Origin of the sequence: Pauljensenia sp. UMB10120, assembly GCF_030212035.1 — a bacterium.
Classification (GTDB): Bacteria; Actinomycetota; Actinomycetes; order Actinomycetales; family Actinomycetaceae; genus Pauljensenia; species Pauljensenia radingae_A.
Genome location: NZ_JASODH010000004.1, coordinates 1 through 55999, shown reverse-complemented (window position 1 = coordinate 55999; position 55999 = coordinate 1). Strand labels below are relative to the sequence as shown.

Below are 55999 nucleotides of genomic sequence, written 5' to 3'. Positions count from 1 at the left end.
TGCGAGCACTGCCCAGCCGGAACCCTGCAGACCGGTCGCAGCTGCGGTGAACTGTCCCTTGAATGCGTCGAAAGAAGTGAAGAACTCCTTGATGGCTTCAGCCAGCTCGCCTTCAGGCTTGCCGCCACCGTCCGGAGACATGTTCTTCCAGAAAATCGAGTGGTTGGTGTGGCCACCGAGGTTGAATGCCAGATCCTTCTCCAGCTTGTTGATCGTGGGGAAGTCGCCCTTCTCCTGCGCTTCGGCAAGCTTTTCGAGGGCGGTGTTAGCGCCGGTCACATATGTGTTGTGATGCTTGTCGTGGTGCAGCTCCATAATCTTGCCGGAAATGTGCGGTTCCAGCGCGGAGTAGTCGTACGGAAGATTAGGCAGTGTATAAGTCGGCATGGCAGCTCCTTAGCTCTAAACGAGGCGATTTGCCACACATCCGGGCCTTAAGCCCTGGATGCTTCCTCTTTAGGGTATCGGCCTTCGAATCTTTTCGCATGACTTATATGAGGTAATTACTGGTCACCCTCGTCCACTCTGTCAGTCCGACCTCAGCTGCCTACCCAATAACGCTCTCACGTGCATCAATGAACGCCTTGACACACGCGCGTACATCGTCCTCGCTGTGCGCGGCCGACAGTTGCACGCGAATACGAGCCAGCCCCCGCGGAACCACAGGGAAACTGAACGCCGTGACATACACACCCAGCTCCAACATACGCGCCGCAATTCTGACGGCCAACGCCGCTCCATCATCTCCACGGAACATCACGGCATGAATCGGATGCGAACCGGGCAGGACATCAAATCCGGCGTCCTCCATGAGAGAGCGGAACAGTGCCGACATCTCCTTCAGGTGAGCGCGCGCATCGTCAGCCTGGGCGGCCAGTTCCAAAGCCTTACGCGACCCTGCCACAACAACGGGAGCCAACGTGTTGGAGAACAGGTACGGTCGGGCCTGCTGACGCAGAGTGTCCACAATGGCCTGCGGACCAGCGACATACCCACCCGAAGCGCCACCCAGCGCCTTGCCGAGCGTGCCGGTCAGAATATCCACACGGCCCTCCACACCGCAGTACTCAGGAGTTCCCCGACCGTGCTCGCCGACAAATCCAGTTGCGTGGGAATCGTCCACCATGACGAGGGCGTGAAACTCCTCTGCCAGATCGCAGATCTGTTCAAGGGGAGCGAACGAGCCGTCCATCGAGAAGACACCGTCAGTGACGATGAGGATCTGATCGCACTTCCTGTCTCGAGCTGCCTGGAGCTGGCGACGCAGATCCTCAATGTCGGCATTGCGGTAGCGGAAGCGGGCGGCCTTGCACAGGCGAATACCGTCAATCAGTGACGCATGGTTGAGCTCGTCAGACACGATGGCGTCATCGGGACCCAGAAGGGCACCGAAAATGCCGCCGTTCGCATCAAAACATGACGAAAACAGGATGGAGTCATCCATGCGGAGGAACTGAGCGATCTCGCGCTCCAGCGCACTGTGCTGATCCTGAGTACCGCAGATGAAACGCACCGACGACATTCCGAAACCCCACCGGTCAAGCGCTTCCTTCGCTGCATCGACAAGCCTCTGATCCCCTGCCAGTCCCAGGTAGTTGTTCGCACAGAAATTGAGCGCCTGCCCGGAGTTAGTGTCAACGTGGGAGCCCTGACGACCCAGGATTTCGCGCTCCTCTTTATACAGTCCCTGCTGGCGAATCTGATCGAGGTGAGCTGTTAGCCGTTCGCTGAGTGTGTCCATTGTGAAATGCTCCTTCGGATCTCTATTTCTCCCAGTCGATAATGACTTTACCTGCCGTGCCACTGGCTGCGGCTTCGAACGCATCCTCCCACTGATCAGGTGCAAAACGATGCGTGATGATGGAGCGAACAGATTCGCGCAGCTGTTCGGACGATTCCATCATGAACGTCGCAAGATACCACGTGTCGAACATCTGGCGCCCATACACCCCTTTAATGGTGAACATGCGGGTGATGACCTTGCCCCAGTCCACGGGGAAGGCGCCTTTCGGTAAGCCGAGCAGTGCCAGTGTCGCACCATGGGTGCAGCAGTCGATCAACGTGGTCAGCCCGCCGGGAGCTCCCGACATCTCGATTCCCACGTCGAAACCCTCACGAATGCCCAGTTCAGCCATCACATCTGGAACCGTGCGGCGCGTAATGTTGACCGCGGCGTCCGCCCCTACCGAGCGCGCCATGTCCAGGCGTTCCTCCTGAACGTCGGTGATGACGACGTGACGCGCGCCCGCATGTCGGGCGATCGCCACGCACATGATCCCGATAGGGCCTGCACCCGTAATCAGTACATCCTGACCAGTCATCTCCACCTGCTGACAGGTGTGGACAGCGTTCCCAAACGGATCGAAAAGCGCGCCCAGCTCCGGGTCGATGAGGTCGGGCTGGACCCACACGTTTGACGCCGGCACCACCACATAGTCAGCGAAACCACCGTCGCGGTTCACGCCGATGCCGACTGTGCGCAGACACATCTGCTTGCGGCCCGCGCGGCAGTTACGGCACCTGCCGCACACGATGTGCCCCTCCACTGATACGTGCTGTCCGGGATGTAGCTCGTCGCAGCCGAATCCGGCAGCGACACCCTCGCCAATTTCGACGATCTCCCCGAAAAACTCGTGCCCCAGCGTCTGCGGTGGGGTGAGGGATCCGGGGGCTCCGCCATCCCAGTTGAACAGGTGAACATCCGTGCCGCACAGGCCTGCGCGCTGCACTTTAATTTTGACTTCACTCGGGCCGACTGCCGGTTCGGGGATGTCGCACAGCTCCAAACCTGGTGCCTGTGCCATTTTGCGAAGTGCGCGCACGATGAGCCTCCTTGCTGCCAAAGCTGCGATGCTGCAGGCTGTCTGGAGGGCGAGCGCACCGCCTGAAAAATGTCAGCTCCTAGTGTGGCACGTATAGCCGCTGAAGTGAGAATTTGCGAGGGGAGGCCGAAGCCTGTGCGGATGACCGTATCGTGGTACCGCTCAGCTCATGGGGTATAGGTGCGCTGAGGCGTTGGGGCCTTGGTACTGGATGATCGTGGCAGACGACGAAGATGTCACGTCTTGGCAATGGTGGGTATTCAGTTATGTAACGGGGGTTGTGGGCTGCTTCACTCCCTCATAATCTATGGATCATGGATAAAGGTTTTGTGGGGCGCCTCCGGTGGGGACGCATGGTGTGCGGTTGTATCGGGAGTGCGATCCTTGTGGCTGGATGCACGATGGGCGGCGGGACCCAGTCCGGCCGGACCGGCCAGTCCGGAGCAGATCCTGTCGACACAGACGATGGGCAGCCTCCCATCGGCACCGTTGTGGATCAGGGCGAACCGATAGCAGTGGACATCGAGGTCGGCCCGCTGGCAGCCGGATCTTTTGACGCGCTTGATGATCAAGCCCGTGTGTCGATGTATGCGATGGGGCTGTCCACCCTCGCCAGTGCGATGAAGGCGGGCAGCACGGACGGCTCGGAAAGCGGTGCCGGTGCCAATAGCGCAGATGCGACGAATAGCTCGGCAGATACCACGTCAGATGGTGCGGCAGTTGGAGAAAACGCGCTGACATCTCCGGTCGGCACAGCCACCGCGATGGCCCAGATTGCGCTGGGCGCGCAGGGTGACACGCGCGCTGAGTACGAAAGACTGATGGGCATGAGTGCCGATGAGGCAGCCAACCGGTTTTCCGCATCGTGGGGGCTGTGGGATCGATGGAAAGGCGACGTGTCGAAGGTCGCGGGAGGGAAAGTTGCTGATACCCCCTTGGTTGGCCGATCTATGCGCATGGTGTTTGATGATCAGTTCACGCCCAACCCCACGTGGAAAGATGCCGTCACGTCACAGTGGAAAACGGATGTCACCGACCTGGACTTGCAGTCACCATTAGCTCAGGAGGACCTGGACACGTGGGTCAATGAACACAGCGGCGGGATGATCGACAAGTCAGGAATACGACTGAACGAACTCAGTCGCATGGTGGGGCAAAACGCCATCGTATTCAGCGCGCCGTGGGCACAGCCCTTCGACGAAAAAGATACACGGCGCATGGAGTTCCACACCACAGCCGGTCCGGTCAAACTGGTCGACATGATGGTGGCGCAGAACAAGTTTCAGGGCATGGAGGATGAACAGTGGACCGCTGCGACGATGCCGTATCAAGGCGAGGACCTGGCTTTGCATCTGCTGATGCCGCACGAAGGGACGACGGTCAGCCCCACCAGTGTCCATGATGCGTTGCAGGCACTAAGTCAAACCGCCGCTGACGAAGTGGAAGTGTCAGTGCCGAAAGCGAACTTCACCTCCTCGGTCAGCTTGCTGGATGTCGTGACGGATATGGGCGCGCCAGAAGGCCTCGCAGAAGGGGATTACTCCGGGTTCGGTTCCTCCGCCGATAGTGGACCTGCGTTGAATCTCCAGCAGTTCGTCCAACAGGGCCATCTGATCATTAAGGAGGAAGGCACGGTTGCCGCGGTCGTCACCGAACACGCCACAGGGGACACGGCACTGCCTCCACCCCCGATGCTCACCTTCAATCGTCCATACCTAGCGATCATTTCGGACACGCAGACCGGCACACCGCTGTTCATGGCCTGGATCGGTGATCCCTCCCTGGCTAATTAGGGCAGCACTGTTGCCTGCCAGGCGCAAGGTAAGACGGGCTGCCCGTCCTTGATTCCCCTTAGGTTCGCCCCAGTGCAGGTGCACGATGCCCCAAGAACTCGTGCCCGTGTGCACATACCCCTAAAAAAGGCGTCCATACGTGCACATACCCCTAGAAAGTCGGCCCTGTGTGCACATTCCCCTAGATCTAACGTCACGCCACATCACCCGAATTCTAAACATGCAGGTCAGGAGGTCGCGGGCTAGTCCCCGACGATGACATCCGAGGTTTATCTAGGGGAATGTGCACCGAGAGACCTTAAATCTAGGGGTATGTGCATTGAGCGGCCTTAAATCTAGGGGAATGTGCACCGAGAGACCTTAAAACTAGGGGTATGTGCATTGAGCAGCTTCAGATCTAGGGGTATGTGCAACTGCGACGTCCTCGCGGCCTCAGGTTGGCTCGTCCGCGTAGGCTGGGTGCATGCGAACAGATGACGTGTCGGATGCGAGCCAGCAGATTCCGCCGCAGACACCCTCGGGCGCGACGAAACCGCCGCACCCTCCCTCGGACATTGCGAAGTCGCCGCGACCGCCTGCGCTCGACGACAATCTGATCGAGGCATTGCGCCGGGACCTCGAAGCAGCTCACTTCACCGTCGATTATGTTGACTCGCTGCTCAGCCAGCAGGCGCAGAATGCGTTGATGCGTGATCAGCGCGTGCCGGCGATGGTGGAGCTTCAGCGGCTGATTGATGGTGAGTCCGCCGGGAACGCCGCAGCCGCCGCAACGTTGGCGCAGCTGTTTATCCTGGGGATGGATGTGGACTATGACCGCGTCGATGCGGCATTGCCGGCTCTGGGTAGCGCTGGGGCCTGCGCGCTCGGCCTCATCGCACCTGCCGGCGCGAGCGCGAATGTCGCCGAAACCAGCGGTGCCGACGCGAACGCGAACGCGAACGCCGCTGAGACCGGCAACCCCGCCGGGAACGCCGGTGAAACCAGCAGCGATGTCGAGTCAGCCGCCGCTCCGATGCGCGCGCTGTTTGACCTGCGACCACATGCCGCCACGCTGCCGGACGGCGACCATCACTGGTGGGTCCTCTCCGATCTGGGAGAGGCCACAACGGGCAGGCCGCTTGCTCCTGACCACGTGCTCGGCATCGGCGGAGCAACGACAACGTTGCTGACACTGACCGACCGCACACCCGTTGACAGCGCACTGGATGTCGGCACAGGCTGCGGCATTCAGGCACTCTACCTGGCCACGCACTGCACCCGAGTCGTGGCGACAGACCTGTCTGAACGCGCCTGTGAAATCACCCGTTTCAACGCCGCACTGAATCAGGTAGCCATTGACGTGCGCTGCGGATCCCTGTTCGAGCCGGTCGCCGGCGAGCGCTTCAACCTGATCGTCTCCAACCCACCATTCGTCATCACTCCCGATTCGGTGCGCGCATCCGGATTGATGCAGTACCGCGACGGTGGCGCGCAGCGAGACCACCTGATTGCGCAGATCATTCGCGAGGCACCCGACCACCTGACCGAGGGCGGCACCATTCAGATGCTGGCAAATTGGGAGGTCGACTCTGACTCCACCGCCACATGGTCCGATCACCCCAGAAGCTGGTTCGACGGCCTCCCCGTGGACGCGTGGGTGATTCAGCGAGACTGCCTCGAACCTGCCCAATACGTCGAAATGTGGCTGCGAGATTCCGGCGGCACGCTCACCGCCCGCGACACGTTCGAACGCGCATACGCCGACTGGCTGGCTGACTTCACCGCGGCCGGCGTCCAGTCGATCGGCATGGGACTCATTGCAGCTCGCCGCCGCCCGGATTTCGCTGAGAAGGGTCCTTCCGCCGACGGGGGTAGTCCGATTGACGAGGACGACGTGGCCGCCTCACCATCCAGTGCCAATGGGAATGAGCCGGATCGGGCGACGCAGCGCCGGCCCGCATACGTGGAATGTGACGCGGTGGCGACCGGACATGTGCCAACCGGGCGAGACATACGTCGAGGCCTTGACATCATTCAGCTCGTCGCCACCCGCGCCGGCGGAGGCAAGATCTATGGCAGCAGTGACAATGGCGGCAGCGTGGAGGGCGATAGCACCGATGGCGGAAGCGCCGACCTCCTATGGGACCTGCACGCCGTGTGCAGCCCGGATGTCACCCAAGTGCGTTATTTTGCGCCCGGTGAGGCCGACCCGCAAGTGATCGAGCTGCTCCAGGGTGGAGGTGTCGGACTGAAAACCTCGGTGAGTTCGGAACTGGCCGGCCTGGTGGGCGCTGCAGACGGCGAGCTGACCCTGGGACAGATCGTTGCCGCGATCGCAGCGCTCATGGAACTTGACCCCGGCGACCTGCGAAATCGTCTGTCGCCGGAGGTGATCCGCCTCCTCAAGTTCGGCATATTGCGCACCAGCTCACAGGACACGCCGTGAGCGAGATGCCGGTTAAACGTTGTATGGTCATCAGCGAACCACATTTCGCGGCTAAGTGAATTTCCCTCGGGACGGCGAAATGACGGACAGGCAGGAAGGAATGGAGGGACATGGGCGCGTCGAAGTTAGTCATCGTCGAGTCTCCGGCGAAGGCGGCCACTATTGGATCTTATTTAGGGCCGGACTTTCGTGTTGAAGCCTCGGTCGGTCATATCCGCGACCTCCCGCAGCCGTCCGAACTGCCCGTGTCCATGAAGAAGGGCCCGTACGGTCGTTTCGCCGTCAACGTCGAAGACGGCTTTACTCCTTACTATCAGGTGACGCCTGAGAAGAAAAAGCGTGTCACTGAACTCAAGCGCGCCCTTAAGGATGCTGACGAGCTCTACCTGGCCACTGATGAGGACCGCGAGGGTGAAGCCATTGCGTGGCACCTGCTGGAAGTGCTCAAACCGAAGGTGCCCGTCAAGCGCATGGTGTTCCACGAAATCACCCGCGAGGCTATTGAGCGCGCACTGGACAACACGCGCGATATTGACACCGACCTGGTTGACGCGCAGGAGACTCGACGCATCCTCGACCGCCTCTACGGCTATGAAGTCTCACCGTTGTTGTGGCGCAAAATCCGCCCATCTTTGTCGGCCGGCCGCGTCCAGTCGGTAGCGACTCGCCTGATTGTGGATCGTGAACGCGACCGCATGGCGTTTATCCGCGCGGACTACTGGTCCATCGATGCCTTCATTCAGGCTGACGAGGGTGACTTTACGGCGCGTGTGAGCGCGCTCGATGGGCGTCCTGTAGCCACTGGCACTGATTTTTCCGAAGAGGGTGTGCTGTCGGACAAGGCTCGCAAAGCTCAGACAGTGGCGCTGGATGAGGCTGCAGCCGACCGCCTGGCGGACGGTCTGCGTGAGGCTCCCTCGTCAATTGAATCCGTCACGAAGAAGCCGTACCGCCGTCGCCCTGCTGCGCCTTTCACGACGTCAACCCTGCAGCAGGAAGCTTCCCGCAAGCTGCACTGGAATGCGTCCTCAACGATGCGCACGGCGCAGTCCCTGTACGAGTCCGGTTACATCACCTATATGCGTACCGATTCGACCGCGCTGTCGAGCCAGGCGATCCGTGCGGCGCGCGCCCAGGCAGCTGAACTGTACGGCAGCGATGTCGTGCCGGACAAGCCCCGTATCTACGGCACGAAATCCAAAGGCGCGCAGGAAGCACACGAAGCGATCCGCCCTGCTGGTGACCATTTCCGCACCCCCGATGAGGTGCGTTCGGTGTTGAGCCGCCAGCAGTGGGCACTGTATGACCTGATCTGGAAGCGCACAATTTCCTCGCAGATGGCGGATGCGACGGGGCATACCTCCACGATCCGTGTCCTCAGCCAGCTCACCGATGTGCTCGAGCTGCCAGATGGCACGGGCGCGCGGGAAGTGACCTCGTCCGTGTCTGGTACAACGATCACGTTCCCCGGGTATCGACTGGCCTATCAGGAAGGCCGCGACAAGGATCGCGATGAACAGGCGCAGCCCGGCAGTGATGCAGTATCTGCCTCGCAGTCTGGTTCGCAGGGAGGTTCGCGGGGCGGTGCGCGCGGAGCGGAAACTCTGCTGCCTGACGTGGTGGAAGGCGAAACTGTCACGGTTCACCACGCTGAAGCCGAAGACCACCAGACCCAGCCGCCGGGGCGCTACACCGAAGCGTCACTGGTGAAAATGATGGAGCAGCTGGGAATTGGCCGCCCCTCCACCTATGCGGCAACGATTCAGACGATCGGAGACCGCGGCTACGTCACGCACCGCGGTCAGTACCTGGTGCCTACGTGGCTGGCGTTTTCCGTCACGCGCCTTCTGGAGGAAAACCTCTCTGACCTGGTGGATTACGATTTCACGGCGTCGATGGAAACCGACCTGGACCGCATCGCGGGCGGGCAGGAGGACTCGACGCAGTTCCTCACGGAGTTTTATCTCGGCAGCAGCGCAGGCCAGACAGAGGCCGAGACTGCCAGTGGCGTCGATGGTCCGCGTGACGAAGTGGCCGACGCAGCGGCGGATGGGTCTTCCTCGTCGAAGCGTGAAGGACTGCGCACCCAGGTTGCCTCGCTGGGTGACAATATCGATGCGCGGGCGATCAACTCGATTGACTACGGCAACGGCGTGACGCTGCGCGTGGGGCGCTACGGGCCGTATCTGGAGCGCGACAGTGACGATGTGCGCGCCAACGTGCCGCCGGACGTTGCGCCTGACGAGCTCGATGAGGCAAAGATTGCCGAACTGTTCACTCAGGCAGCTGATGATGGCCGTGAGCTCGGCATCGACCCGGCCAGCGGGCATATGCTCATCGCGAAAAATGGTCGCTTCGGCCCCTACGTTTCCGAAGTTCTGCCCGAGGACGCCGACGAGGGCGACGCTGCGAAATCGACGCGTAAGAAGAAGGTGAAGCCGCGCACGGCTTCCCTGTTCAAGTCGATGGATCTGGCGACGATTACGCTGGATGATGCTTTGATGCTGTTGTCGTTGCCCCGTGAAGTGGGAGCTGATCCGGCAGATGGCGAAGTGATCACCGCTCAGAATGGTCGCTATGGGCCGTACCTGAAGAAGGGGAGTGACTCGCGCTCACTGGAAAGCGAAGAACAGTTGCTGACGATCACGTTGGATGAGGCGCTGGCACTGTTCGCTCAGCCTAAGACACGCCGTGGCCGCACGGCCAGGCCGCCGTTGCGTGAATTCGGTATTGACCCGATCTCTGAGAAGAAAGTGGTGGTCAAGGACGGCAGGTTCGGACCGTACATCACGGACGGTCAGACCAATGTGACGGTGCCGCGATCCGAATCGATCGAGTCGCTGACTGAAGCCCGCGCCTTTGAACTGCTGGCTGACAAACGCGCCAAGGGGCCTGCTCCCAAACGCGGACGCAAGAGCACCACCAGGACGACCCGCAAGAAAGCCTCCACGAAGAGTGCGAAGACGACGCGTAAGAGCGCCGGGACTGGTGCGAAGAAGTCGTCGGGCACGTCCAAGGCTTCAGCGTCGAAGAAGAACGCCTCATCTGCGGATGGCGACCAGTAGTGCGTCGGCTTGAACAGCGTGCATGTACGCAAATGCCGGTGCCTCGTGCAAAGATAGGCTCATGAGCACTTCCAGCGGGGATTCGCGGCGCAGGCGCGGCCTGTTCATCACCTTCGAAGGCGGTGACGGTGCAGGCAAAACCACCCAGATCGAACACGTCAAAGAGTGGTTTGATCAGGCTGGATGCGTCTCGTTTGTGACCCGCGAACCGGGTGGAACTGACATGGGTAACCAGCTGCGTCAGCTCATTCAGCACGGACCCGAAGACGTGGATCCGCGTACTGAAGCCCTGCTGTATGCGGCTGACCGCGCCTACCATGTAGCAACCGTGATCAGACCCGCACTTGCGGCCGGTCAGGTAGTGCTGGCTGACCGATTCATTGACTCGTCAGTGGCCTACCAGGGCGCTGCGCGCGAACTGGGCGTGGATGAGGTACTGGCCTTGTCAAAATGGGCGACGGAGGACCTGTCGCCGGATCTGACTTTGCTGTTGGATTTGCCCCCCGAGGTGGGTGCCAGACGAGGGACGGCGTCGCACACCGCTGACCGTATCGAGCGTGAATCAATGGACTTCCATGAGCGAGTGCGCCACGAATACCTGCACCTGGCAGATCGCTACCCAGACCGCATTGTCGTCATCGACGCGGTCGGCACCCCTGAAGAAGTGTTCTGCGAGATCAGAGGCGTACTGGAGGAACGCGTTCGACCCGCATTGGGTCTCCTCGTCAATCATGAGGCGCACGATCAGGTCGAGCTGTCTGCGACCGAATCACCCCAGTCGAACGCGCCTGCGCCCGAGCATGCAGCATCGCAGACAGGCGATGAGGACCAGGCTGGCACGATGGTGGCGGCTTTGCTGAAAGAATCCCAGGGCACGTTGTGGGAAGGTGACAGTGAGGGACTGCTGTGTTGAGCCCGACGTGTTGCAGCGGTGTGCCCACCAGCGGGTATCAGCGCCTGTACGAGGCCTGTGCGCCGGTATCGCTGTGAGGCAGGTGAGCGATGAGCGTATGGGATGACATTGTCGGTCAGGAAAAGGCCGTCGCCACGTTGCAGGAAGCTGCCCGCGCCGCCCGCCACATCGTCGAGGGCAACAGTGATCGCAGCACCCACTCCATGACCCACGCATGGCTCGTGACAGGGCCGCCGGGTTCCGGGCGATCCAACGCTGCGCTCGCATTTGCCGCGTGCCTGCAGTGCACAGGAAGTGAGATCGGGTGCGGCACGTGCCCAGGATGTGTGACGACAGTGGCTCGAACAAACGCTGACGTGCTGAGTGTTGCCACAGAAACCAGCATTATTACTGCAGAACAGGTGCGCGACATCATCATGCGCGCCCAGGTGGCGCCCTCGCAGGGCCGCTGGCGCGTCATCGTTGTTGAAGACGCGGACCGCATTCAGGAACTCTCGTTGAATATTCTGCTCAAGGCTATCGAGGAGCCTCCCGAGCGCACCGTGTGGGTGCTGTGTGCACCAAGCTCCGAAGACATGATCACCACCGTCAGGTCACGCTGCCGACAATTGTCCTTGCGCATCCCATCGGTTGACGCTGTGGCTGGTCTGCTGGTCCGGCAGCTCGGCGTGGACATGAACGTGGCGCGCGAGGCTGCGCGGGCAGCGCAGTGCCACATCGGGCGGGCGAAAGCCTTGGCGCGTGACCCCGAGGAGCGCGATAAGCGCCGTCAACGCATCCGCGCTGCCATTCACGTTGCCTCAGTCGGTGAAGCCGCTGTCGCCGCCCATGACCTAGTTGAGATGGCGAAGAGTGACACGGAGACGGTTGCCGAGCAGCGCAACACGGAAGAAGAAGCCAAGTTGCGTTACCAGCTCGGCATGGTCGAGGGCGACAAGATGACGCCGCATGTGCGCTCACAACTGCGCCAACTGCGTGAAAATCAGACCCGCCGCATGAAACGCTCACTGACCGACATGCTGGATCGGATCCTGCTGGACGTGATGAGCGTGTACCGCGATGTCCTCATGCTCCAGCTCGGTGCGAATCAGGATCTGATGAATGACGATGTCGCGGAGGTAATCGAACATATCGCCCGCACCTCCAGCCCGGAGCAGACTCTTGCGCGCATCGACGTGATTGACCAGGCGCGCACCAGACTGACCAACGGTGCGAATCCACTGCTCGCAATGGAAGCAATGGTGGTGGCGCTGCGTTAGATGCGCGTGGCGTCCAGCCGGAGGGTGCGCGACCGCATCGACACTGTCCGTGAACCGGGAGGCCCCGGCCTCCTACTGGGGTAGGCAGCTGAATCATTGTTAGTCTTGACCCATGAAAACGCGTTCACGCAACATCGTGATAGTTCTGCTCGCCATACTGGTCGTCGTTGCGCTGGCAACTGTCAGTGCCGTGCTGATCGTTGGACACGACCGCAAGAGCGGTGGATCTGCCACTCACCAGCAGTCAGCCGTGAGCGAAGATGGTCGCACGGTCATCACCTCGGGATCAACGTTCAGCGACACTTTGGGTGACCTGCCGGAACCAACCATTGAGGGCTTCTACCAGCAGAAAGTCAACTGGCGTGAATGCACTGATGACGACCTCAAACAGATGGAAGGCTCGCAGCAGTCATCAGACGGATATGAGTGCGGCGCACTGTATGCACCGTTGGATTGGGACCAGCTCGACGGCGATGTGATTGCACTGGCGCTGGCCATTCACCGCGCACCGCAATCCGAAGGCGCATTGTTCTATAACCCCGGTGGGCCCGGTGGCCCGGCAACTTCGATCTTGCCCTACATTGCGAGCCAGGGACTGTCGATGGATCTGGCGGACCGCTTTGACATCGTGGCATTGGATCCGCGCGGAGTCGGCCAGTCCACGCCGGTTATCTGCCTGACAGACAAAGAACGCGATGAAACGGCCGCAATGTCCGACGATCCAGCCGATCAATCCGACAGCACCCAAGAGCCCACCCCGCAGGAAATTGTTGAGGATCTGAAGGCTGAATCCGCCAAGCTGGCAGCTGGATGTAAGGAACACAGCGGCTCCCTGGCCGAGCACGTTGACACGATCTCAGCTGCCAAGGATTTTGATATGGCGCGAGCCGCCCTCGGACAGGACAAACTGACCTATCTGGGGTACTCATACGGCACCTACCTGGGAGCGACGTACGCCGAGCTGTTCCCCGACAAGGTCGGACGCATGGTGCTTGACGGTGCGCTCGACCCGTCGCTCAGTATTGACGAGGTTGAACGACTGCAGATGCAGGGGTTCGAGGACGCCCTCGCAAACTGGATTAAAGTGTGCTCCGCATCGTCGGACTGCCCGGTGGGGTCAAGTGTTGACGAAGGACTGGAGACTCTGAACGCGTTCTTCGATCAACTGGAAGAAAAACCGCTTGAGACGCAGGATCCTAACCGACCGCTGACGTCTTCCCTGGCCTTCAGCGCCGTGATCGGCCTGCTGTACGACACGCAGTTGCACGATGCGTTGACCCAGGGGCTGGATATGGCAATCAAGCAGGACGATGGGTCAACGATGCTGGCGCTCGCAGATCTGCTGATGGAACGCAACGCTGATGGCACGTACCAGAACAATTCGATGGAAGCAATCAGCGTGATTAACTCCCTGGACTATTCTCCGGTCGGAGACATTGAGCAATGGGCTGCTGCAGCGGAGAAGATGAAAGCTGAGCTGCCGTTCATGGGTCGTTTCGCCGGGTATTCCTCTGCCGCTTTGGAAGGCTGGCCCATTGAATCTACGCGCGAACGCGGACCGATCCACGCTGAGCACCCCGGAGATTGTTGTGGTGGGAACGACGCACGACCCCGCCACGCCTTATGTGATGTCGCAGGCGCTTGCCGACCAGCTCAGTAAAGGTGTACTGGTGAGCTGGGATGGATGGAATCACACGGCGTATTCGCGCGACGGGTCGCGGTGCGTGCGTGATGCTGTTGACGGTTTCTTCCTCAACGGAACCGTCCCGCAGGACGGTCTTCAGTGCACGGATTAGGCGCTAACCTTTGGGCGTGACGCGCTCCACCTGTCGAGCATTTGTCGCAGGCGTGGGTAGTCGGCTACAGTAAACGTCGTTGCCTATCAATTGATGCGCGTGGCGGAGCCGCGTAGCGCTGATAGGGAAGGCGGCCACCTTAGCTCAGTCGGCAGAGCGATTCACTCGTAATGAATAGGTCGTGGGTTCGATTCCCACAGGTGGCTCTGAGCTAGCCCCCGCGAGAGCGGGGGTTTTCGCGTATCCGGGGACGAACGGGGCGGGTATCCAGCCACCCTCACGGTCAGGAGTCGGCACCAAGTCGTTTAGCTCAACTTGGAAGAAATTAGCAACGGTTAGAAGCTCTTGCAGGCTCCATCCCACATCTCCCCGTAGTTTTCGCGTCACAGTTGAGCGTGACAGTCCGAGTAGCTGAGCGAGGTTCACGGCGTACATCCTGTGTGCAAAAAGGTGTTGGTTAATGGAGATACCAACAGCCATGTCTGCTGTCATGCGCTCCAAGCGAGGCGCTTTCTCGTTTCGTTCCATGTGTAAATCATAGCAATAAGTGCAGAAAATGCAACAGTGATTCTTGACAGCACTGAATGCGCGTGTAAAGATGGCGCGCAGGAGGTGCAGAAAATGCAACAACCAACAATCATTGACGCATTCGAGGCGGCGCGAATTCTCGAAGTTTCCCCAGATACGGTGCGTCGATGGGCAAGAAATGGCGATGTTAAGCATGTACGGCTTCCTTCGGGTCGCCTCCGTTTTGAGGAGGGTGATATTAGATCCTTGCTCCAGCCGGTATTAGCTCGCAATGATGATCTGCCTTTGCCGAAAGATCGGGTGCTGCCTTGTCGTTCTGCGTCTGGCGGTGGGTCTGGTGAGTGCTGAGGCTGTTCAGTGGGCTTGGCGGGTCAGTTGTGGCCGGTTGAGTGACAAGCTTGTTCTTCTGCGTTTGGCGTGGAAAGCGGATGACGGTGGGGTTGTTCGTGTTGATCCGGCTTTGGTGTCGGGTGTGACGGGTTTGAGTGTGGCGCGTGTTGAGGCGTGCTTGTCGTCTTTGGAGCGTGCGGGTCTTATTGAGGCGCGTCGTTGGTCGGATTCGGGTTGCTGGTCGGCTCGCTTGCTGTTAGGGGGCGCGTTGTGAGTGTCGAAGCGATTGAGTGGGCGTTTGGTTTAACCGACGGTATTGATGTGCTCGAAAAGATGGTCTTGTTGTCTTTGGCTGATGATGCTGGCGATGACGGCTGGGTGTTGCTGCGCTCGCTAGAGCGTCCAGCTCGCCGGTCGCGTTCAAGTGTTCATGATGTGAAAGGTGCTTTGATCCATCTTCAACAGCTTGGGCTTATCAAGATGGATGACTCGGATACTGAAGCGGAGCGCTTTCCCATGTTGTGCCAGGTGATGGTGGGAGGTGGCAAGCTGTGAGTTTCAGAGCTGTTGCGTGGGCGTTTGATCGGATTAAGGGTCTTGGTCAGGGTGAGAAGCTGGTGTTGTTGGCGTTGGCGGAGTTCGCTAACGATGAGGATGAGACGTGGCGTTCGCGTGAGGAGATTGCTCGGCGTGCGGAGTGTTCTTTACGGAGTGTGGCGTCGCACTTAAAGACGCTGGATGAGTATGGGCTCATTTCACGTGTTCCGCGTTATTCGTGGTGTGGGGATCAGTCGGGTGCGTGTGCAGATAAGTCAGCGCATAAGCATCGGTCGGGCACGACGTATCGTCTGCATTTGGATGTGGAGGGTAATTTTGCTGAGTCCACAGATGCAAATCTTGCACATGTGGACTTTTCGTTGGAATGTAGCGGTTGTGGCCACACACGCAAATCTTGCACATGTGGAGACGATAGGGGTTCCACAGATGCAAATCCGGGTAGTCCACAGATGCAACAGGTTGCACCCATATGTACATATAACCCCCAACTAAACCACCAAACCAAACCTAACCAAACCGAACCTACGCGCGAGGAAGCGCCTGTGGCGCGCGAGGGTGAGTTTTTTGGTTCGGTTGGGTCTGGTGTGGATGCTGAGATTGATTCCCTGTTGGGGGTGGCGGATGCGGAGTTGATCGCGGAGTGTCTGCCGCCGCCCTTGAGGGTGTTGGATCCTTCTGGCGCTGCCAGGGTGGTCGAGTTGTTGCGTGAGCGGTTGGCTGTGGGGTGGCGTCCGGGGGAGATTCGGCGGGTGATGGATCAGCCGGTGCCTGGTGATGTGGGCCGGTTGTCGGCGTTGGTGGCGTATCGGTTGGAGCATAATGTTGCGCCTTTGATGGCGCCTGCGCGCCTTCAGCGTGTGGCGTCGGATGCGGAAGCTTCGCGTCGGCGGCGTGCTGTTGAGGCGTTGGAGCGGGATGCTGCTGAGGATGTTGACCCGGTGTGGTCTCGCGTGTGGGATGAGGTCACTGCTGAGTGTGTGGGGGTGTCGCGGGTTGTGCAGGTGCGTGAGGCGCAGAAGCGGTATGACCGTTTGGTTGGTGATCAGGCGTGACGTCGTGGTTGGTGTGGGCGCGTGGCGTGGGAGGTCTTACTGCGTCGCAGTCGTTGGTGTTGTTTGAGCTGGCTCGTCTTGCGGATGCTCGTGGTGTGGTGATTTGCGCTGTGGAGTATCTGGTGGAGTGTACGGGTGTTTCTCGCCGGTCGGTGTTTCGCTCGTTGGCGGGTTTGGAGTCGCGCGGGGTTTTGTCACGCCAGATGCGGTATGTGCAGGGTCGTAAGGCGGCTTCGCGGTTGGTGTTGCATTGGATGGCGGGGGTGAGTGATTCGCCTGTCCAGGGCGAGTTGTGTCCTGGTCAGGATGGGTGCGAGTCTGATGCGTGTGTGGGTGTTGTGCCGTTGTCGATGTCTGATAATGAGGGGTTGCGGCGTGTGGTGGTGGAGGCGGCTTCTGATGGGTGGGTAGGTGGTGCGGCGCAGTGCTTGGCGGTGACGGTGCAGGAGGTGGCCTCGCGCCAGTTCTCAAATGCGATTTCTCGGGGTGTGCAGTTTTCTCGGATGTCGTGGTCTGAGTCGGTGGCTGATACGTGTGGGATCGCGTGGGAGGTGCTGATGACGTGTGCCTCGCAGGTGGTGGAGGCGTCGCGGCCGTGGGCGATGTGGACGACGATTGTGAATAGGCGGTGTTTTGCTCGTGATAAGTGTGCTGGTGTGGAGGAGGCGGTGGAGCCGTCAATGATGCCTGAGGCTGGGGTGCGTCCCGGCCAGGGCGATACGGGTGATGCGTGGGTGTGTGTCGATGATTTTGAGGGCCCGCTGGCTCGTATGGTGACGGCGCTGATAGAGGCGGGAATGACCGAGACGTTGGCGTGGGCGGGAACTCGCCGTATAGCTGAGCTTGCGGTGGGTGATAGTAGCAGGCGGCATCGAATGGCGAGTGTGGATCCACGGTTGGGTGATTTGGGTGTGAGTGGTGAGGCTGCGCGCGCGTGGATGACTATGTTGGTGGGTTCGCGGCGTGGTGTCAAAGGCAGCCTGTTGCAGGCTGATGATGAGGCGCTGATGATAGCTGCTCGCGAGGTGGTGGAAGCCTTGAATCTGGCGGCATAGCAGGAAGGTGAGGTGGATCACAAGTTGGGTTTGGGGGCATGGTGCCAGTTTGGCACCATGCTTTTTTGTTAGAGGGGTTTGAACTCGTTATAGATTTGTTCGAGTACTTCTTCGTAGTTGGTGTCTTGCCCGACCTCGACGGTGTTGGTGTTGACGGTGATGGTGATGCGGTAGAAGATTCTGATTGTCTTGGGGTTTAAGTTGAGTTCCTGAGCGATGTTGATGCCTTCGGCTTTGGCTGTCGTGTAGTCGTGGGCAATGAAGTATCTGCTTCCTGCTTCGTCGGGGGTTTGTCCGTCGAAGGTGACGATGTATTCGTTGTGGCGTTCGAGTTGTTGCATGGCAGTGGTGGTGTCTCCTTAGTAGATGGTGATGGTGCCGGTATTGACGAGGCCGTCGCAGCTTGTGGTCCATGATTGTGTGCCGAGTGGGATTCCGGTGAGGATGGCGGTGGCTGTTCCTGGTATGGGTGTGCTGGCGTTGGCTGCTTGTCCTGCGATGCTGATGGTGCAGGTGATGTATCCGCTTCCTGAAACTGTGATCGAAAAGGTGGCAGCGCCGCTGCTTCCAGTGGTGACTGAGGTGTTCATTGAGGTGACGCCTGTGGGTGCTGGCTCTGGTGCCGGCTCTGGTGCTGGTGATGTTGGTGGTTCGAGCGTCTGCGGTGCCGGCTCGGATGCGGGTGTGGGCTCGGGATCTGGTTCTGGTTCTGTGTGTGGCGTCGTGGCTGCGGCTGGTTCAGGCTTTGGCGGAGTGGTTGGTGTGGATTGTGGTGTGCGCTGCTTGTCTTGAGCTTTCTCGGCTGGGTTTTCGGGTGCGGTGGATTGCGCGCTTTGAGTGGTAGTGGGTGTGTCGGTGTGGATCAGGGTTTTGCCAGTTTGGTGCGTGCTGTTGATGACGATTGCGGCGGTGGCGATGATGAGGAGGAGGATGAGTGGTGCGGTGAGGATGAGGCGTGTCCGGTGTTTCCTGCTGTGCGGGTGTGAGCGTGTCGGTGTGGGCGCGTGCTCGGGGGTTTGGTTGTGGTGTGTGGCTGCTTCGTTATCGCTTGGGTTGCTGGGGTTTATGGTTTTGCTGGTATTGCTGGCGTTTCCGGTATTGCTGGTTGTCGGCTCGGGTGTGTCATGGGTTTGGATGTGTCCGTCTGGGTGCACGCTCATGTAGTACGTGCCTTCTGGGCCTGTTGCGGTGACGGGTAGGGCGCGGTTGTAGTGTTTGGCTTGTGCCAGGGCAATGTTCATTGCGTCGTGGTGTAGGTGTTGGCTGGGTTGTAGGCGGGCAATTGTGATGCCTGCTGAGGTGACGGTGGCGGTGCCGTCAGCGTTTTGGGTGATGGTGATGGGTGGCCAGCTGGTCATTGCGTGTCTTTCATTGTCTTGATGGTGTGTGCGCATTGTCTACGTATTACGTAGAAGGGAGCGCACATGAGAAATCCTTGGGCTGGCTCGGGTGGAGAATACTCCTCGGACTACGGCGACCGCGCGGCGGTGTCTGAGCCTGTCCGGCCGCCTGTGTGGAAGCCGGGCGCGCAGGTGGTGGCGGCTGGCGGCTTGCCGATTGCGTTTGCTGGCGGGTATTGCCCGTTGTGGGTGGTCGGCGCGCACGGCGGCGCGGGGGCGACGTCGTGGGCCCGCTTGTTGGGCGCGGGTGATGCTGGTGTGTCGTGGCCTGATCCGAGTAGGTCAACGCGCGTAGTCGTGGTGGCTCGTACTCATTTTGCTGGGCTGAGGGCCGCGCAGGACGCGGGGATCCAGTGGGCGTCTGGCCAGGTTGGGCGTGTGGAGCTGGTTGGTTTGATTTTGGCGGCGGATGCGCCTGGTCGCAGTCCGAAAGAGCTTGCCCCGTTTCGTCAGCGTGTTGCTGGCGCGTTTCCGCGCGTGTGGCTGGTGGGCTTCCAGAGTGCGTGGCGTACCGGTTTCGCGTGGGACGTTCCGCTTTCGAGGGATGTTCGCAAGGTTTTGAAAGATATGTCGTTGATTGGAAAGGACGAGTAAATGAGTCTTGTTGCGAGTGGTGTTGGCGTTGTTGAGTCCGTGGTGGGGCGCGCGGGGCTGATTTGGATGGATTTGAATCCGACGCCGGTTGCGCCTCCAGGTGTGGAGGCGCGCGTGCAGACGGTGCTGAATTGGGTGATGTGGATTGCCGGCGCGTCTGTGATTGTCGGTTTTATTGTCGGCGGAATCATGCTTGCGGTGTCGAATGAGCGTGGGATGGGTAATGAGAACGTGCGCAGGATCGGCTATGTGATTATGGGTGCAATTGTTATTGCGGCTGCGGCGGCTCTGGCGAAGGCATTGCTGTAATGGCTGAGGAAAAGAGCACGAACATTCTTGCCCGCCCAGCCTTTATTGTTTCGGGGCTGCTGGTAGTTGCGTTGCTGGTGGGCTTGGGTTTTCTGGTGGTCACACGGGATGCTGTGCCTGTTAGTGGTGAGAATGCCGCCTCCCCTTCCTCGGGCGCTTCGGGCGCTGGTGCAGGTAAACAAAGCGGTGGTGAGTCGCCTGATGAGGCCACTGCTGGCGGCGCTGGTGCGTCTGATTCGGTGTGCGGCTTGTCGTCTTTGGAGCGTGCGGTTCCTGAGCAGGCGTTGCCGTCGGTACCTGTACAAGTGGGAGAGCGGATCACAGTGCCGAGCATTAACGGGTATGGGCCTGGCATGGCGGATGGGATTTCGCGGTGCTTCGCTCATAGTCCGGCGGGCGCGATTTTGGCGTCAGCCAATTTCCTGTCGTGGTTTTCGTCGAAGGAGCGTCTTGATGAGGTGGTTCCTGCCCTGATGGCTGCCGGGCCGGATCGTGATCGGCTTGAAGCACAGATTAAGGCCGAATGGCAAGGTGAGACGGGCTCCGCGTTGAGCATTCACGGGTTCCGGTATGAGGATCGTGGTCCAGACGCGGCGATGGTGGTGTTGGCTGTGTCGTCGGTGTCGGTTCCTGACACGCTTGTGGCGTGGCCCGTGGTGTTGGTGTGGCAGGACGGTGATTGGAAGGTGCAGGCTCCATCTACTGACTCGTGGGGTGAGCGCGTTATTGACTCACTTGCATTGGAGGGGTTCGTGGAGTGGAGTGCGTAAATGTGCCAGTTTTGGGAACTGTCATGCAAGATCGGTGAGGTCGCTTCTGAGGCGACGCACAACATTATCGCAGAATGGGCGTACAACATCATTCAGGATGTGTCTGCCACGTTGCTGAAGGTCGGCACGGTGTGGACGGGTGTGGGTACCCCCAGGCTTGGGGGTGCTGACTCGGCAGTGGGCTTCGTACACTCCACCACTCACATACTTGTGGTGGCGCTGGCAGTCGCATCGCTGTTCGTGGCTGGCATCCATTTGGCGCTGTCCAGGCGCGGTGAAACAGCGATGAGCGTGCTACAGGGACTCTTGGCGCTGGCTGTGGTCTCTGGTGCATCTGTCGGTGTTGGACAGTTGCTGGTGGATGCGTCAGATGCGTTTTCCACGTGGGTGATCGGCTTGGCGATTGATGGCGATGCGGGCAAGTTTGGCTCGAAAATCTTGTCAGTGACGAGTGTGACGGGCAGCTTGGGGCTGACGGTGCTGATCGTGGGTGGCTTGGGCGCGCTGGTCGCGAACTTGGTCCAGATAGGCCTGATGTTTATTCGGTCAGCAATGCTGATCCTACTGGTGGGAATTATGCCGCTGGCAGCTGGCGCCTACTCGACGAAGTGGGGGCGGGGCTGGCTGTGGAAAATCGTGGCATGGTTTTTCGCGTTCCTGATGTTTAAGCCGGCCGCTTCCATCATTTACGCGGTGGCTATCAAGCTGGTGCAAGGCGATTCCTGGGTTTTGGCGAGTGGTGAGGACTTGACGAGTTTCGTCATGGGCGTTGTCATGCTGATCCTGGCAGTGTTGTCGCTGCCCGCCCTGGTGACCTTTATGGTGCCGGCCACTGAGGCGCTCAGTGCCGGTGGCGGTGGCGCTGCTGGTGCGGGAGCAGTGCTGGCGACGGGTGCAATGACTGTGGCCCGCGTGGGTGCTGCGACGGCCAGTGGAGGAGCCACAGCGGCAGCGGGTGCTGGTGCGGGCGCTAGCGGTGCTAGTGGTGCCGCGTCGAGTGCGGGTGCAGGTGGAGCTTCTGGTGTTGGTGCTGGTGGTGGTGCGCGCTCGATGGGTGCGGGTAGTGCTGGTAGCGCCGGTGGTGGCGCTGGCAGTGCGACGGGGGCCGCGTCGAGTGGAGCCTCTCAGAGGTCGAACAGTTCTCATCAAAGCGGCCCGTCAGGTGCTAATGGCGCGTCGGGCCGTGATGGGAGTTCCGGTCCGAGCGGTGCGCCTGGGCGTGAAGGCGTGGACAGTGATATGGGCGGCTTCAGTCCTACTGGTGGTGATGTTCAAAATGAGCGCTGAGGCGGTCAAGGTTCGAACGTATGGCAATTGGCGTATCCCGCGCCGCGCGGGCTTCGGAAAGATGGGGTTTGGCGAATCGATCTTTGGACTCGTCGGCCTGGCTGTCGTGAGCGTAGTGGCCATGTCGAAGGGCGTGGTGATCGCGTTGGCGGTCGCAGTCGTGTGGGCTGGTCTCGTGCTGCTGATGGTGACCCGCGATGTGCATGGGGTGTCTGTGGCAGAAAGGATGAATCAAAGGATGCGTTTTGGCAGGGCGGCGCGCAGGAAGTCGAATATTCACGCAACGGGCGGGATAGCACCGGATGCGACGCAGGGCATGTGCGAGTTGCCTGGCATGTTGCACGCGTCGCGGTTGAGTGAGCATCGTGATTCCTATGAGAGGCCTTTTGGGCTGATCGAGCACGGGGATGGGACGCTGAGCGTAGTGATGAGCGTGGCGCCTGAAGGTGGTGCTTTGACCGACCAGGACACGATTGACCGTCAGGTGGCGCTGTGGGGAATGTGGCTGGGGGACCTGGGCGGACAGATGGGGGTTGCTCAGGCAAGCGTGTGTGTTGAGACGATCCCTGATAGTGGGGATCGGCTGCGCCGTGAGGTAGGCTCTCGCATCAGCCAGGATGCTCCACTGGTTGCGCGACAGATGCTTCAGCGCATTGTCGATGAGTATGGGCAGGGCGCGGCACGTGTGCGCGTGTGGATTACGATCACGTTTGACCCTTCCAAGATGGGCTCGTCGAAGAAGCGGGCGCAGGCGGTGTCGCGTATTTCCTCTGATCTGCCTGGGCTGACTCAGACGCTGATGGGAACGGGCGCAGGCGGTGTGCATGTGCTGACCGCGCGTGAGGTATGTCAGCTCACGCGCGTGGCGTATGATCCGGCGTCGGAGGTCTTGTTTGAACAGGCCGCTAGCGCGGGCGAAGAAGTCGCGTTGGTGTGGGAAGATGCGGGCCCTATTCGTGCTGTGGCCGAGTGGGACTACTACCGCCATGATTCCGGTTTGTCACGCACGTGGGTGATGAGTCGCCCTGCACGCGGCTATGTGCAGTCGGGCGTTTTGCGACGAATTTTGGAGCCTTCACGTGATGTGGAGCGTAAGCGGGTGACGATCATTTATCGACCGGTTGACGCGGCAAAGGCTCCAGCTGCGGCCGATGCGGACGTGAACAGGGCTGCGGCTCGTGTGGAGAATACTCCTCGTCCCACAGCGACCGCGCGACGTGAGCTGCGCGCGGCACAACAGGTGGCTGATGAGGAGGCAGCTGGTGCGGGATTGCTGGATTTTGCACTGATTATCACTGCTACGACGAGTACGGATGAGCTGGACGACACCTCAAGCGCGGTCACTGCGTTGGCATCATCGTCGCGCCTGCTGGTGCGACCGGCATACGGCGCTCAGGACAGCGCGTTTGCCCTGGGCCTGCCGCTGGGGCTTCGGCCTGCTTCTCAAGGGCTGTCGGGCGGGTGGTAGTGATGGGTGGATTTGTCACCGACTTGCTGGCGGCCTTGTTTGGAGGTGTCAGCGCGACGGCGAGCAAGGGAGGCCGTGGGAGCGGATGGCCGGCTAATGGGCCGTTGATCCAGCCGTGGAGGGCGACCTCAAAACAGGTGTGCGGACTGTTCCCGTTTATTGTCGGGTCAAATACGGCGTTGGTGGGAGCACCATTGGGGCGCGCGCTGCGCGGTGGCGGCGCGGTGTGTGCTGATGAGATTAGCTGGTTTGAGCGCGGGCTTATTTCCGCACCCTCAGCAATGGTGCTCGGCTTAAACGGCTTGGGCAAGTCGTCTTTGGTGCGCAGGATGATTACTGCATCTGCTGGGTTTGGCGTGCACACAATGGTGCTGGGCGACATCAAGCCCGATTACGTGGCGCTGATCGAGGCTTTGGGCGGCCAGGTGATCAGCATTGAGCATGGCGGTGCCGGGATCAATCCGCTGGATGCGGGCAACGTGTCGGAGGCCGTTGCACTGCTGGAGGCAGCGGGTAAGTGGGAGGATCGTGACAAGCTGGTTGCGGCGGCTCATGAACGCAAAAAAGACATGGTGTGCTCGCTGATTCATATCATTCGGCGCACCCCGCCATCTGATCGTGAAGAAACCATTGTGGATGAGGCAATCAGAATCCTGGAGACATATGAGCGGCCCGTGGTACTGGCTGATCTACTCGAAGTGGTGCGCCAGGCGCCTGCAGCGCTTCGTGCAGCCGCGCTGGATCGTGGGGACCTTGATCATTATCGCGCGGTAACTGAAAGCCTGGAAGCATCCCTGATGGCGCTGGTGTCGGGCCGTTTCGGCGCTCTTTTCGCGGTGGAGACCACGACGCCGATGATGATGGACCGATGCGTGGTTTTCGACGTGAGCGCGTTTAAGGAAGCCTCAGAGGACCTGCAGGCAGCCTTGTTGCTGGCGTGCTGGTCGTATGGGTTCGCCACGGTCGAGATAGCTCAGACGCTGGCGGATGCGGGCGTGGCCCCACGTCGGCGCTACAAGATCGTCATGGATGAACTGTGGCGTATTCTGCGTGCCTCATCGGGACTGGTGGAGCGGATTGACTCGCTGACTCGCCTGAACCGCACGATCGGTGTGGGGCAGGTCATGATCACGCACTCGATGGCCGATTTCAACGCTCTGGCATCGCCTGCCGACCGGCTGAAAGCGGCAGGTTTTGTCGAGCGGTCAAAAATGCTGTTCCTTGGCGGCATGCCTGCGCGTGAAATGAGCTTGCTGGAGGGCGTGTTTTCCCTGACAGAAAAGGAAAAGGACATGCTCACGTCGTGGAACGCGCCTGGCACCTACGACCCGACCACGGGGCGTGACGCTCCGCCGCTGGGAATGGGCAAGTTCCTGCTCAAGACGTCTAACGCGCCTGGCACTCCCTTCCAGGTGCGCTTCGTAGGCGGTGAGGCCGCACTGTCAGATACGAATCAGCGGTGGGCCAGGAGAGCCCAATGAGTGTTCGAGACGATGCGGATACGTGGGAGCCGTCCACTCTCCTCATGGTGGTCGTGACCGTCATGGTGATCGCCGGCAGCGTGCCGCTCATCGTGGGTGTGCACGTGTGGGCGTGGGCGCGTGGCGTGGCGGATGTGTCGTGGAATCCGTTCACACTCGTGCTTGATTTGGCGGGCGGCCGAGTGGATCCCACGGGGGAGGTGTATTGGTGGATTGCGGTGGTGACGCTGATCCTTGTGGTGGTGAGTGGCCTAGTGGTCCTGGCAGGTGTGCGCAGACACCGCCAGTCGCGTCGAGGTGATGAGGCCGCGCAGTACGCGGGACGCGGCCGTGACATTGAGCCGATCACATTGAAGGCTGTTGCAGCCAAAGCTCAGCGCCTGGGCGTGCAGGGTGCGGCTGGATTGCCTGTAGGCCGCACCGTGGCAGCGGATGCGGCCGTGTTGTCCTCGTTTGAAGATGTGTGCATCACGATTGCCGGTCCCCGCACGGGCAAGACAACAGCCTGGGTGGTGCCGCGTATCCTAGCTGCGCCTGGAGCAGTTGTGGCCACCTCGAACAAGCGTGACATTGTGGATGAAACACGCTCCAGGCGTGAAGCGGCTACGGGCGAGCGGTCATGGGTGTTCGACCCGCAAAATCTCGCAGACACACGCCAGTCGTGGTGGTGGAATCCCTTGTCGTATGTGACTGACTATGTGCAGGCGAGCGCGCTGGCTGACATGTTCCTGTCGGCTGAGGACGTGTCGAACAAGGATGGAACCGACATGTGGGATCGATGGGCGTGCCAGTTGATCTCTCCGATGCTGCTGGCTGCCGCTCTGGCGGGCCGGCCACTGACAGCCTTGCAGCCGTGGCTTGCTGATCAGACGAACGATGAGGCAGTGCTGCTGCTGCGCAGCATGGCTGAGGAGTTCGCAGACCCAGATACCCGTGATGACGTGCGTAAGGCCGCAACGAGCCTGGAGGGGTTTATGGGCATGCCTGTTGAGACGCGTGGCAGCGTGTATGGCGGGGCATTGCGCATCATGCACTTTCTGAATAACACGAAGCTGATGCGGTGGGTGACCCCATCGGAGGGCTTACCCGAGTTCAATGCGGCCGAGTTCGTCAGGACGCGGCAGACACTGTACTGCCTGTCTCAAGAAGGGCGCGGCAGTGCCACTCAGATAGTGACCCCGCTCACTGTGACTGTAGTGGAAGCGGCCACAGCCCATGCAAGTACGCAGCCGCGCGGCAGGCTGGCCACTCCCATGCTGATTGAGCTCGATGAGGCGGCGAACGTGTGCCGGTGGGGTGAACTGCCCAATCAGTACTCGCACCTGGGATCGCGTGGAGTATGCGTGGACACGGTATTGCAGTCGTGGAGCCAGGGCGAACGAGTGTGGGGCGAAAAGGGAATGAAGGCATTGTGGTCGGCGGCGAACGTCAAGATGTATGGCGGCGGTGTATCTGAGCCTGAGTTCTTGCGCAGCATATCGGAGCTGATTGGTGTGCATTATGTGGACTCCACACAGGTGTCCAGGTCAAGCCAGGGCCACTCGTATTCGACATCAAAGGCGTCCCAGCAGCGCCCTATCGCCACGGTGTCGGACCTGCAGGCCCTACCGCAGGGGCGGGCATGGGTGTTTGCGTCGGGGGCTGTGCCCACCCTTGTGCAATTGGTTCCCTTTTGGGAGCAGCCTGGTTTTCAAACAGTGAAATAGCAGTGTAAGCGTAGAAAGGCGCATGTGATGGCAGATCAGGTGGTTAATGAGACGAGTGCGGAGATGGCGCGTGCCTGGCGGGTGGCGCTGGCGGTAGGCAGATTCATGGCAATGCGTCGCGAGCAGGCCCTGCGCGCGGCCCAGAAGTCTTCCACCTACCACGAGCAAGCGTTGCGCAGGGCGATTAGGCAAGAGCGTGCCCTGGCTGAAAAGGTGTATTCGGAGGCGCTCACGTCACACTGGTGGGACAGTGCATCACGCGATGAAGCTGTCTACGTGTACGGCGTGGCGAAAAGGTTTAGCGACATTGACCCGCAGGCGGGGCTGGCCGCGCGAAGGTGTGAGCGTGAGGCGAAAGAGCGGTGGGGAATTGAGGTCACCGCTCCAATGAGGGACGTGGAGGATATTCCACGGGTCGAACAGGCCCTGAAGGTGGCGCCTGTCCTCGATAGCGAAGATGTGGAGGACGTCAGGCCCGTTGTCCAGGACGTGCTGTACCGCGCTTATGAGCAGCTGGCTGGCAGTGAACGTCGCGAGGAAATTCTCCACTACGTGCACGAGCAAAAAGACAGTGCACCGCAGTGGCTGAACGATATGTGGAAACATGACCTGGCGGCATGGCTCGGTGACAGTGAGCAGGTGGATGCGCGTATTCGTGCGATCTATCCCGATATTAAGGCCGCTCAGGCCGAGCAGGCTCAGGCTGAAAGGGCACTGGGCCGTGCGCGCGAGAATGCGAGCATCGAGACTCGTGAAGCATCTGAAGCCTTGGAAACAGACAAGCAAGGCAGTGTGAGCCCTGGCGGTGAAAACACAGTGAAGGAAGTAAGCGAGGCAAGGCACGCCGGCCACAGCGAGCAAGCCGCGTGGGACACACTGCAGGCGCGTCAGGCTCACGCTCAGGCGCTGCTGGATAAGGGTGCGGATCCGCAGTCGGTGCGGGCAGCCATCACGGCCGACAAGGGCCTGCACACCCCTGTCAGGCAAGCGATGAGCACCGTCGCCAGAACATCCACACGTCGCGCCACCCCGCGAGCTCAGAAATCGGCGCGCGTGCAGACCCGGCACATGTGATCCAGGCGTCGGCTGCCCCCTATGGCTAGTTACGCGGGGCGAAAATCTCTGGGTCGGCTGGATCGCAGGGCAGCTGCCCATCAGGGTGATATCGCAGGTCGCGGTGACCACCCGTGACGCTGCATCCCTTGAATGGCCCGTCATTTTCAAACAGGACGTTCATGATTGGATCAGCATACGAGACCAGCCACTGTGCCGATGCCATCGGCCCATCGTTTACTCGCATGTATTCCCATGACAGCCAGAGGGCCTGCAGACGGTATACCGCTTCGGCGTGTTTCCACCACTGGGGGCACCACGTCAGCCGTCCCGTTGGCAGGAACCGGTCATAGATTCGTGCCAGGAGATCCTCCACGAAGGCGTCAAGCGTGGGATACAAGAGTTCTGAAGATGCGTTTTCGTCGTCCATGCTCACAACGTGGGCCGTGCGCACACTAGCGCAACTGGCCGCGCCCGCGTTCGGGCGTGCGCCCGCGTGGGGTTGGGTGGTGTGTGGGGTGGTTGAGTTTGGTCAGTTGTGGTGTTTGCCCGATGCCTGGCAACGGTCGCCTGGATGTTCTCTCATCATGGTCAGTCTCGTTGCCACTGGTGCTGGAGCCTTCAGTATTTGTCCCGAATCCATCGGGCAACGCGAGGAACTTATGGCGCGCGCGCAAACGCTCAAAGTAGTCGCCGTTGGAGGGTGCTCCAACTGTCACCGACTCCTCCTGGACTGAGGGCGCGGAGCGTGTTGCGGCCGGCTCAGGCAATACGTCTTGTTGCAAGGTTGCCGTGTCGACCTGGAGAGATTGGTGAGCCGTGTGCGGTGCTTCGGCGCGTAAGCGGTCGTACACAGTGCGCGTGTCACGCAAGATCATGTGTGCGGTGTTTGTTTGGCGCGCTTGTTCATATAGGTTTGCCAGTGTCTTCACCAATTCCAATGCCTCCACCAGCATGAGTGCATAGTTCACCTTGCTGGTCTTGGGAGTGATGGCTGTGCTGAGCAGCCGCGCACCGAGAACGACCCACGGGCTCGTCCCACTGCCAGTGACGGGCCGCTGTTTCAGCTGTGCGTTTCGGCCGACCTGCCGTGCGGAGTAGTCCAAAGCGCGGCGCATGTCCTCACTCAAATCCGATTGCTGCGCGGCGGCCGCCAGAAGTCCGGCCACATCATTGGTCGCATTAGCCAAGGCAAGCGGATCAGCGGGGTCAATGCCGCCTAGCTCGTCGCGGTAGATTTCCAGCGCGCGCCTATACCCTTGCCATTCCTCCGGTGTGTAGGCGCTGCGGTGCGCGCCAAGCGGCATCCCCTTCCAGGCATCGTGCCATGCGCGCACTGCATCAGTAGAGGCGTCGATGGTGTCTGGCCAGCGCTCGCGCAGCGCGCTCAGCGTGAGGTCACGCGCGATGGACCCACCGGCGTACCACTGTGTACGCTGTCCTGGCTTGGTGTGCAGGGCAGCAGAGTACCCCACGATTACATCCGTGTGTCCCTTGGCAAAACGTGGGCGCAGTCTCACGCCCAGGCCACGCGCGCGGCCGATGAACTCAACCTCATTGCTCGCTGCCTTCGCGGCGGCACGCAGACGCGTTTCCAGTGCGGCGCGGTCAGTGACCGGCTTGCCGGCCCGCCTGGCGGCATTCAGTGCCTGCGCACTGTCGCACTTAGATGAGCGATTGTGTTCGCGCCCTTCCACGATACGTAGACCGTATTTGTGTTCGAGAGCGTTACACGCGCGTTGGCTGCGGGGCTGATCGTTCCAGTTGTTCCACTTGGTCCCATCCTCACGAATGATGTTGGCGGCGATGTGGATGTGGTCCCCACCGTTTTTTGACGCACCGTGATGGATGGCGACCCATCGGCACTCGGACTTCCCACATGCAGAGGTAAACTCCATCTGGTCCATGAAGTCGCGTGCGATGGCTGCCCATTTTTCTTCTGACAGTGGCCCCTCGTCAGGCGATAAAGAAAGAGAACAATGCCAGACGTGGTTCGCACCGTAGTCCGTTACTTGCGTCCTGCCGGCCGCTGGGTCGAACTTGCGGATCGGGCCGCGCGAGGTGCGGTCCGTTTCGTTCATGAACGAGTCAAGGTAGCGAGCAATTTCGCCGGCTTGAGCGGTGGACAGTTCACTCCAGTCGCCCCACCGCTTCATGATGGTGCGTGAGCCAGCCACGAGGTGAGGCTCAGTGTGTTCGTTGGCGCGTCCTGGCCCAACCAGGTAACGCATGAGCCCACCCATGTCCCCGCCATCGACGATGTTCGGCATCATCGGCGCACACTCGCAAGCAAGTAGTTGATCTCATCGACGCTGTGCTCAATGTGGTCGAGAACGTCATTCATATGTTCGGGGAGCGCGTGGTCAGTGTGAGCGTAGCGAGTCAGCTGATTGACGTTGTTTGCCAGGCCGGTGAGCTGACGCCGGTAGTCACGCAAACCGGCAATCAACTCGTGAAGGTTATCGACCGCAATCTCATCGGCTGCAACCGGATGCAACGCGCAGTGCACCAGCGTGCGAGACAAGGACCATCCGGCGTTGCTTGCCTTCGCTTCCAGCAACGCACGCTCGCTACGAGTCAGATGCACTCGCAACGACGTGCGAGTCACGCCATTAACCTGCCGTGGAGCGCGCCGAACACGACGGCGCACCGATTGCTGCGCGCCCATCACCTCAGCCTCACTCATCCCACCCTCCTCAGCGTAGCGACCCGACAGGGACCACACCTCTAGTGTGCCTCCAGGTAGCCACCCGTGTCTACCTGCAAGCCTGTTACTGGTACCAGTAACATATAGCTTGCTACCCGCGCTTCCGCACGCGCTGCTGCGCGTGCTAAGTGACGGGGAAACGCACCGTGTGCGTGTGGCTTGGGTAGCAAGCTAATGAGATGTGGCGCGCTGCTGCGTCCACGTTCATCTCGCGTGTGGGTATGAGTCAGGTGCCCGCTGTGAGGTCACTACTGCGTCCTGTGTAAGCGATGCGCGCTCTGCGCAATAAACGTCGCACCGTCGTCTTAACCGGTCCAGTCCAGTCCGGTCCGGTCCGGTTCGGTGGTGTGCGCGTTGTGCGCGCACACACCACGTCGCTATGAAAACCATAACGAATGGCTTTCATAGTGAAAGGAAGCAGCAATGCCTGACAAGTTCGACCCAGTAAACAATCTGCTCGCACGTGAAGGAAAACGCGAGGGAGCTCTACGCGACCTAGCTGAGGCGATGATGGCACTGCAAGAGGCAGTGAGTAACTACCGTGATGCCCACAAGGCTGCAGTCGATACAGGCTGGGCAAAGCGTGACCTGAACGGCGCAGGATTCTTCGACGTTGCCAAACTTCCAAAGGTCAGGAAGATCAACCCGAGTCAGCCAGAAGCGCCGGCAGCCGATCTCTAGTCGGACCAGCCCCGCTCAGCACGAGGCGCAAGGACTGACCTTCGCCACAGAACGACTAACACGCCCATAATCAGCACACCGGGCGTACCGAAGATAATCGCCAGGCACACACATAAGAGGGTAATGGAATCTACGAACTGTGCAGCGGCGCGTAACGCGTCTTCAATCTCATTGATCATGCCAACTACAGTTGCGGCGGTGTTGAACGCCGGCCGCGCGCGGCCGGTGCGATAGCTCACATATCGCGAAGGACGGCTCTCATCCCGTTCCTTTACCGGCTGAGCGCACGTGAAACGCTGGAACGGCTCACCCCCAGCACTTTGCCGATCTGCGTGAATGTCGCGCCGCCCTCGCGCATGGTCTTGGCAGCTTTGACCCGCTCGGGTGTCATCACGGTTGGTCGTCCTCCAAGCCTGCCCTGGGCGCGTGCGGCTGCAAGGCCAGCGCTGGTGCGCTCTCGTATCAAGTCGCGTTCAAACTGTGCGAACGCGGCGGCCATGTGAAACACGAGCCGACCTCCAGGCGTTGTCGTATCAATCGACTCAGTAAGCGAACACAACTCAACCCTGCGCTCATCCAGCTCTTCAATAACGTGCACAAGGTGGGCCAGAGAACGCCCTAATCGATCCAGTCTCCACACGACGAGAGTGTCTCCCTCGCGCAAGTAGTCAAACACCTGCGCAAGCTCCGGCCGATCAGCGCTGGCACCCGAAGCATGGTCAGTGAAAATACGCGTGCATCCAGCTTTTTTCAGGGCGTCCACCTGAGCGTCCACATGCTGATCGAGAGTCGAGACGCGCGCGTACCCAACAAGGCTCACAGCGCACCTCGCCCATACCCGTAACCCGACTGGAGCTTTCGCCCATGCGGGGGCAAGGAGTGGGGCATGGGGCGGCTGGCCTCTGTGAGGCGTGGTGTTTCTGTAATGCCTGGTAAGTGCTCGCGCAGTGGAGTGACGACCTTTCTTAGCACCATTTCCAATCGCGTGTTACTTCCTGTGGCTTGACTGTAGAATCGTGCCGCCAAGAACTCTTCTCTCAGAGTATGGCCGGTAGTGAATCTGCGTGGATCCAGGCTCCAACCAGCCTGTTCACAAAGCTGCGTATAGAACATGAACTGGCTACGCGTATTGCCTTCTCGGAACGAATGAATTGTATTGATTTCTCCCCATGACTCAGCCAGCGATTTCACGAAAGCGTCCCTGGGCATTCCGCGGAAATAATCCTGCTGCCTAATCAGCTCATACTGTTGTTCAGCGGCCGCAGTCAGTGTCTCGCCGGCAGGGTAATACCCGTAAGTGCGCCAAGGCGCCTCAGGATCACCTGGTTCGAAATTGACGACATCAGGGTAGCTCTTAGTCATGTGCGTATCTGGCGCGGTTCGTTCCTGCCCTGCCCACTCATACACATCCTGAAAGATGTGGTAGTGAATAGCTTTCATATGCTCATAGTCAAAACGGCCGTCAACAGGCTGCTGAGCCAGCTCTGCCATACGGATCAAAGCAACCTTCTCTTCCAATCGCTGCAACTGATCCTGATCTTCGATGCCGTAAGGGGCGCCAGGGCTAGTGAACTTGTTGCGCAGCACAGTCGTGCCTGGAATGAAATAGTCACTCCACGTGTAGAAGGCAGCGCCGGTCATTGATGTGGTGAATCAGCACGCACTATAAGACAGATAGCCTCATCTGCGGACATGTGCCCTTCGGCTACCTTTTGAGCAAGCTTGCGTGCATACGGGTCGGTGACCCGATGCCCAGCTAATGCTAGCCCAGCATCTGCAACTGCAAGCGCATCCTGAGCGCTCTTACGTGACGTTGCAGGGTTTTTGAGCACTGTTGGCATAGTCCCCTCCTTCGGCCGAAAACCCCAAAACAATTCTTTTCGTCTACTCGTAATTCTACCTGACGGGCGTGCACTACTCAATAGAGGGGTGTTTTGACCAGTTGGGTCTGCTGAAGGTTTGGCCCACACCCACTTGAACGCGAAGCGTTTGACGGGCAGACCGCGCGACGTAGACTCGAAAGCCAGCAGGAAAAAACCCCTAGACAAGAAGAGTGCGCGCTCGCGCGCTCCACAATTGCCACCACCAGTGGCACAAAAGAAAAGAGACCACGCACCGCGTGGCCAATAAGAAGCAACACCCAAGTACGGGCGTCGTGTCCGTCCACACGCTAGGCCACACACCGCCTTCGCTCTCAAAATACATAAGGTACGCCGTTGGCTCGCACGCTGCTTTCCGATAAAGATATATTGCTACTTGATGAGTCGACGCCCAACGTCGACGAGATTGCTCAGAAAAAGATAGCCTCCTTTCTTAAAGGTTACGTAATGAATAAAACGGTACTTATGATCGCTCATCGACCCGCGCTGATTGAAGCAGCGGATAATGTCATTGTTTTCGACAAGGGGCGACTGGTGGACTCAGGATCGCTTGAGGCCGTCCGCAGCCGTTGCTCCCTCTACCGACAATTGACTCAGGTGGGTGGTTAGTTTGATAGGAATTGCGGGTATATTGATGTATATCAACGTGGGGAGTGGGGTTTAGCGTGCATACTCCTCTATGTTTTCGGAAAATGCGGAGCACAGATTGGCCCCTTGTTCGACTTGCTCGCAAAGAACTAGCCAAAGATCTCGCTCCCTGGATAGCACTCGCGTTTACATCAGCCTTTACCGCCATGGGCGTGTCATTTTACATCGGCAGCCTGGTCCGAGGGAGCGGGTTTGATGGTCAGATCGGACAGGCTTACGTTGAATCCGGTTCTACCGGTATTGTGCTGTTAATCCTGGTTTCGGTATTTGCGATCTCATCCAGTTCACGAGTTGCAGTCACGCTACAGCGCAGGGATATTGTCGTCTGGCGACTTGCTGGGGTTAGTGAGCAGCAGGCTAAGATCGTTGCGCTGGTTGAGATTTCGATTGCTACTGCGGTGGGTACACTTGTCGGCGCAGCTGGCGCTTTCGGGCTTTGGCCCATCTGGAGACTTGTGTTACACGCTGCGGATATGCCTTATGCGCTGACGCTAGGTGTTCCGCCGCTTGCGGTGTTTCCTATTGTTGTCTTTGCCCTTAGCGTCACTGCGGTTTTGGGTGGCATGAAGGCAGGTCGGCAAGCTGCGAATGTCCGACCTGTATTGGTGCTGAAATCTGATTCTGTGGCGGTGCGGCGATTTAGCTGGGGCAGTTGGTTAGTCGGAGGACTTGCGCTGTACCTTATTGGATATCTTCTCTTCTTGGCGAATCGCACGTCACCCCACAGCAGTATTACCGATATAACGCAGAAGACGACTTTTATTTATTTGGGAACGGCGTTGGCATATGCTGTGCTTGTGGGTTCAGTAGGCAAGTATTTTGTCGGTCGCTTCCTGCGTGTGTGGACGGCAGTTGTGCCCAAACGATGGTCAAAGTCTTGGTTTTTGGCCAGCCGCCAGTCCGAACATGACTTAGAGATTTCAACTGCTCTTGTCATTCCGTTGACAGTCTCCCTTGTCCTGGTAACCGGAGTCTTTGGTTATGTTGGGCAGGCACAGGATGCGGCGAGAGCGTTTGGTGTTGCCTTTGCTGGAAAGGGAATCGACATCGGTGGTCTTGTGCAGCTCCTCGGTCTTCCGGTTCTCATTTCTTTGATAAATGCCGGAGGAATCGCCATTGCCACCGGCGCTAAGAAGCGCAGGGACGCAAGTATGCTGTTCGTCCTAGGGGCAACCAAAAGGCAACTTTATTCTAAATTGGTTTTTGAGTCAGTCATGCTTGTAGGGACTGCATTGCTGATTTCGCTCATGGTGTATTTCGTCAACGGATTGGGTTTCTATCTAGCTGTCCGATACGGCCCGATTCCTGACGCAAGTTTCATATGGCCTAGTCTGACTCCGTTCGTATTAGCGCTGCTTGGACTGGGAATTTTCTTAGTGAGCTCATTGTCTACACATCGCAGGCTTGATTATGTTCAGTCGGGAGATATCAAGTAGGGGATCGCGGGTAATTTAGATCGCGAGATGAAAGGTGATGAAATCATGACACGAGAAACAACGGCTCGGGTGTGTTGTCAGAGTCTCAATAAGAGTTATGTCGTCCCAGGGCGTGAGGGGCTAACAAGGCAGGTTCTTCAGGATGTGTCCTTCCAGGCGTGTGACGGCGAGTTGGTTTCTGTTGTGGGACCCTCAGGTAGTGGTAAGAGTACCTTACTGTACTGTCTTTCCGGACTTGAGTCGTGCGATGATGGCAAAGTTGAGCTTTGTGGTGTCGATATTACCCAGCTAAGCCTTCCAGATATCTCGCGGCTGAGGCGCGATAACGTCGGTTTCGTCTTCCAAGATTACAACCTCATTCAGTCTTTGACGTCGATTGAGAATGTGATGTTACCTGCCCAGTTGTCGGGCGCTGACGCTGATCCCGCTGCCGCGAAAGCACTGCTAAATAAACTCGGCCTATCGAATCAAATCAACGCGAAACCGCAGACCCTCTCAGGGGGCGAACAGCAACGTGTTGCAGTTGCTCGTATTCTTTTCAATCAATCGAAAATTGTTTTTGCAGATGAACCCACTGGCGCACTCGATTCTCAAGCCAGCAAAGTCATTGCCAATCTCCTTCGAGAAGCAGCTCGTGCGGGCTCCACAGTGGTGATCGTGACACATGACATTGAACTCGCGGCACAGTCAGATCGGGTGTTGGTGCTCTACGACGGCCGCGTTAACAGCATATTGGAACATCCTTCACCCCGTGAGGTCTTTGAGACCCTCAACATGCTGAACAACGGGAACAGCCCCCATGAAGCCAACTCTGATTAGCCAGTTCGAGAATCTTGCTGCCCTCACTAATACGGCGGCACAAACCAAATGGGCGAGACACGGAGAATGGTGGTACTACTCGGATAGCGCCACTGGTCTCTTAATGCGCGTTCCGATCAGCGATCCGGACGACTGGGATCTTGATGAGCACAACATGCAGCGGTTGCGCCCCTCTGCACATCCTGTGTTTCACCATAATCAAACGGAATACTCAGAAGTCATAAGTCAAGATATTTCAAGGGACGGCAACTATACCTGTTCGGCTACACGTTCACCATCTGACGATATAATTCGACTTGATGTTCGTGAGGCTAAGTCTCAGCGCATAGTTTTCAGCAAATCTCTTCGCGGATGGATGCTAGACCGAATATATCTGTCGAAAAACGGTGAAGGAATTTACTTCACCTGCCCCTCCTCGTCACATCATTCTAAATCACTGTGGGCCATTATAGCTGATAGCCGTAAAGCGCAGCATCCAATATGTCTTTTTGCCGGACATAGCGGCGACAACCTCAGCGTAAGCCGCACCACATCACAAAGATTTCTGAAAGTAATACATACATCTAGCTCGCGTCGCGTGTTTACTCTCATTGATCTCGATACTACCCAAACAAACCACTCCATCATTCATGCCAACAATCTATTTCGCGCTCAAACTAAATGAGGCACCACACCGCGACACGCCCGAAAAATACACATATTTTGGGTATTAACCCACATATTTTGGGTATTAACCCTCAACTCTAGCTCTTCCGTCAGTTTGGCGGTAGGATGACAGTCGTGATCACTTTCGATAATCTTTCAAAGAAGTTTGATACTAACGAAGTTCTTAAGCAAGTTACCTTTGTAGTTCCCTCTGGATCGATTGTCAGTCTGGTGGGCCCCAACGGATCGGGGAAATCTACTCTCTTACGTATTCTCTTAGAGCTGGAAAGTGCTACTTCGGGTAAGGCTCTTTTTGATGGTCAGTCCTACACAGAATTCTCGGTCAATCACGGCGTTGGCGTGTCGCTTGACACGATGATACCACACCCCTCGAGGCGAGCGCTTGATCAATTGTGGTGGGTAGCTGCGGCAAAAGGATTACCGAAGACGACCTGCATTGAAAAGCTGTCTCAGGTGGGTTTAGGGGATGTTAGTAAGCGAAGAATTAATGGTTTTTCTTTAGGGATGAAGCAACGACTAAGGATAGCGACAGCACTTTTGGGTAATCCAAGTGTTTTAGTGTTGGATGAACCAGTTAACGGTCTGGATCCTGAGGGAGTGTTGTGGATACGAACGTTGCTTCAAGAGTTTGCGGATAACGGTGGAACTGTTCTGATAACGAGTCACCTAATGAGTGAGCTTGAGCAGCTAGCAGATTCCTTCGTTTTCTTGCGTAAGGGAATTATAGCCGAGCAGCTTGATCGAGTGTGTCTACGCGAAAAGTATGCATCTCTGGAGGAAGCATACTTCCGAATTAATCACTCACGGAGCGAGGGGTAAGTGCATGCACGATTTTAGATCCGAATTTATAAGGTTCTGGTCCAGGAGTGAAGTGATATATGCTGCTCTCCCAGTTCTGGTGCTATGTATAATCTTTTCGGTAATTAATGGAGAGATTATGCTGGCGATAGAGTCCGGAGATTTTGCAGGACATGGTTTAGACCCTTCGCTGGCTTCAAAGCCACTTTCAAAGCTGCTCACTGAAGGTTACCTTGGACCTGTTTACCAGTCTTCTGTGATTTTCATTCCTTTAACGGCTGCGTTTCTTATACAAAAGGATTACAATTTGGGCGAACATGAATCTGTTCTCCTAAATTCCAAGAATTTGCTATCTCGAAGAATCGGTAGCGTATTTGCGGTTGTTTCCTGGGCATTATCAGCGACTTTGTTAGCAGCGATAGTGAACTATGTGATCTGTTTTCTGCAGGCGGGTGACAAAATTCGAGAGTCGCTTTCTATTGCCGAGGCCTTCTTTGTCTATTGTCGCGTCGCAGTATTTGCAGCCCTTTTCGCAGTTTTGGCGCTATTGATTACTGCTCTAACGCACAAATTATTTCTCTCGGTTGTATTCTTCCTTGGGCTTTTATTTCTTTCCCTGACCGGAATGCTTCAGGGCGTGCCATTATTACATAATCTTCTTCCATTGATCGGCGGTAAATCATTCGCTTTCTGGGATAATGGTGAAGGTTCAATTCCAATCGGTCAATCTTTTATGCTGCTGATCGCTTGGCTAATAGTCGTCTCTGCTCTGTATTTACTTGTAGCGGTTAGAAAGCGCCGGTGACTATATGCGATCACTCTCTAGCTATTTTATTGCTACAGTTACGTTACCTGCGAATTTGCTAGCACTGGTTATGCCTTTTGCTGTTATTCCGGTTTGGGCTGCGCTGGCTGCGGTTGGCGCTGAAATTAATGGAACAAAAGTAGCTGTAGAGGCGTCGACCACTTTGCCAGTTATTGCATATTTGTTATTGCTTTCCGCTTCATGGATTTCCGGTGTGAACCGCAATAGTTATGATAGTGAAATTCGACTTCTCCTCACTGCAAGCAATCAGTATAAGAGCATTCTTCCCTCTTATAGTTTTATTTTATGCTTTGGGATGTTGTGCGGGAATTTGGCATTTATCGAGTTGGCGACAATGAGTAGCCAAGGGATACCGTATCGCCTGAATATATCTTTATTATTGCTAGCAGAGTTTGCTGCCATTGCATGTCTTGGTTGTGCGATTGGGCAGTTGGTGGGAAAAGGGGTAGTGGCAGTTGCAGGTATTGTCTTGTATTCGATCCTTTTGGAACCGGCAGTTGAACGGCTAGTACCGTTTATTACTGAACGAGGTATGGATGCTCGTATTCAAGAATTTCAAGATGGTACTTTGCTGATGCGAGACCTCTTGGTTGATATAAGTTTTTTTGTCTTTATTACCCTTCTCTTATTTTTTTTGAATTGGCTGATAATTGGAATGCGGAGGTCGAAAAATGCCTAACGGCAGTGACAAAGCATCGTCTCAAAAGTGGAGCTAGCACTGCCACGACCTTACCAATTTTGATTGCAGTCTTTTTAACTTCTTGTGCTGAAGCCACTGTTGCTGCTATCGCTTGGCTTTCGGCACGTAAAGCTTTTACAGTTTTAATCCCACTAAGGGAGTTCTCGAAACTGCTACACAATTGGCAACAACGCTACGAAGAAGTCGTCGACTCGCTTGCTATCGGACACATAGTTCGCAAGAAGCCACTTGAATGTTCAGGAGGTGAGAAAGCTAGAGCCAACTTTGCCCGTGCCGTAATGCTACGCCCAAGGATTCTCTTGGCGGACGAACCTACCGCGTCCCTTGACCCTGAAAACAGGGAACGCATACTAAGTCTCCTATTCGGACTGTCCAGGGAACACGGCGCAACAATAGTTACTGTCACACAGGATCTTTACGTTGCGGACAGACATGAGAGAGTTTTACAACTGAGGAAACGAAAGGATTAAAGCTATGGGATTCTTAGCAATGGTAGGGTCTGGTCTGCTTGGCTTGATTCTTCTCGTTCTTGGTGGCATGCGAGTTAAGAACAATAAGGCGTGGACCCTATCAATATTGGGTATTAACCCGCAATTTCAGCGTTATTAGAGCCGTTTTCTTGCATGGCTCTAGCGGTCTTTAAGCGTTCAGGCGTCATGAGTGAGGGTCGCCCTCCAAGCCGTCCTTGGGAGCGTGCGGCAGCAAGGCCCGCTCGTGTTCGTTCTCTAATGAGGTCGCGCTCGAACTGGGCAAAGGCTGCCGCCATGTGAAACACCAAACGCCCACCCGGCGTAGTAGTGTCAATCGATTCGGTAAGAGAACGAAACTCAATGCCACGCTTATCTAAGTCCTCAATAACCTCAACAAGGTGGGGCAGTGAGCGGCCTAAGCGGTCGAGTTTCCACACCACAAGCGTGTTACCCTCACGCAAGTAGTCCATCGCCAGCTCTAACTCTGGGCGCATGGTTTTAGCTCCCGAAGCGTGGTCAGTGAAGATACGACTACACCCTGCCTGGGTGAGAGTGTCTAGTTGTCCGTCCAGGTTCTGCTCAAGAGTAGACACGCGCGCATACCCAATAAGACTCATTACATCCCTCGTCCATAACCGTGATTCCTGCTCCTGCTTTGACGCGGTTGAGGCGCGACGTGCCGAGTTGGATGATCCAGCTTCTTAATCTGTGGCACTTCTCCAATACCGGGTAGTGGCGGTCGTGGGCGACTGAAGCTACCTCCTCGCTGTATTTGATTGATGGCTGTATAAAACTCTGCTGGCCGAGAGGTGGGAAAGCCCGAGTCCACGATAGTTTCGAAGAGGTCGCGCTGGTCGCGGACGCTGGTGGGATAGGCTCGCGCCACGATCGTGGGAGCGTCTTTGAGGGCAAGGCGCCGAGCAACTTTCCACACGTCAGTATCCGTTATGTCAATGTTGCGGAGCGTTTTGAGATTGTTGGATAAGATCGCACACCATTCACGGGCTGCATCTGTACCTATGTTCGTACTATTGCGTCCTTGTTCGATCGCGTGTGCGACCTCGCCCACAGCATTGTCGTTAGTCTCAGGACTCAGAGTGACATTGCAATACAGATTCCCGTCACGGGCTTGGACATAGACTCGATCAATCAGTCCCTTTTCCATGAGGTGAGCGACGGTGGAGGGAAGATGCGACGCTGCAACGTCGTGGGCGTTACTGGGTGTCCATCTGCCTGCACCGTAGTCAGCGATTTGATTCAAATACCGCGACAAGGTGCCGAGTCGCGATACTTCCATAGGGACTGCCACGACCCGTAGCTCTGTCGTAAACCCTGCATCACGGAATGACCGGAATTCTTGTTCAAGCATTGACGCGTTGCGCAGAGTCGTTTCAACGATCGCGCTGATACGGCGGGAGCGAAGAAACGAGGTGGACATTCCAACCCACGTGCCTGCTGCGTGAGCAGTCATCGACGGCATGGAAAGAGGGTCACGTCGCATCAGGGCACTATAGCCTGGGAAAAACTGCCTCAGATCGTCACCATTGACTACGACAGCATGAGCGAGCTCATGCTGCGCCCGCGCCAAAACAATGCCTTTTCCAGCACCTGGTTGCCCGCCCACCCTGACGAATACTGGAGAAGTAGCAGGAGTTGAACGTGTGATTTGAGCGAGCAAATAGTCGGGAAGAATCTGCGATTCAAAAACTTTCCTCAGCTCATCTGCTGGTAGTTCTAAGCTCATTACACGGCGACTGCGGGAGCCGTTTCAGGCAGAGATTGGAAGAGTTCACGGAGTTCTAAGCGCTTAGCCTCAATTGCCACAACATCATCGGGGTCGATAGCACGAACCTGGGCGCGCAACGCAATTCCGGCTTGTTTCCAATGTTCTTGTTCTTCCAAAGCCGTAGCTTGACGCTCCCACTCGACATATTGACCACCGATACGGGTAGCCAATTCCAAGAGAGCATCGTAGACCATAGGATCGAAAGCCTGCTTCATTTCACTCATGTGCGCCCCTTTCCCCGTTTCACGTATCTGGCTTTAGTTTAGCGTCCAGCGAATTGTTGAACGCGAGACGTGGAACACTCGCTACGCCTATGGCAACTGCACAAACAAGGCACTGCGAGACATCTACACAGCATGCGACCAAGGCCAACACGGACTCTCCGTCATCCAACTACACACCTTCGTCCACGATGTCCTCAAGACCAGAACAGGCGTCGATGTGCTGGGTGAGTTGAGCAATGTATTCAGCGTCGCTGATTTGTCCAGATAGGCATTGCTCAAGCAAATCTCTAATGTGGGTGTCCGTAACGGTATGGCCAGCTAAGGCGAGCGCAGTATCTGCAAACGACACGGCTTCGCGCACTGTGCTTAGAGCAACTAATCGTGTTTGTGCTGACACGCTCATAATGCCTCCCCGTATTGTTTTAATTCTATCGCGGGCGCGTGCATTACTCAATGGGTGGCGGTTCTGCACGGGTCGGGTTTTGGGCGCTGGTTTTGCACGTTTTGTTTGCTTGGTTTTACGCGGTTTCTGGTTTCGGTAGTTGTGGTGTGCGTTATCGGTCGATTCTGCACGCTTGGTGGCAAGAAAGTGGCCAGACTCCGCCCAAACCTGTGATGGATGGATTCCTGCTGAGACGGTACAGTGGAGTGGACATGAAAAGGAGGCAGGCTATGAGTGAGACGACAGCGACCCGCATGCGCTTACGCGACATCAAGCCCTATGACGCGCCCGCCTCGCTCGACGAGCTGCACGGCCCCTATGACGGGCTCATCGACTTGCCTCACTACGTGCGCTGGCAGACTGATCGCCTCGGCGTGGATGTGTCGAACCTGGGCTGGCGTCGTATGGCCTACCAGGCACTGCTCGCCGAAGGCACCGCTGACGAGCAGCGCCGCTTGATGAACCGCAACCGGCTCATCGAGACGTGGCCAATCCTGAACATGGACCCGCGCGTGCGCGCCTTGTGGGAAGGACGCTTTCCCAAGCTTCGGGTGACTGTGTGAACAGCGACCCGGAAGAGCAGCGACGCATCGCGCGCCTGGCGCTGGAGGCCGCCGGGGACGACGCCGACTTCGCCTTGGCCGGCTCAGGTGCGATCCGTGAACATGGATTGATTGATCGGCCTACCCAAGACGTGGACCTGTTCACCGTTCAGCAGGCCCAGGCACACTTTGGCACCTCGCTTGACCGGATTATCGCCGCGCTGCGCGCGGCCGGCTATACCGTGGAGACCCGCCGCCGCCAAGACATGTTTGCCCAACTCACCATCATCAGTGAGCAGGGACGCAGTACCGACATGGATCTCGGCGTGGACTGGCGGGCTCACCCGCCTGTACGGCTGGAGGTCGGGCCCGTGCTTGCCATTGAGGACGCGGTAGCTAACAAGGTCGGTGCCCTGTACTCGCGGGCCGAGACCCGTGACTATCTCGACGTAGACGCGATCCGGCGTTCGGGCAGATACAGTGACAAGGAGCTGGTGAACATAGCCCGTAACGCTGATGCCGCTTTTGACCTGAGATGGTTCACCCAAAACCTCGACAACGTCGAGCGCATCCAACCCGAAGAAGTGCAGGTCTACGGCATGACAGCCAGTCAGCTTGACGACGTGAAAGCGCGCACCAAGGCGTGGGCGGCAAACATTCGCGGCCAAGCCCAAGATGGCACTCTATCTTCCGGCTTCAGGCCTGACCGTATCCGCCAGATCATTGCCTTGGCAGACCACTACACCACACCCCGCCAGGCCGGAAACGCCAGCGAGACTGACCAAGCCGGCACTGTCAGTCATTGTCAGCCGCCTAGTCAACACCGCCACGAACCAGGTCAAGGGCGTAGCCTGGGAAAACTTTCTCCTTGAGGTAGCAGCTGTGCGGTTAGAGTCGGATGGTTTTCCAGGTCATGCCCAGCCAGTAGGTGGTGTCGAGTTGGACTTGTTCGACGACGCCTCCCACGTCTGGGACGATCGCTGATCGATTTGATCAGCATTCTTGACGATTTGGCAGTGCGTGGAGTTGATTTACCTGTACCGGTCGAGGGAATTGATACGAGGACTCCAGGCGGCAGGTTGCTCTTTGAAATTGCGGGTGCGTTCGCTAAATATGATCGTTCCCTGATTCGTTCCCGCACGCGCGAAGGATTGGAAGCTGTCCGCAGGAGGGGAGCCCGCATCGGACGGCCTTCAGCATTGAATGCCGAGCAACAATTGGCGGCTCAGCACGTGCATGAAGATAGGACTCCGGTCACGCAAGTCGTTCACGTGCTTGGATGTTCGGAAGGATGATCTACAGGTGCAACAGGTCGTGACAAGCTTGTAAGTCGTCAATGTGATTGCAGCCGCAACTGTGATACGTGTTCGCGAAAACTGCTCACGTTGAGGAGAGAGTCATGGATATGCTCGACACTGTTCCTAAGGTGTTTATGCGTAAGAACTCAATTCGAGACTTTTTGGTCTCGGTGTATGTGTGGTCGACACTGGCAGGTATACTCATGCCAGGTACTCGCGGTGTGACCAACGTGGCGTATCTTCTTCAACTTTTCGGCATGAGGAAAACGGCTGACTGGTTGCGAGAGCTCTTCGAGCGATTGACAATAACAAGTCCTGAGGTAACTCGATGTGTTCGAGTATGGATTCTCTTTGCCTTGGTGGTGTGTGTATGGAGATTCTGCTGGGCGTATCGCGATGATTTCAGGACGGTTTTACCAACACCTGAGGCATCGGCGTTGTGCCTGACGTGCTGTCTTACGGCAGACTTTTGCTCTCCATCATGGGTTCCCGTGGCTCTTTCCCTAACGCTGGCTATCATTGGATTGCCTCTGCGGCGTGAAAGGCTTCCGATTGCTGTGATGGCTCTTGCTGATCTGATGACGTGTTTCTTCATCGTATGGGTCCCTGTGGTTTGGCAGTCGCCACTGGCTGCGTCGCAAGAATCCTGATAGGAAAATCAGGTGGGTCCGATAATTGCTTCGGCTCGGGCGGCCGTAGAATCGCGGCCTCCCCCCCTGCAGCTTGGAGTGGAGGCCGCGATTCGCTGTTTTTTAAGGCAGTAGGCCAAGTATGTCGTCTGCGGTGGTGATCACGTGAGCGCCTTCCTGGAGGAGCCTGTTTGATCCTGCTGCCATCACTGAGTCGGTGGGCCATTGCACGGCTCCGAGCGGGGTGCCGTAGATTCTGGCTTGCAGTCCTGCAAATACGGCACTGGTGCGGCTGGCGGCTTCAATAACGATGAGGATGCTGGCAGTGCGGGCCATGAATGTTTTGAGGTCGAGGAATGCGCTGCGCACTGGGGGTTCGTGGTCTTCTCGTAAAGACAGGTGAGCGCCTCCATAGGTGATGAGCTGAGAGCAGATGTGAGCGTTCGCGCGCGGGTAGATATTGGCCAGTCCAGAGGGCAGGCAGCAGATTGTGGGAGTTTCTTGCTGTAGTGCGGCTTCCATGATGGCCTGTGACGTTCCGATCCCGCTGTCGCACATGAGTGTGACCTCGTGACGTGCTAGCTGGCATGTCAATGTGCGGGCCATGTGTGCGGCGCTCCCAGTGCATGCGCGGGTTCCGACCAGGGCGATTATTGGGCGTGAAATGAGGTCATCCCACTGCGCGTCATTGCTCATGCGCACGCGTGCAGCGATTTCGTCACGTTCACTGCTTGTTGCGCGGCGGGCCTTGAGCGCGACGTGAAGCGTTTGGTTGTGCGTGGGGGCCGTGCGTGTCATGGTTGCGAGCATCGGAGTTGTCCCTTTCTGTGTGTGACTTTTGTTTTTGCCTCGCTGGCAGTGAGGTTATGAGGCGAGTGCAAGGCGGTTTGGCAACCTTGTGTGGGTGCGGTGGAACGTGGAATAAATAGCGATAGCGGTTTATGCCGCGAAAGTCCGGTGCGCCCAGCCCCTGTGGGGCTTGCCAGGGCGCCGGCGAGCGATAATCGAAAGCCAGCGAGGATAAAACACCGTTAAAGAACGCGTCCCAAAGGGGATGGCGATCATGAAAGCGGCGAAGCCACACCGACGGTGAATGGGCTGATTGATGCAATCAGCTCTGACAACAGGAAGGATACGCGCGGGTGCACGTCTCACGATCCACAAAGTTCACGAGTTTCCTGCACGGTGCTGGTGCTGGTTATCCTGGCGCGTGAAATTTGCGTACTGTGTGGCTCCTTTTGCTTGGATTCATGCGGAAAACTCGAGTATAATAGAGGCGTTGTGAGGAGGCGTGCAATGGAAAGCTTTGATGTTGAGCTACGCTGGCCAGAGCTTTTTGAGCACCTAAGTGAGCGTGAGCATCACGCTGTGCGCCAATCGCTTGCTGCAGCATGGCATGAGGGGTTTGAGCCTACCCGCGATCATGTCAAGAACCTGACTGAGTATGCGCTCGGTGTGATGACGCGCGATGAATACCGTCAGCGCGGTATTGAAATCGCGCGCCATATGGCTGGAGTTTCCTCAGTGGCGCGTTAGTCAAATGGCATGTTTTGACAGCTGGGGATCATATTTCTATCCCGAAACGATTGATCCCGAGACAGTCAACGGTACGCTCCGTAATCTGTACGGTGAGCGTGACGCGGGCGTCGCGGCCACAGCATGGTCGAGGCATGTAGACAAGCAATGCAGGTTAAGCGATATGTAGAATAAAGCGCCGCCCTTGAGAGATTTGAGATCCCCTGTGGGCGGCGCCCTTTTGTGTTCCCTGCTGCCGCAGGGCATAAAGCCCGTCAGTTTTCGTGACTGTCCCCGTTACCTGCTGCGCGCACGGCTTGTCTCTCGCGACGAGATGCCTCGTGGGATTGGGTGGTGTGTGGGGTGGTTGAGTTTGGTGAGTTGTGGTGTTTGTCCGATGCCTGGCAGCGGTCGCCTGGTTGGCTTGTCGATGGCTTCTTGCTGTTCTTGTTGTTGCTTGACGTGTTCGAGGGTTTGTACAGCGTGGTCACTGGGCGTTTGTGGATCGAGGTGTTCGATGATCCAGTTGGAGTTTTCGACGACACGCTCGCCGGTGGCGAGGATGGTGTCTTCATCCGCTTTCGACCAGGCTGCTATGTAGCCGGTGGAGTACTCGGCCGTGTCGAGGCCAAAGTACCTACTGACGAGGTAGGCGCACGATTCAGCCTCCACTTCTTTGATTCCCCTGTGCATGTCTGTATTGACCTGATCCATGTGGAGGCGTGCGTGGCTGATTTCGTGAATGAGCGTCTTGAACTGGTGCCCTTTTGGCGTGTCTGTTGCCACGTGGATAGTTTTGTCTCCCATTGCGTCGATGAGAGGGCGTGAGGTGACTCCGTAGGCGCCATGAAGGGCTGCTCTGGTTGTTTCTTCGTATTTGTAGCCGAGGTCTTTGACGATTTGTTGTGCGCGTTGCCAGAGTTCTTCTGAGCGTTCGCCAGTTACTTGCGGGAGGTCTTTGCCTTTAATTGGTTCACCGTCGGTTTGCTGGTAGCCGAACGTTGTGCGCACGGTAAATCCTGTGATCGCTTTCTTCCAGATGATGTCTTTCTTGTCGTATTTGTCTACTTCGGCTTTATTGAGTGGCTTGTCGCTGTTTTTAAGGAAGGGCAGTTTGTATATGACGGGGGCCAGTACCTTGTAACCCTTTTCGCCTTTTTGGACCTGCCTGCCAAGTTTCTTCCAGGCGCTGTAAGAGGCGAAGGATGATTCCATGGTCCCGCGCTGTACGGCTTGCGTGTGTAGCCAGATGAGGTTGCGGAATGAGTACCGTGGCATTCGTGCCATGTAGTCAAGCATGTCTTTCCAGGCTTGAGTGTCTGTGAACGTGCTGGCTGCTTCGGCTATTTCTGCGTGGGCCAGGGCGAGTTGAGCTTCGCGTTGGGCTCGTGCCGCGTCGGTCTTGCTAGGGCGCGCCATGATCTACATGCCCGCCTGCTGCTTGCCTGTTTCGAGAGCTTCTACTCTGCTGGTGAGCGCGTTGATTTGGTCTTGCTGTGCTTCGACTTGCTCAATGAGGCTTTCGACGAGCTCGAGGGTGGTGTATTGGGGTTTCATCATTTTCTCCTCATGAAAGGGTGTGGACTGGATTATTTGTTGTCCTTCGTGGTGGGTTGGGTGATGATGTGGAGCTCTTGCCTGGTGAGGTCTGCTCCGATGTGATCGACCCACACATCGTTTGCCGTTCGCTGGCTTCCTTCTTCGTCTGTGTAGGTACGCTGGCGATAGCTGCCGGCGAAGATGACGGCCGCGTTGCCGTTAAGGTCATGGAAGTCGTGTAGCTTGACGGCCGCGTTGCCGTTGAGGCGGAGGTAGTACGCAGTGGTGGCCACGTCTTCCCACTTGCCGGTTTCAGTGTTTTTGGCGCGGTCGTTGACAATGACTGTTACTCGCCCGCTGTAGGTACCGTCGTCGTTCATGATGAGTTTGACGGGGCCGGCTAGGTTTCCGGCTCGGATTATGTAGCTCATTTTTCTCCTTCGTGGTTTCTTTAGATTCGGATGGTTGTCCAGGTCATGCCCAGCCAGTACGCGGTGTCCAGAGACACCTGTTCGACATGTCCTCCCACGTCTGGTGCGTGGATCATGAGGCGGTGTCCTTGAGGATCCTGTCCGGCGTAGATCCCGATGTGGTGGTAGTGGCTGCTTCCGTGGTATGCGAAGCCGATGAGGTCGCCTGGCTGCATGGCGTCTTGCGCAATGGTGGTGCCCGCTGTGGTGATGATGTCGTGTGCGGTTCGAACGTTCAGTGGCTTGCCGAGGTCGGCGTAGACGCGCACGATCAGTCCTGAGCAGTCCAGGCCGCTGGGGCTGGTGCCTCCCCACACGTAGGGCACGCCGAAGTACTTCTGGGCTGTGGCCACAACAGACGACGAAGAAGGAGAAGCCTGAGTGTACTTGCCTGCGAGGCGCTTGATGCGTGCGACGTAATCCTGTGTTTCAGTAAACGGAGGGATACCCCCGTGTTGCTGGACGGCTCCAGGCCCCGCGTTGTAGGCGGCCAGTGCCAGGTCAATCGTGTTGCCATCTGCTTGCCCGCTGCGCGTATAGCCTGTGACGATTTCGACCAGCGCGCACATGAAGGCACCCTGGCTGGCGATGGCATCATCGGGATTGAAGGGATCTGCGGTGCCGTCACCGTCGGCATCGATGCCACGTGTTTTCCACGTGCCAGGCATGAACTGCGCGATGCCCTGCGCGCCCATCGGACTGACCGCGTGAGGATCCCATCCTGATTCAGCTTCGATCTGTGCGGCAATCAAGCTGGGAGTGATTTCCTCACAGACACTTCCAGCCTTCATCACGGCCGCCAGGTACTCAGCTGGCACGCCACTTAATGATGCGGCTTTTTCTTCTTCTCCTCCGGCCATCATCAATGGCATCACAGTGAGCGGGATGGCGGCTAGTATGCCGACAAGCTTTTTCACGCTCATCGCCCTTGATGCGGCTCAAGCCGGTGCGCATTGGGTTGGGCGGGACCGGTTGTACGGGCTTTCCTGGCATGCCCGCTCTGGTCGGGTTGAGTGTATGGCTCTGCTAGAGCGATGATTTGGCGGATGCGGTCTGGCCTGAAGCCGGCAGAGCGCCCCTGGCTGGTTTCAATGATTGGGGCTGATAGGAGGCCTTCGGCTTTGAAGCGCTCTATGAGGTCTGGCCGCTGGCTTAAGTCAATGTGGTCATAGGAAATTCCTGCCTTGTCAAGGGTGCGGCGAGTGAGTGCGCATCCTGGGCAGTGGGGCGTGGTGTAGATCGTGATGGCGTCCATACTGGTGACGTATGGTGTGTGCGCACAAGGCCACCCGCAGTCGAGGGGGACTAGGAACGTGGCCCGCAGGGTTTCCTGCGGGCCACGTCCGTCATATTAGGAGGTGAGAGTTAGGCTGATTTGCGCCTCTTGGCAAGGGCGAGTGCGCCGCCTCCTGCTAGTATTAGCGCTGCTGCGCCGCTCAGAGCGGTGGTGGCACCTGTTCGTGCCAGGTCGCGCCCCGCGCCGCCGTCGGAGTGATCAGAGGCTTTGAGCTTGATCGTCTGGTCGGCGTCGTTCGGGTCTTCGTGGGTGCCTACGAGCTGGCCGTCAGCGTCGTAGACGTATTCGAAGGCAACCAGCTCGGTGTTTGCCATGCCTGTAGTGTCGAGCGTGGCTATTACCTTGCCGCAATCTTGCGGGTTCTGGGGCGAGAACTTCGCGGTTACCTCATAGTCCTTGCCGCCGACCGTGACCATCTCGCCGGTGGTCTTGTTGTGGATCTTGAGCTTAAGCGTGTACTCAACTCCAGGGGTGAGCATTTCGTTCGCGTCGCATACCGTGTCGATCAGTTTGGTGTCCTTGGCGGGCGTGAGCGTCTTGTCACCGTTCTGGCCGGTGAAAGTGGTCTTCAGCTTGGGGCCCGGACCGAAGGTGATGGTTTGGTTTTCATCGGTAATGTCGGCATGGATAGCGATGCTTTTGCCATCCTGGAATAGTTCCTCAAATGCGACCGTGGTCTTGCCGGCAAACAGTGCTGCGTCCACTTCGAAGGCGACCATGACAGTGCCGTTAGCGCTTTCAGGCGTGAAGGTTGTGGTGGCCGTGATTTCTTTGCCATCCGAGTCCAGCATCGGTTTGCCGGTTTCCTTATCCATGAGAGTGCCGGTCAGAGAGTATTCCTTACCAGGTGCAAGATTGGTGTAAGCAACCTCGTCGATCAGGACACGCTTGCCATACCCAGGCGCCTCGCCCTTTCCATCGTTGTACGTCAAGGTGGTGTGGATACCGGGCTCAGCGGTGACAGTGAACTGTTCGGTCTGGTCTTCAACCGAAGTTGCTAGAGGCTGAACGCGGTCGTCGCCAGCGAAGGTAGAGACGAACACGTAGGTTCCTGCTTCCAACTTGCCGTCCGCACCAGTCTTAGCGATCCAGGAAGTATCACCAATGCTGGGGTAGAAGCCGTTCTTGGCTGGAATGGTGACGGTTTCACCGATCTTTTCAGCCTTGTCACGGTTCGCTTGGGTTACTTCAAGGCCAGCCGGGAAGAACAGTACTTCGTGAGAGATTTCTTTCTCGTCTGCCTTGAAGCCTGCTGCGCCTTCAAAGTTGGGGTGATCGGAAGGCATGCCTGTGACCCACACGTCATCTACCAGGTAGGTGCCGGCCTTGGTGTCACGGATACCGAGTTGAGAATCGATCTGCCCCTCATATCGGACGGATGTCGTTTCATCTGCGATACCGTAGCCATCTTTCCAGTCGGCTTTGATGTACTTGGCCCAGGTGGCATTTTGGTCGGCCGCCTGCACTTGCCATACCCATGTGTAGAAGCCATCCTTAGGTGCTGCGCCTGCGTTGGCAGTCAGTACCGTATCCGGCCCGTCCGCCTCAATGGTGAGCGATTTGACTAATTCTGTGTTTTCTGGCGCCCCGTCAGCCGCTGTGGGTAGATCGGTTGGTGAAACGAAGTACACGCTCGCGCGGTAGGTCACGGGCACACTCGTGCCGTCAACCTTCAACCACTTGCCATCTCCATAGTCTGGGTCTGCGCTTGGTGTGAACGTGTCAGTCAAATCCGCACCACTATCCACGATCTTTGCTGATTCCACGTTGGACACGCCCTGCGGACGGAAATCAAAAATCACATCCCACGACGGAGAAGTCACAGTCTGAGCAGTTAGTTTCGCAACGTCATAGATGACGTTCTGATTCGCTCCACCAGGAGCCGCAAAGCCCAACACGGGAGCAGTAATGTTCTTGAATGTGACGCTTGCGCTAACGGTACCATTTCCTGTTGAGTGCCATTTGATACCGGTAATAGGTGTAGAGGCGGTTTTTCCCGAGTAGGTCTTGGTGCCGGTCGCGTCGAACACAGCCGGACCATTGAGCGTGGCAGTGAACGGATAACCCGTGACAGGATTGCCGCTACCGTTCACTAGTCTGATGCCGTCAAGCGTTCCGTACATGTGATCGGTGGTTTCCGGTTCGCCTGCTTCCCAGCCCACGATGCTCTTGGCTTTTGCTTCGGCTACCATTTGGCGGGCGCGTGCCTGCACGCTTTCGGGCGCGAGGCCCAGGAGGGAGTCAACGTTTTGCTGGGACTTTTCCGCTCCCTGCGCGCTGCTCTCAAAATTCACGTGAGCGAGGAATCCTGTCGCTGCCGCGTCCACGTCCGTGTTAGAGAACTCCAGGGATTTTGGAGTCCACTTCTTCATGATGTACGCCATTTCGGCGACATTCACGCTCAAGTCAGCTGGGCGCCGAAGATTAGGCTGGCTGGTCAGTTCTCCAGGGGTGACCGCGATCGAGGCCGACGGGTTCACCGCATCTGCTTGAATACACAGACCGGGGACAGGCTGGCCGCTATAGGGAATCCATGTCCCCAGCCAGCCTACGCTTCCTCCGATAGGAACGCCGCGCACCCACGAACCAGCAGCATGAGTAGGTAGTTGTGCGGATACCGTTGCGACGAGAGCGAGAACAACAGCGGCAATTGTTGCTCCCACTTTCAGTGCTCGATCTCGCCAGTGGCATCCGATGGTCGATGTAGACATGAACTCGCTCCATCTGTTGATTGTCAGTGATCACTGAGTCCCACTTATTGGGATCTCAGCTACTTCGTCGATAGTGCGCGCACAGTATTTGCCCGCCCAGCATGGTGCTGAGCGGGCAAATCGGAATGTTTTTACGAAAAAAGACTAGCTGCAGTCTCCGACGCAAATTTCGCCTTGAACATCTCCTATCACGTTGCCGTTTTCGTCTGGCGTTACTTGGTGGTGCCAGCTTCCGTCTGTATTATCTTGTATCCATTCGGGGAAGTTGGGGTTGTAGCAGTATTGGCCTCCACCGCACACGTCTTCACTGCTTGATCCGCCACCGGTGTAGCCACCGTTGCCGACTGCGTTGCCTCCGTTCCAGTCGTTGGAGCCTTCGTTACTGGTGTATCCGGTGTTGTCGTCGTATGGGCTGGTGTTTCCTGCGTCTTGCCTAGTGTCGGCTTGCGCTTTTGCTTTGGCTTGAGTGTCGGCCCAATTCTTGTGTGCTTCATTGACGCTCGTTGTAGCTTCTTTTAGCACGGTGACTTGAGTGAGGGTCGCGTCGATAGCTTCGAACCGGCCGTGGAGAGCTCGCACCGAGTCGGATACTGCCAGCGTGCTATTGGACTGTGTGGATTCGGGTTGAGATGCGGACTGCGCGTCTGATTGACCTGTGTCCCCTGATTGTGGGGCGTCGGTTTGCGCGGTTTCAAGCGCGTCGTCGAGCGCCTTCAGCATGGTGGAGTCCACGCCTTCACGCGGAGCGGTCTTAGCTGCCTGGATCGCGTCGGCCAGCTGCTTGTCTGCTGCGGCCTGGTCAGCCTCCGCCCGCTCGCCCAACTGGTTTTCAATGGTCGTGTTGGCGTCTTTGAGCCTGTTGGTGAGGGCGGTGAGAGTATCGGTGTGAGCGGTGAGCTTCTTGGTTGCATTTTCCAGCTGGGCGCGGGTGAGCTCACTGGCGTTATCAACTGTGGGCGCGCTTGGGGCGGATTGTGCGGCCTGGCGGGCCGCGTTGCACTCGTCGGCCTGAAGGTCGCTCGCACGATCGGTGAGCATGGCTGTGAGCGCGTCAGCGTCCGCCTGCGCGTGGCGCAGGTCCGTTTGCGCCTGCGTGTTCTCGTCTTGTGCTTCTTCAAAGGCTGAGCGTGCCTGGGCGGTGGCCGCGTGAGCATGCCAGATGAGGCCCACGGCTGCAAGGACAGCAACCAGGGCGAGACTGAGGGCTATCAGGACAAGCTTTCGCTTGTACCATGCGGGTTTGATTCCCGACGTGTTCGGGGCAGCGTCACCGCGGTCTTCAACGGCTGGAGTGTTAGTAGTGTTCATTTGGATTCCACGGGTTGTTTCTTCTACAGAGGATAACGGGAAAGTTATATTTGGTCGAGTGTGTGAACGCTTCATCGTGGCCCTACTGGTAGGGTTCCCGGTGGCTGTGGGAGAGCCACATGATTCAGGCGACGATTCACGCTGGTGGTTTCTTTCTTGAGTGCTCGCTCGACCCATTGGCTCCATGTGCGTGGCCCGTCGTAAGGGAGTTCGCTCAGGTATGCACCGCGTGCTGCGTTAGCGATATGCGCGTCTAACGTGATCGTGATTTTTTGCTTGCTGACTGGAGCCTGTTCGGTCTTGCGTGCATTGTCGCGCGGTGCAATCACCGATTGTCCGGTCAGCGCGGATCTGCGTGGTTGTGGCTTACTCATGTGCATGTCATTTCTCCTTGGTTTCTTGATGGTGGTAGATGGCGTGGAGGTAGTCGGTGTAGATGGTGGCGAGAGCGGCCGCATCACGGGTGGGCCACTGTTCTAGTGGCTGTGAGGCTTCTACGCTGTCTGCAATGGCTACCCTCTTGGGTATGGGCGGGTCGAAGATGGTGAGTCCACGTTTTTCGGCTTCATCGCTGAGTTCGTTGAGCCAGTAGTGTCCGCTAGTCGTGGCGCGTTCGTGATTGTTGATGATGATGCCGCCGATGGCGAGGCGTGAGTTGTAGTAGCGGCGGATCTCCTCAATAGAGGTGAGCAGGCGTGCCAGTCCGTTAGCTGACCATAGTTTCGAGTGCGTGACGATTAAGGCTATGTCCGTCGCGGTGAGGCCGTTGATGGTGAGCTGGTCCAGAGATGGTGGACAGTCGATGAGGCATAGGTCGTAGCTATTTGCGACGGTTTGAAGCGCGGTGGCTAGCCTGCTTTCGCGTCCTGCCCCTGCTACCACCAGTTCGTCTCGCACTACAGGTAAGGCGTCGCCGCTGGTTGGTACGAGGTCTACTCCCTCCCATAGGCCAGGCACAGTGACGTCGGCGATGGGGATTTGGGAGCGTTGGGAGAGGACGTCAGCGACGCCTGCCTGGTCATCCCCTGTGGGGTGTAGTGCCAGTGAGGACGTGATGTTGCCCTGGGGGTCAAGATCGACGACAAGGACCTTCAGTCCGTCAAGCACTGCGGCACGGGAGAGGTGGTAGGTTGTGGTTGATTTGCCTACGCCGCCTTTTTGGTTGCAAAGAGCGATGGTCAGCATGGTTCACTCCTTTATGAATCTGGGGTAACAGTGGTTACGGAATTGCCAGCGATACCGGCAATGCTGGTAATGCCAGTAATTCCAGTAATGGTCTGTTTAGAAAAGGTATTCGTTGAATACTGTTGGTAGCAGGTCAAGCGCTTGGCGTTGAAGGCGCACGCTTACGTTCATGTACAGGGCGGTTGTGGATAGGTTTTCGTGACGCATAAGGGTTTGGACGACGCGCGCGTCGGCACCGGCTTCGAGCAGTGCTGTTGCGAAATAGTGGCGCAGTTGGTGTGATGTCATCTTTACTCCCACGCGGGTGAAGGCGTTCGAAATACTTGAGCCGACGGCCCGTCGTTCCACATGAGTCTTAGGGTTTTTTGGTGAAGGGAACCAGTAGCCGCGTAGCGGGTAGTTTTTCGCTTCCCGCATGATGATCGGATGTACCGGCACAACAGAGGTCTTGTGGTTCTTGCCGACGACTTCCAGTAAGCCAGTGGCATGATCGAGGTCTTGACCACGAATCTTTGCTATCTCGTGTACTCGCAGACCGGCGAAGGCTCCGAGCATGATGCGTGTACGCGTGGTGGCGCGAAGCGGCGAGGACAGTGCGGCTTGTAATTGAACGTCAGTGATCGGCCGTGGTTTGTATTTGGGGCGTTTTGGTGGAGATACGCGGATCATTGGGTTGTCCGCACGCTGATCAGTGATGACTAGCCAGTGATAGAACGCGCGTAGGTGGACGTAGTAGGTGTGGCGCGTGATGGCTGAAGGCAGGCTCACTAGCCAGAGCGTGATGTCCTGGTAGGTGGCTGTGAGCGCGTCCAGGTTTGCCTGTTTGGAGAATTGCTCCACGACGCGGATGCGTTCGTCGATGGTGCGTGTGGATAATGAGCGGGCGGCCATTTCGACCATCCAGGCTTCAAGTAGCTGATTGGAAAGTATTGGTCTCGTAATCATGCCTAAAGTTTGCGCCAATACCCGCACCAATCGAGCGCGCACCAGCGCTGTCTTTGACGTGCGCCCGCCATTTCCGGAGTGGTCAGTATTGTCGTAATGACTGGTGATTGTGGAGTTGCCAGCGATTCTGGTAAATGAAAACGCGAGCATCGTGAGCAGCGCGATATATGCTGATTTGAGGAAAAAGTCTTGTAATGAATAGGTCGTGGGTTCGATTCCCACAGGTGGCTCTGGTGATGCCCCCGCGAGAGCGGGGGCTTTCGCATATCCGGGGGTGAACGGCGCGGGTATCCATCCTCCAAGTCTGTCCATTGTTGGGAGCAGGTCTACTGAAGTGTCCCGGGTTTTCTTCCGTTTGGGTGGATGGGAATAATCTGGTTTATGCCGAAGAATTTTGGGGTGAGTGCCCGAAATGTGTGTATGGGGTGGGCGTGTCGCGGGGTGTTGAGTGTCCGGCCCAGCCTTTTTTGATGTGTAGTGATCCGTCTTGGTAGTTGGTGTTGTAGTCGATGGTGGTGTCGTAGCGGGCTGGTGTGCCGGGGTTGTCGGCACGCGTGGTGAGGGGTTTGTGGGATGGTGGCTGGTAGTGGCTGGTGAGGTAGCGTACCGGTTGGTGGGGGTGGATTGTTTTGTTGTTGAGGAACTATTGGACCGCGGTTCGCATGTGGTTTTGTGACAGGCTTTTGTGAGCGGCGAGCAGTTTTCTGATGCCGGCGTTGATCCCGTCTTCGAGACTGCTTGTGGTTCTTGCTATGCCAAGGGTGGCAATGCTGGGGGCAAGATGAGTGAACAGGGACTTTGTTGGCCAGTAGC

58 protein-coding genes, 1 tRNA gene and 4 pseudogenes (1 of these 63 cut by a window edge) are annotated in these 55999 nt (G+C 57.7%); 36 read left to right on the top strand and 27 right to left on the bottom strand.

The window, feature by feature from the left end; all coding sequences use genetic code 11:
- From QP093_RS04995 to tdh, 3 genes are all read right to left on the bottom strand, one after another.
- Positions 1-387 carry the 5' portion of a superoxide dismutase gene (locus QP093_RS04995; protein ID WP_285015228.1) on the bottom strand. It extends 234 nt beyond the left edge of the window, so the window shows 387 of its 621 coding nt (coding positions 1-387); its start codon is at positions 385-387; its stop codon lies off the left edge, out of view.
- A 160-nt stretch (positions 388-547) separates the two neighbouring features.
- Positions 548-1741, bottom strand: coding sequence for a glycine C-acetyltransferase (locus QP093_RS04990; protein ID WP_285015226.1), 1194 nt, complete (start codon positions 1739-1741; stop codon positions 548-550).
- 22 nt (positions 1742-1763) lie between these two features.
- Positions 1764-2822: an L-threonine 3-dehydrogenase gene (tdh, locus tag QP093_RS04985; protein WP_285015224.1), complete on the bottom strand. Its 1059-nt coding sequence runs from the start codon at positions 2820-2822 to the stop codon at positions 1764-1766.
- Positions 2823-3136: 314 nt separating this feature from the next.
- Here tdh and QP093_RS04980 point away from each other — a divergent pair, with 314 nt between their 5' ends.
- The 8 genes from QP093_RS04980 to QP093_RS04945 all read left to right on the top strand — a co-directional run bounded on the left by QP093_RS04980 (position 3137) and on the right by QP093_RS04945 (position 14279).
- Positions 3137-4615 carry a serpin family protein gene (locus QP093_RS04980; protein ID WP_285015222.1) on the top strand — a complete coding sequence of 493 codons (1479 nt, stop codon included), beginning with the start codon at positions 3137-3139 and terminating at the stop codon, positions 4613-4615.
- A 463-nt stretch (positions 4616-5078) separates the two neighbouring features.
- Positions 5079-7040 (top strand): DUF7059 domain-containing protein, encoded by a 1962-nt coding sequence (locus QP093_RS04975; RefSeq protein WP_285015220.1) that lies wholly within the window; start codon positions 5079-5081, stop codon positions 7038-7040.
- A gap of 110 nt (positions 7041-7150) precedes the next feature.
- Complete coding sequence (topA, locus tag QP093_RS04970; RefSeq protein ID WP_285015217.1) at positions 7151-10105, top strand: type I DNA topoisomerase; 2955 nt, start codon at positions 7151-7153, stop codon at positions 10103-10105.
- 61 nt (positions 10106-10166) lie between these two features.
- Entirely contained in the window at positions 10167-11018 is an 852-nt protein-coding gene (gene tmk, locus QP093_RS04965) for a dTMP kinase (protein ID WP_285015214.1), read from the top strand.
- 89 nt (positions 11019-11107) lie between these two features.
- Positions 11108-12277: a DNA polymerase III subunit delta' gene (locus QP093_RS04960; RefSeq protein ID WP_285015212.1), complete on the top strand. Its 1170-nt coding sequence runs from the start codon at positions 11108-11110 to the stop codon at positions 12275-12277.
- Positions 12278-12389: 112 nt separating this feature from the next.
- Positions 12390-13937: an alpha/beta fold hydrolase gene (locus tag QP093_RS10045; RefSeq protein WP_350309961.1), complete on the top strand. Its 1548-nt coding sequence runs from the start codon at positions 12390-12392 to the stop codon at positions 13935-13937.
- A complete protein-coding gene (locus tag QP093_RS04950) occupies positions 13867-14073 on the top strand; it encodes an alpha/beta hydrolase (RefSeq protein WP_350309960.1) in 207 nt (68 codons plus the stop codon). The genes QP093_RS10045 and QP093_RS04950 overlap by 71 nt, the downstream gene beginning before the upstream one ends.
- Positions 14074-14206: 133 nt before the next feature.
- A tRNA-Thr gene (locus tag QP093_RS04945) sits at positions 14207-14279 on the top strand.
- A gap of 91 nt (positions 14280-14370) precedes the next feature.
- Here QP093_RS04945 and QP093_RS10040 read toward each other — a convergent pair.
- Positions 14371-14553 (bottom strand): annotated as a pseudogene (locus QP093_RS10040) (helix-turn-helix domain-containing protein); the annotation flags it as partial.
- 141 nt (positions 14554-14694) lie between these two features.
- Between QP093_RS10040 and QP093_RS10035 the strand changes: the two are divergent.
- From QP093_RS10035 to QP093_RS04930, 6 genes and pseudogenes are all read left to right on the top strand, one after another.
- Positions 14695-14949, top strand: a complete 255-nt coding sequence (locus QP093_RS10035; protein ID WP_350309969.1) for a helix-turn-helix domain-containing protein — start codon at positions 14695-14697, stop codon at positions 14947-14949.
- A gap of 252 nt (positions 14950-15201) precedes the next feature.
- Positions 15202-15486 carry a hypothetical protein gene (locus QP093_RS04940; RefSeq protein WP_285015207.1) on the top strand — a complete coding sequence of 95 codons (285 nt, stop codon included), beginning with the start codon at positions 15202-15204 and terminating at the stop codon, positions 15484-15486.
- A pseudogene (locus QP093_RS10030) lies at positions 15453-15674 on the top strand (helix-turn-helix domain-containing protein); the annotation flags it as partial. The gene QP093_RS04940 and the pseudogene QP093_RS10030, both read left to right, overlap by 34 nt.
- 357 nt (positions 15675-16031) lie before the next feature.
- Positions 16032-16541, top strand: coding sequence for a hypothetical protein (locus tag QP093_RS04935; protein WP_285015205.1), 510 nt, complete (start codon positions 16032-16034; stop codon positions 16539-16541).
- A pseudogene (locus tag QP093_RS10105) lies at positions 16538-16753 on the top strand (MarR family transcriptional regulator); the annotation flags it as partial. The gene QP093_RS04935 and the pseudogene QP093_RS10105, both read left to right, overlap by 4 nt.
- A gap of 468 nt (positions 16754-17221) precedes the next feature.
- Positions 17222-17596 (top strand): hypothetical protein, encoded by a 375-nt coding sequence (locus QP093_RS04930; RefSeq protein ID WP_285015202.1) that lies wholly within the window; start codon positions 17222-17224, stop codon positions 17594-17596.
- Positions 17597-17664: 68 nt separating this feature from the next.
- Here the strand turns inward: QP093_RS04930 and QP093_RS04925 are convergent, their stop codons facing one another.
- On the bottom strand, positions 17665-17937 hold the full coding sequence (locus QP093_RS04925; protein ID WP_285015200.1) for a hypothetical protein: 273 nt from the start codon (positions 17935-17937) through the stop codon (positions 17665-17667).
- A gap of 18 nt (positions 17938-17955) precedes the next feature.
- Complete coding sequence (locus tag QP093_RS04920; RefSeq protein WP_285015198.1) at positions 17956-18954, bottom strand: hypothetical protein; 999 nt, start codon at positions 18952-18954, stop codon at positions 17956-17958.
- Positions 18955-19020: 66 nt separating this feature from the next.
- Here QP093_RS04920 and QP093_RS04915 point away from each other — a divergent pair, with 66 nt between their 5' ends.
- From QP093_RS04915 to QP093_RS04880, 8 genes are read left to right on the top strand one after another with little or no spacing between them, the layout of a single operon-like run.
- Positions 19021-19590 (top strand): DUF6668 family protein, encoded by a 570-nt coding sequence (locus QP093_RS04915; protein WP_285015196.1) that lies wholly within the window; start codon positions 19021-19023, stop codon positions 19588-19590.
- Positions 19591-19899: a hypothetical protein gene (locus tag QP093_RS04910; RefSeq protein WP_058237697.1), complete on the top strand. Its 309-nt coding sequence runs from the start codon at positions 19591-19593 to the stop codon at positions 19897-19899. It begins immediately after the preceding gene.
- Entirely contained in the window at positions 19899-20669 is a 771-nt protein-coding gene (locus QP093_RS04905) for a DUF8175 domain-containg protein (protein ID WP_285015192.1), read from the top strand. Before QP093_RS04910 ends, QP093_RS04905 begins: the two co-directional genes overlap by 1 nt.
- On the top strand, positions 20670-21956 hold the full coding sequence (locus tag QP093_RS04900) for a collagen-like triple helix repeat-containing protein (RefSeq protein ID WP_285015189.1): 1287 nt from the start codon (positions 20670-20672) through the stop codon (positions 21954-21956).
- A complete protein-coding gene (locus QP093_RS04895; RefSeq protein ID WP_285015494.1) occupies positions 21937-23424 on the top strand; it encodes an SCO6880 family protein in 1488 nt (495 codons plus the stop codon). Before QP093_RS04900 ends, QP093_RS04895 begins: the two co-directional genes overlap by 20 nt.
- Before the next feature lie 2 nt (positions 23425-23426).
- Positions 23427-24905, top strand: coding sequence for a putative type IV secretion/conjugal transfer ATPase (locus QP093_RS04890; RefSeq protein ID WP_285015187.1), 1479 nt, complete (start codon positions 23427-23429; stop codon positions 24903-24905).
- Positions 24902-26611 (top strand): type IV secretory system conjugative DNA transfer family protein, encoded by a 1710-nt coding sequence (locus QP093_RS04885; protein WP_285015185.1) that lies wholly within the window; start codon positions 24902-24904, stop codon positions 26609-26611. The genes QP093_RS04890 and QP093_RS04885 overlap by 4 nt, the downstream gene beginning before the upstream one ends.
- A gap of 27 nt (positions 26612-26638) precedes the next feature.
- Entirely contained in the window at positions 26639-27685 is a 1047-nt protein-coding gene (locus tag QP093_RS04880; protein ID WP_285015183.1) for a hypothetical protein, read from the top strand.
- 25 nt (positions 27686-27710) lie between these two features.
- Here QP093_RS04880 and QP093_RS04875 read toward each other — a convergent pair whose 3' ends face one another.
- From QP093_RS04875 to QP093_RS04865, 3 genes are read right to left on the bottom strand one after another with little or no spacing between them, the layout of a single operon-like run.
- Positions 27711-28094 (bottom strand): DUF4913 domain-containing protein, encoded by a 384-nt coding sequence (locus tag QP093_RS04875; RefSeq protein WP_285015180.1) that lies wholly within the window; start codon positions 28092-28094, stop codon positions 27711-27713.
- 25 nt (positions 28095-28119) lie between these two features.
- Positions 28120-29937, bottom strand: a complete 1818-nt coding sequence (locus QP093_RS04870) for a relaxase/mobilization nuclease domain-containing protein (RefSeq protein WP_285015178.1) — start codon at positions 29935-29937, stop codon at positions 28120-28122.
- Complete coding sequence (locus QP093_RS04865; RefSeq protein ID WP_285015176.1) at positions 29934-30350, bottom strand: MobC family plasmid mobilization relaxosome protein; 417 nt, start codon at positions 30348-30350, stop codon at positions 29934-29936. Before QP093_RS04865 ends, QP093_RS04870 begins: the two co-directional genes overlap by 4 nt.
- A gap of 444 nt (positions 30351-30794) precedes the next feature.
- On the opposite strand from QP093_RS04865, the gene QP093_RS04860 reads away from it, so the two are divergent.
- Entirely contained in the window at positions 30795-31052 is a 258-nt protein-coding gene (locus tag QP093_RS04860; RefSeq protein ID WP_285015174.1) for a YceI family protein, read from the top strand.
- On the opposite strand, the gene QP093_RS04855 is transcribed toward QP093_RS04860, so the two are convergent.
- The 3 genes from QP093_RS04855 to QP093_RS04845 form a co-directional block, all read right to left on the bottom strand.
- Positions 31049-31231 carry a hypothetical protein gene (locus tag QP093_RS04855; RefSeq protein ID WP_285015171.1) on the bottom strand — a complete coding sequence of 61 codons (183 nt, stop codon included), beginning with the start codon at positions 31229-31231 and terminating at the stop codon, positions 31049-31051. The two genes, QP093_RS04860 and QP093_RS04855, sit on opposite strands and share 4 nt — an antisense overlap.
- A 92-nt stretch (positions 31232-31323) precedes the next feature.
- Positions 31324-31872 (bottom strand): recombinase family protein, encoded by a 549-nt coding sequence (locus QP093_RS04850; protein ID WP_285015170.1) that lies wholly within the window; start codon positions 31870-31872, stop codon positions 31324-31326.
- The gene (locus QP093_RS04845; RefSeq protein ID WP_285015168.1) at positions 31869-32693 is read right to left on the bottom strand and encodes a Fic/DOC family protein; all 825 of its coding nucleotides are present in this window, start codon (positions 32691-32693) and stop codon (positions 31869-31871) included. Before QP093_RS04845 ends, QP093_RS04850 begins: the two co-directional genes overlap by 4 nt.
- 575 nt (positions 32694-33268) lie before the next feature.
- Between QP093_RS04845 and QP093_RS04840 the strand changes: the two genes are divergently transcribed.
- From QP093_RS04840 to QP093_RS10025, 8 genes are all read left to right on the top strand, one after another.
- Positions 33269-33541: a hypothetical protein gene (locus tag QP093_RS04840; RefSeq protein WP_285015165.1), complete on the top strand. Its 273-nt coding sequence runs from the start codon at positions 33269-33271 to the stop codon at positions 33539-33541.
- Between the two features lie 185 nt (positions 33542-33726).
- Positions 33727-35016: an FtsX-like permease family protein gene (locus tag QP093_RS04835; protein WP_285015163.1), complete on the top strand. Its 1290-nt coding sequence runs from the start codon at positions 33727-33729 to the stop codon at positions 35014-35016.
- Positions 35017-35061: 45 nt separating this feature from the next.
- Positions 35062-35835 (top strand): ABC transporter ATP-binding protein, encoded by a 774-nt coding sequence (locus QP093_RS04830; RefSeq protein ID WP_072340919.1) that lies wholly within the window; start codon positions 35062-35064, stop codon positions 35833-35835.
- Entirely contained in the window at positions 35816-36499 is a 684-nt protein-coding gene (locus tag QP093_RS04825) for a hypothetical protein (RefSeq protein WP_285015159.1), read from the top strand. Before QP093_RS04830 ends, QP093_RS04825 begins: the two co-directional genes overlap by 20 nt.
- A 116-nt stretch (positions 36500-36615) precedes the next feature.
- Complete coding sequence (locus tag QP093_RS04820) at positions 36616-37320, top strand: ATP-binding cassette domain-containing protein (protein WP_285015157.1); 705 nt, start codon at positions 36616-36618, stop codon at positions 37318-37320.
- A 118-nt stretch (positions 37321-37438) separates the two neighbouring features.
- Complete coding sequence (locus QP093_RS04815) at positions 37439-38104, top strand: hypothetical protein (RefSeq protein ID WP_285015154.1); 666 nt, start codon at positions 37439-37441, stop codon at positions 38102-38104.
- Positions 38105-38108: 4 nt separating this feature from the next.
- Positions 38109-38804, top strand: a complete 696-nt coding sequence (locus QP093_RS04810) for a hypothetical protein (protein WP_285015151.1) — start codon at positions 38109-38111, stop codon at positions 38802-38804.
- Positions 38805-38809: 5 nt separating this feature from the next.
- A complete protein-coding gene (locus QP093_RS10025; RefSeq protein WP_350309968.1) occupies positions 38810-39295 on the top strand; it encodes an ATP-binding cassette domain-containing protein in 486 nt (161 codons plus the stop codon).
- Between the two features lie 113 nt (positions 39296-39408).
- Here the strand turns inward: QP093_RS10025 and QP093_RS04805 are convergent, their stop codons facing one another.
- From QP093_RS04805 to QP093_RS04790, 4 genes are all read right to left on the bottom strand, one after another.
- Complete coding sequence (locus QP093_RS04805; protein WP_285015148.1) at positions 39409-39912, bottom strand: recombinase family protein; 504 nt, start codon at positions 39910-39912, stop codon at positions 39409-39411.
- Positions 39912-41039, bottom strand: a complete 1128-nt coding sequence (locus tag QP093_RS04800) for a zeta toxin family protein (protein ID WP_285015145.1) — start codon at positions 41037-41039, stop codon at positions 39912-39914. Before QP093_RS04800 ends, QP093_RS04805 begins: the two co-directional genes overlap by 1 nt.
- A complete protein-coding gene (locus QP093_RS04795; protein WP_285015143.1) occupies positions 41039-41305 on the bottom strand; it encodes a hypothetical protein in 267 nt (88 codons plus the stop codon). The genes QP093_RS04800 and QP093_RS04795 overlap by 1 nt, the downstream gene beginning before the upstream one ends.
- Positions 41306-41474: 169 nt before the next feature.
- Entirely contained in the window at positions 41475-41708 is a 234-nt protein-coding gene (locus QP093_RS04790; protein WP_285015140.1) for an antitoxin VbhA family protein, read from the bottom strand.
- Positions 41709-41977: 269 nt separating this feature from the next.
- On the opposite strand from QP093_RS04790, the gene QP093_RS04785 reads away from it, so the two are divergent.
- The 4 genes and pseudogenes from QP093_RS04785 to QP093_RS04775 all read left to right on the top strand — a co-directional run bounded on the left by QP093_RS04785 (position 41978) and on the right by QP093_RS04775 (position 44237).
- Positions 41978-42310, top strand: coding sequence for a transcriptional regulator (locus QP093_RS04785; protein ID WP_092648155.1), 333 nt, complete (start codon positions 41978-41980; stop codon positions 42308-42310).
- A complete protein-coding gene (locus QP093_RS04780) occupies positions 42307-43161 on the top strand; it encodes a nucleotidyl transferase AbiEii/AbiGii toxin family protein (protein WP_285015131.1) in 855 nt (284 codons plus the stop codon). The genes QP093_RS04785 and QP093_RS04780 overlap by 4 nt, the downstream gene beginning before the upstream one ends.
- An 84-nt stretch (positions 43162-43245) precedes the next feature.
- Positions 43246-43584: pseudogene (locus QP093_RS10020) on the top strand (recombinase family protein); the annotation flags it as partial.
- Positions 43585-43688: 104 nt separating this feature from the next.
- Positions 43689-44237, top strand: coding sequence for a hypothetical protein (locus QP093_RS04775; protein ID WP_285015129.1), 549 nt, complete (start codon positions 43689-43691; stop codon positions 44235-44237).
- A 102-nt stretch (positions 44238-44339) separates the two neighbouring features.
- Here the strand turns inward: QP093_RS04775 and QP093_RS04770 are convergent, their stop codons facing one another.
- Positions 44340-45014, bottom strand: a complete 675-nt coding sequence (locus tag QP093_RS04770) for a DNA-processing protein DprA (RefSeq protein WP_285015126.1) — start codon at positions 45012-45014, stop codon at positions 44340-44342.
- Between the two features lie 498 nt (positions 45015-45512).
- Between QP093_RS04770 and QP093_RS04765 the strand changes: the two genes are divergently transcribed.
- Entirely contained in the window at positions 45513-45752 is a 240-nt protein-coding gene (locus tag QP093_RS04765) for an antitoxin VbhA family protein (RefSeq protein ID WP_285015124.1), read from the top strand.
- A 276-nt stretch (positions 45753-46028) separates the two neighbouring features.
- Here QP093_RS04765 and QP093_RS04760 read toward each other — a convergent pair whose 3' ends face one another.
- The 10 genes from QP093_RS04760 to QP093_RS04715 all read right to left on the bottom strand — a co-directional run bounded on the left by QP093_RS04760 (position 46029) and on the right by QP093_RS04715 (position 55408).
- Positions 46029-47030, bottom strand: coding sequence for an ArdC-like ssDNA-binding domain-containing protein (locus QP093_RS04760; RefSeq protein ID WP_285015123.1), 1002 nt, complete (start codon positions 47028-47030; stop codon positions 46029-46031).
- Positions 47031-47153: 123 nt separating this feature from the next.
- Positions 47154-47291, bottom strand: a complete 138-nt coding sequence (locus QP093_RS04755; protein WP_285015121.1) for a hypothetical protein — start codon at positions 47289-47291, stop codon at positions 47154-47156.
- 29 nt (positions 47292-47320) lie between these two features.
- Entirely contained in the window at positions 47321-47701 is a 381-nt protein-coding gene (locus QP093_RS04750) for a single-stranded DNA-binding protein (RefSeq protein ID WP_285015118.1), read from the bottom strand.
- A 20-nt stretch (positions 47702-47721) separates the two neighbouring features.
- Positions 47722-48657: a C40 family peptidase gene (locus QP093_RS04745; RefSeq protein WP_285015117.1), complete on the bottom strand. Its 936-nt coding sequence runs from the start codon at positions 48655-48657 to the stop codon at positions 47722-47724.
- Positions 48658-48659: 2 nt separating this feature from the next.
- Positions 48660-48995, bottom strand: coding sequence for a glutaredoxin domain-containing protein (locus QP093_RS04740; protein ID WP_285015114.1), 336 nt, complete (start codon positions 48993-48995; stop codon positions 48660-48662).
- Between the two features lie 110 nt (positions 48996-49105).
- Positions 49106-51748, bottom strand: coding sequence for a VaFE repeat-containing surface-anchored protein (locus tag QP093_RS04735; protein WP_285015111.1), 2643 nt, complete (start codon positions 51746-51748; stop codon positions 49106-49108).
- Between the two features lie 144 nt (positions 51749-51892).
- Entirely contained in the window at positions 51893-53056 is a 1164-nt protein-coding gene (locus QP093_RS04730) for a coiled-coil domain-containing protein (RefSeq protein ID WP_285015109.1), read from the bottom strand.
- A gap of 71 nt (positions 53057-53127) precedes the next feature.
- Positions 53128-53430: a hypothetical protein gene (locus tag QP093_RS04725; RefSeq protein ID WP_285015107.1), complete on the bottom strand. Its 303-nt coding sequence runs from the start codon at positions 53428-53430 to the stop codon at positions 53128-53130.
- Between the two features lie 7 nt (positions 53431-53437).
- Positions 53438-54241 carry a ParA family protein gene (locus QP093_RS04720; protein WP_285015105.1) on the bottom strand — a complete coding sequence of 268 codons (804 nt, stop codon included), beginning with the start codon at positions 54239-54241 and terminating at the stop codon, positions 53438-53440.
- A gap of 96 nt (positions 54242-54337) precedes the next feature.
- Positions 54338-55408, bottom strand: coding sequence for a tyrosine-type recombinase/integrase (locus QP093_RS04715; RefSeq protein WP_285015102.1), 1071 nt, complete (start codon positions 55406-55408; stop codon positions 54338-54340).
- Positions 55409-55999: the final 591 nt, after the last annotated feature.

Coding starts and splice junctions, on each gene's coding strand:
- QP093_RS04990 (WP_285015226.1), bottom strand. CDS start 1,741: ATGGACACACTCAGCGAACGGCTAACAGCTCACCTCGATCAGATTCGC.
- QP093_RS04980 (WP_285015222.1), top strand. CDS start 3,137: ATGGATAAAGGTTTTGTGGGGCGCCTCCGGTGGGGACGCATGGTGTGC.
- QP093_RS04975 (WP_285015220.1), top strand. CDS start 5,079: ATGCGAACAGATGACGTGTCGGATGCGAGCCAGCAGATTCCGCCGCAG.
- topA (WP_285015217.1), top strand. CDS start 7,151: ATGGGCGCGTCGAAGTTAGTCATCGTCGAGTCTCCGGCGAAGGCGGCC.
- tmk (WP_285015214.1), top strand. CDS start 10,167: ATGAGCACTTCCAGCGGGGATTCGCGGCGCAGGCGCGGCCTGTTCATC.
- QP093_RS04960 (WP_285015212.1), top strand. CDS start 11,108: ATGAGCGTATGGGATGACATTGTCGGTCAGGAAAAGGCCGTCGCCACG.
- QP093_RS10045 (WP_350309961.1), top strand. CDS start 12,390: ATGAAAACGCGTTCACGCAACATCGTGATAGTTCTGCTCGCCATACTG.
- QP093_RS10035 (WP_350309969.1), top strand. CDS start 14,695: ATGCAACAACCAACAATCATTGACGCATTCGAGGCGGCGCGAATTCTC.
- QP093_RS04930 (WP_285015202.1), top strand. CDS start 17,222: ATGATGCCTGAGGCTGGGGTGCGTCCCGGCCAGGGCGATACGGGTGAT.
- QP093_RS04925 (WP_285015200.1), bottom strand. CDS start 17,937: ATGCAACAACTCGAACGCCACAACGAATACATCGTCACCTTCGACGGA.
- QP093_RS04920 (WP_285015198.1), bottom strand. CDS start 18,954: ATGACCAGCTGGCCACCCATCACCATCACCCAAAACGCTGACGGCACC.
- QP093_RS04915 (WP_285015196.1), top strand. CDS start 19,021: ATGAGAAATCCTTGGGCTGGCTCGGGTGGAGAATACTCCTCGGACTAC.
- QP093_RS04910 (WP_058237697.1), top strand. CDS start 19,591: ATGAGTCTTGTTGCGAGTGGTGTTGGCGTTGTTGAGTCCGTGGTGGGG.
- QP093_RS04905 (WP_285015192.1), top strand. CDS start 19,899: ATGGCTGAGGAAAAGAGCACGAACATTCTTGCCCGCCCAGCCTTTATT.
- QP093_RS04900 (WP_285015189.1), top strand. CDS start 20,670: ATGTGCCAGTTTTGGGAACTGTCATGCAAGATCGGTGAGGTCGCTTCT.
- QP093_RS04895 (WP_285015494.1), top strand. CDS start 21,937: ATGTTCAAAATGAGCGCTGAGGCGGTCAAGGTTCGAACGTATGGCAAT.
- QP093_RS04890 (WP_285015187.1), top strand. CDS start 23,427: ATGGGTGGATTTGTCACCGACTTGCTGGCGGCCTTGTTTGGAGGTGTC.
- QP093_RS04885 (WP_285015185.1), top strand. CDS start 24,902: ATGAGTGTTCGAGACGATGCGGATACGTGGGAGCCGTCCACTCTCCTC.
- QP093_RS04880 (WP_285015183.1), top strand. CDS start 26,639: ATGGCAGATCAGGTGGTTAATGAGACGAGTGCGGAGATGGCGCGTGCC.
- QP093_RS04875 (WP_285015180.1), bottom strand. CDS start 28,094: ATGGACGACGAAAACGCATCTTCAGAACTCTTGTATCCCACGCTTGAC.
- QP093_RS04870 (WP_285015178.1), bottom strand. CDS start 29,937: ATGATGCCGAACATCGTCGATGGCGGGGACATGGGTGGGCTCATGCGT.
- QP093_RS04865 (WP_285015176.1), bottom strand. CDS start 30,350: ATGAGTGAGGCTGAGGTGATGGGCGCGCAGCAATCGGTGCGCCGTCGT.
- QP093_RS04860 (WP_285015174.1), top strand. CDS start 30,795: ATGCCTGACAAGTTCGACCCAGTAAACAATCTGCTCGCACGTGAAGGA.
- QP093_RS04855 (WP_285015171.1), bottom strand. CDS start 31,231: ATGATCAATGAGATTGAAGACGCGTTACGCGCCGCTGCACAGTTCGTA.
- QP093_RS04845 (WP_285015168.1), bottom strand. CDS start 32,693: ATGACCGGCGCTGCCTTCTACACGTGGAGTGACTATTTCATTCCAGGC.
- QP093_RS04835 (WP_285015163.1), top strand. CDS start 33,727: ATGGGCGTGTCATTTTACATCGGCAGCCTGGTCCGAGGGAGCGGGTTT.
- QP093_RS04830 (WP_072340919.1), top strand. CDS start 35,062: ATGACACGAGAAACAACGGCTCGGGTGTGTTGTCAGAGTCTCAATAAG.
- QP093_RS04825 (WP_285015159.1), top strand. CDS start 35,816: ATGAAGCCAACTCTGATTAGCCAGTTCGAGAATCTTGCTGCCCTCACT.
- QP093_RS04815 (WP_285015154.1), top strand. CDS start 37,439: ATGCTGGCGATAGAGTCCGGAGATTTTGCAGGACATGGTTTAGACCCT.
- QP093_RS04810 (WP_285015151.1), top strand. CDS start 38,109: ATGCGATCACTCTCTAGCTATTTTATTGCTACAGTTACGTTACCTGCG.
- QP093_RS04805 (WP_285015148.1), bottom strand. CDS start 39,912: ATGAGTCTTATTGGGTATGCGCGCGTGTCTACTCTTGAGCAGAACCTG.
- QP093_RS04800 (WP_285015145.1), bottom strand. CDS start 41,039: ATGAGCTTAGAACTACCAGCAGATGAGCTGAGGAAAGTTTTTGAATCG.
- QP093_RS04795 (WP_285015143.1), bottom strand. CDS start 41,305: ATGAGTGAAATGAAGCAGGCTTTCGATCCTATGGTCTACGATGCTCTC.
- QP093_RS04790 (WP_285015140.1), bottom strand. CDS start 41,708: ATGAGCGTGTCAGCACAAACACGATTAGTTGCTCTAAGCACAGTGCGC.
- QP093_RS04785 (WP_092648155.1), top strand. CDS start 41,978: ATGAGTGAGACGACAGCGACCCGCATGCGCTTACGCGACATCAAGCCC.
- QP093_RS04775 (WP_285015129.1), top strand. CDS start 43,689: ATGGATATGCTCGACACTGTTCCTAAGGTGTTTATGCGTAAGAACTCA.
- QP093_RS04770 (WP_285015126.1), bottom strand. CDS start 45,014: ATGACACGCACGGCCCCCACGCACAACCAAACGCTTCACGTCGCGCTC.
- QP093_RS04765 (WP_285015124.1), top strand. CDS start 45,513: ATGGAAAGCTTTGATGTTGAGCTACGCTGGCCAGAGCTTTTTGAGCAC.
- QP093_RS04760 (WP_285015123.1), bottom strand. CDS start 47,030: ATGCTTGACTACATGGCACGAATGCCACGGTACTCATTCCGCAACCTC.
- QP093_RS04755 (WP_285015121.1), bottom strand. CDS start 47,291: ATGATGAAACCCCAATACACCACCCTCGAGCTCGTCGAAAGCCTCATT.
- QP093_RS04750 (WP_285015118.1), bottom strand. CDS start 47,701: ATGAGCTACATAATCCGAGCCGGAAACCTAGCCGGCCCCGTCAAACTC.
- QP093_RS04740 (WP_285015114.1), bottom strand. CDS start 48,995: ATGGACGCCATCACGATCTACACCACGCCCCACTGCCCAGGATGCGCA.
- QP093_RS04735 (WP_285015111.1), bottom strand. CDS start 51,748: ATGTCTACATCGACCATCGGATGCCACTGGCGAGATCGAGCACTGAAA.
- QP093_RS04730 (WP_285015109.1), bottom strand. CDS start 53,056: ATGAACACTACTAACACTCCAGCCGTTGAAGACCGCGGTGACGCTGCC.
- QP093_RS04725 (WP_285015107.1), bottom strand. CDS start 53,430: ATGAGTAAGCCACAACCACGCAGATCCGCGCTGACCGGACAATCGGTG.
- QP093_RS04720 (WP_285015105.1), bottom strand. CDS start 54,241: ATGCTGACCATCGCTCTTTGCAACCAAAAAGGCGGCGTAGGCAAATCA.